The sequence below is a fragment of the Bdellovibrio sp. genome, from assembly GCF_036384735.1.
In the GTDB taxonomy this organism is placed as follows: Bacteria; Bdellovibrionota; Bdellovibrionia; order Bdellovibrionales; family Bdellovibrionaceae; genus Bdellovibrio.
In genome coordinates this window covers 57,672-113,870 of record NZ_DASVLT010000047.1, presented here as the reverse complement: position 1 = coordinate 113,870, position 56,199 = coordinate 57,672, and the positions used below count along the sequence as shown (strand labels likewise).

General features: G+C 44.3%; 57 protein-coding genes and 1 tRNA gene (2 of these 58 running past the window's edge). 26 read left to right on the top strand and 32 right to left on the bottom strand.

The window, feature by feature from the left end:
* Positions 1-44, top strand: partial view of a DUF2892 domain-containing protein gene (locus tag VF412_RS13755; protein WP_331339820.1) — the 3' portion only. 166 nt of this gene lie to the left of the window's left edge; the window shows 44 of its 210 coding nt (coding positions 167-210); its start codon lies off the left edge, out of view; it ends in the stop codon at positions 42-44.
* Positions 45-108: 64 nt separating this feature from the next.
* Positions 109-1,488 (top strand): FAD-binding oxidoreductase, encoded by a 1,380-nt coding sequence (locus VF412_RS13750; RefSeq protein ID WP_331339819.1) that lies wholly within the window; start codon positions 109-111, stop codon positions 1,486-1,488.
* Positions 1,489-1,588: 100 nt separating this feature from the next.
* On the opposite strand, the gene VF412_RS13745 is transcribed toward VF412_RS13750, so the two are convergent.
* Together VF412_RS13745 and serA are read right to left on the bottom strand one after the other, a co-directional pair.
* Entirely contained in the window at positions 1,589-1,837 is a 249-nt protein-coding gene (locus VF412_RS13745; RefSeq protein ID WP_331339818.1) for a hypothetical protein, read from the bottom strand.
* 114 nt (positions 1,838-1,951) lie between these two features.
* On the bottom strand, positions 1,952-3,157 hold the full coding sequence (serA, locus tag VF412_RS13740) for a phosphoglycerate dehydrogenase (protein WP_331339817.1): 1,206 nt from the start codon (positions 3,155-3,157) through the stop codon (positions 1,952-1,954).
* Between the two features lie 209 nt (positions 3,158-3,366).
* Between serA and VF412_RS13735 the strand changes: the two genes are divergently transcribed.
* The 7 genes from VF412_RS13735 to VF412_RS13705 all read left to right on the top strand — a co-directional run bounded on the left by VF412_RS13735 (position 3,367) and on the right by VF412_RS13705 (position 9,400).
* Positions 3,367-4,725: a sigma-54 dependent transcriptional regulator gene (locus VF412_RS13735; RefSeq protein ID WP_331339816.1), complete on the top strand. Its 1,359-nt coding sequence runs from the start codon at positions 3,367-3,369 to the stop codon at positions 4,723-4,725.
* Positions 4,722-5,657: a phosphatidate cytidylyltransferase gene (locus VF412_RS13730; RefSeq protein ID WP_331339815.1), complete on the top strand. Its 936-nt coding sequence runs from the start codon at positions 4,722-4,724 to the stop codon at positions 5,655-5,657. Before VF412_RS13735 ends, VF412_RS13730 begins: the two co-directional genes overlap by 4 nt.
* A complete protein-coding gene (locus tag VF412_RS13725) occupies positions 5,654-6,451 on the top strand; it encodes a lysophospholipid acyltransferase family protein (protein WP_331339814.1) in 798 nt (265 codons plus the stop codon). Before VF412_RS13730 ends, VF412_RS13725 begins: the two co-directional genes overlap by 4 nt.
* Entirely contained in the window at positions 6,438-7,349 is a 912-nt protein-coding gene (locus VF412_RS13720; RefSeq protein WP_331339845.1) for an MBL fold metallo-hydrolase, read from the top strand. Before VF412_RS13725 ends, VF412_RS13720 begins: the two co-directional genes overlap by 14 nt.
* A 77-nt stretch (positions 7,350-7,426) precedes the next feature.
* Entirely contained in the window at positions 7,427-8,083 is a 657-nt protein-coding gene (locus VF412_RS13715) for a YkgJ family cysteine cluster protein (protein WP_331339813.1), read from the top strand.
* Between the two features lie 44 nt (positions 8,084-8,127).
* A complete protein-coding gene (locus VF412_RS13710; protein ID WP_331339812.1) occupies positions 8,128-8,958 on the top strand; it encodes a YihY/virulence factor BrkB family protein in 831 nt (276 codons plus the stop codon).
* 133 nt (positions 8,959-9,091) lie between these two features.
* On the top strand, positions 9,092-9,400 hold the full coding sequence (locus VF412_RS13705) for a putative quinol monooxygenase (RefSeq protein WP_331339811.1): 309 nt from the start codon (positions 9,092-9,094) through the stop codon (positions 9,398-9,400).
* Positions 9,401-9,405: 5 nt separating this feature from the next.
* Here the strand turns inward: VF412_RS13705 and VF412_RS20070 are convergent, their stop codons facing one another.
* The 5 genes from VF412_RS20070 to VF412_RS13685 are packed head-to-tail and all read right to left on the bottom strand — an operon-like array spanning position 9,406 to position 14,836.
* Positions 9,406-9,591 carry a DUF2892 domain-containing protein gene (locus tag VF412_RS20070; RefSeq protein ID WP_349259011.1) on the bottom strand — a complete coding sequence of 62 codons (186 nt, stop codon included), beginning with the start codon at positions 9,589-9,591 and terminating at the stop codon, positions 9,406-9,408.
* 9 nt (positions 9,592-9,600) lie between these two features.
* Positions 9,601-12,780, bottom strand: a complete 3,180-nt coding sequence (locus VF412_RS13700; RefSeq protein ID WP_331339810.1) for an efflux RND transporter permease subunit — start codon at positions 12,778-12,780, stop codon at positions 9,601-9,603.
* Positions 12,777-14,114 (bottom strand): TolC family protein, encoded by a 1,338-nt coding sequence (locus tag VF412_RS13695; RefSeq protein WP_331339809.1) that lies wholly within the window; start codon positions 14,112-14,114, stop codon positions 12,777-12,779. The genes VF412_RS13700 and VF412_RS13695 overlap by 4 nt, the downstream gene beginning before the upstream one ends.
* A 23-nt stretch (positions 14,115-14,137) precedes the next feature.
* Positions 14,138-14,500: a rhodanese-like domain-containing protein gene (locus VF412_RS13690; protein ID WP_331339808.1), complete on the bottom strand. Its 363-nt coding sequence runs from the start codon at positions 14,498-14,500 to the stop codon at positions 14,138-14,140.
* 33 nt (positions 14,501-14,533) lie between these two features.
* Positions 14,534-14,836 (bottom strand): metalloregulator ArsR/SmtB family transcription factor, encoded by a 303-nt coding sequence (locus tag VF412_RS13685; RefSeq protein WP_331339807.1) that lies wholly within the window; start codon positions 14,834-14,836, stop codon positions 14,534-14,536.
* A 264-nt stretch (positions 14,837-15,100) separates the two neighbouring features.
* On the opposite strand from VF412_RS13685, the gene VF412_RS13680 reads away from it, so the two are divergent.
* The gene (locus VF412_RS13680) at positions 15,101-15,496 is read left to right on the top strand and encodes a DUF302 domain-containing protein (RefSeq protein ID WP_331339806.1); all 396 of its coding nucleotides are present in this window, start codon (positions 15,101-15,103) and stop codon (positions 15,494-15,496) included.
* A gap of 150 nt (positions 15,497-15,646) precedes the next feature.
* On the opposite strand, the gene VF412_RS13675 is transcribed toward VF412_RS13680, so the two are convergent.
* From VF412_RS13675 to VF412_RS13665, 3 genes are all read right to left on the bottom strand, one after another.
* A tRNA-Arg gene (locus VF412_RS13675) sits at positions 15,647-15,723 on the bottom strand.
* A gap of 113 nt (positions 15,724-15,836) precedes the next feature.
* A complete protein-coding gene (locus VF412_RS13670) occupies positions 15,837-17,255 on the bottom strand; it encodes a hypothetical protein (RefSeq protein ID WP_331339805.1) in 1,419 nt (472 codons plus the stop codon).
* Positions 17,252-18,565: a TAXI family TRAP transporter solute-binding subunit gene (locus VF412_RS13665; RefSeq protein WP_331339804.1), complete on the bottom strand. Its 1,314-nt coding sequence runs from the start codon at positions 18,563-18,565 to the stop codon at positions 17,252-17,254. Before VF412_RS13665 ends, VF412_RS13670 begins: the two co-directional genes overlap by 4 nt.
* A 133-nt stretch (positions 18,566-18,698) precedes the next feature.
* Here VF412_RS13665 and VF412_RS13660 point away from each other — a divergent pair, with 133 nt between their 5' ends.
* Positions 18,699-19,832 carry a hypothetical protein gene (locus VF412_RS13660; protein ID WP_331339803.1) on the top strand — a complete coding sequence of 378 codons (1,134 nt, stop codon included), beginning with the start codon at positions 18,699-18,701 and terminating at the stop codon, positions 19,830-19,832.
* Here VF412_RS13660 and VF412_RS13655 read toward each other — a convergent pair.
* Positions 19,829-20,788, bottom strand: a complete 960-nt coding sequence (locus tag VF412_RS13655) for a hydrogen peroxide-inducible genes activator (protein WP_331339802.1) — start codon at positions 20,786-20,788, stop codon at positions 19,829-19,831. The genes VF412_RS13660 and VF412_RS13655 overlap by 4 nt on opposite strands.
* 177 nt (positions 20,789-20,965) lie before the next feature.
* On the opposite strand from VF412_RS13655, the gene ahpC reads away from it, so the two are divergent.
* From ahpC to VF412_RS13640, 3 genes are all read left to right on the top strand, one after another.
* Positions 20,966-21,532, top strand: coding sequence for an alkyl hydroperoxide reductase subunit C (gene ahpC, locus VF412_RS13650; protein ID WP_331339801.1), 567 nt, complete (start codon positions 20,966-20,968; stop codon positions 21,530-21,532).
* Between the two features lie 102 nt (positions 21,533-21,634).
* Complete coding sequence (gene ahpF / locus VF412_RS13645; protein WP_331339800.1) at positions 21,635-23,209, top strand: alkyl hydroperoxide reductase subunit F; 1,575 nt, start codon at positions 21,635-21,637, stop codon at positions 23,207-23,209.
* Positions 23,209-23,796, top strand: coding sequence for an AAA family ATPase (locus tag VF412_RS13640; protein WP_331339799.1), 588 nt, complete (start codon positions 23,209-23,211; stop codon positions 23,794-23,796). Before ahpF ends, VF412_RS13640 begins: the two co-directional genes overlap by 1 nt.
* Here the strand turns inward: VF412_RS13640 and VF412_RS13635 are convergent.
* Complete coding sequence (locus VF412_RS13635; RefSeq protein ID WP_331339798.1) at positions 23,780-24,604, bottom strand: hypothetical protein; 825 nt, start codon at positions 24,602-24,604, stop codon at positions 23,780-23,782. The genes VF412_RS13640 and VF412_RS13635 overlap by 17 nt on opposite strands.
* Positions 24,605-24,675: 71 nt before the next feature.
* Entirely contained in the window at positions 24,676-25,236 is a 561-nt protein-coding gene (locus tag VF412_RS13630; RefSeq protein ID WP_331339797.1) for a TetR/AcrR family transcriptional regulator, read from the bottom strand.
* A 121-nt stretch (positions 25,237-25,357) separates the two neighbouring features.
* Here VF412_RS13630 and VF412_RS13625 point away from each other — a divergent pair, with 121 nt between their 5' ends.
* Positions 25,358-26,161 (top strand): SDR family oxidoreductase, encoded by an 804-nt coding sequence (locus VF412_RS13625; protein WP_331339796.1) that lies wholly within the window; start codon positions 25,358-25,360, stop codon positions 26,159-26,161.
* 1 nt (position 26,162) lies between these two features.
* Here VF412_RS13625 and VF412_RS13620 read toward each other — a convergent pair whose 3' ends face one another.
* Positions 26,163-26,351: a hypothetical protein gene (locus tag VF412_RS13620; RefSeq protein ID WP_331339795.1), complete on the bottom strand. Its 189-nt coding sequence runs from the start codon at positions 26,349-26,351 to the stop codon at positions 26,163-26,165.
* Positions 26,352-26,418: 67 nt separating this feature from the next.
* Here VF412_RS13620 and VF412_RS13615 point away from each other — a divergent pair, with 67 nt between their 5' ends.
* Both VF412_RS13615 and VF412_RS13610 read left to right on the top strand, forming a co-directional pair.
* On the top strand, positions 26,419-26,982 hold the full coding sequence (locus VF412_RS13615) for a DNA starvation/stationary phase protection protein (protein WP_331339794.1): 564 nt from the start codon (positions 26,419-26,421) through the stop codon (positions 26,980-26,982).
* A 58-nt stretch (positions 26,983-27,040) separates the two neighbouring features.
* Complete coding sequence (locus VF412_RS13610; protein ID WP_331339793.1) at positions 27,041-27,517, top strand: peroxiredoxin; 477 nt, start codon at positions 27,041-27,043, stop codon at positions 27,515-27,517.
* Between the two features lie 63 nt (positions 27,518-27,580).
* Here the strand turns inward: VF412_RS13610 and VF412_RS13605 are convergent, their stop codons facing one another.
* The 4 genes from VF412_RS13605 to VF412_RS13590 form a co-directional block, all read right to left on the bottom strand.
* Complete coding sequence (locus VF412_RS13605) at positions 27,581-28,216, bottom strand: hypothetical protein (protein ID WP_331339792.1); 636 nt, start codon at positions 28,214-28,216, stop codon at positions 27,581-27,583.
* Between the two features lie 108 nt (positions 28,217-28,324).
* Entirely contained in the window at positions 28,325-28,903 is a 579-nt protein-coding gene (locus VF412_RS13600; protein WP_331339791.1) for a hypothetical protein, read from the bottom strand.
* 124 nt (positions 28,904-29,027) lie between these two features.
* Positions 29,028-29,441: a CBS domain-containing protein gene (locus tag VF412_RS13595; RefSeq protein ID WP_331339790.1), complete on the bottom strand. Its 414-nt coding sequence runs from the start codon at positions 29,439-29,441 to the stop codon at positions 29,028-29,030.
* A 250-nt stretch (positions 29,442-29,691) separates the two neighbouring features.
* Positions 29,692-29,904, bottom strand: coding sequence for a hypothetical protein (locus VF412_RS13590; protein WP_331339789.1), 213 nt, complete (start codon positions 29,902-29,904; stop codon positions 29,692-29,694).
* Positions 29,905-30,287: 383 nt separating this feature from the next.
* Between VF412_RS13590 and VF412_RS13585 the strand changes: the two genes are divergently transcribed.
* From VF412_RS13585 to VF412_RS13575, 3 genes are read left to right on the top strand one after another with little or no spacing between them, the layout of a single operon-like run.
* Positions 30,288-31,223, top strand: a complete 936-nt coding sequence (locus VF412_RS13585; protein WP_331339788.1) for a hypothetical protein — start codon at positions 30,288-30,290, stop codon at positions 31,221-31,223.
* Between the two features lie 14 nt (positions 31,224-31,237).
* Positions 31,238-31,855 (top strand): membrane lipoprotein lipid attachment site-containing protein, encoded by a 618-nt coding sequence (locus tag VF412_RS13580; RefSeq protein WP_331339787.1) that lies wholly within the window; start codon positions 31,238-31,240, stop codon positions 31,853-31,855.
* A gap of 29 nt (positions 31,856-31,884) precedes the next feature.
* Positions 31,885-33,177 (top strand): Nramp family divalent metal transporter, encoded by a 1,293-nt coding sequence (locus VF412_RS13575; RefSeq protein ID WP_331339786.1) that lies wholly within the window; start codon positions 31,885-31,887, stop codon positions 33,175-33,177.
* On the opposite strand, the gene VF412_RS13570 is transcribed toward VF412_RS13575, so the two are convergent.
* Positions 33,178-34,143, bottom strand: coding sequence for a YeiH family protein (locus tag VF412_RS13570; RefSeq protein WP_331339785.1), 966 nt, complete (start codon positions 34,141-34,143; stop codon positions 33,178-33,180).
* A gap of 97 nt (positions 34,144-34,240) precedes the next feature.
* On the opposite strand from VF412_RS13570, the gene VF412_RS13565 reads away from it, so the two are divergent.
* Positions 34,241-35,143 (top strand): LysR family transcriptional regulator, encoded by a 903-nt coding sequence (locus tag VF412_RS13565; RefSeq protein WP_331339784.1) that lies wholly within the window; start codon positions 34,241-34,243, stop codon positions 35,141-35,143.
* Positions 35,144-35,158: 15 nt separating this feature from the next.
* Here the strand turns inward: VF412_RS13565 and VF412_RS13560 are convergent, their stop codons facing one another.
* The 3 genes from VF412_RS13560 to VF412_RS13550 all read right to left on the bottom strand — a co-directional run bounded on the left by VF412_RS13560 (position 35,159) and on the right by VF412_RS13550 (position 37,785).
* On the bottom strand, positions 35,159-36,136 hold the full coding sequence (locus VF412_RS13560) for a hypothetical protein (RefSeq protein WP_331339783.1): 978 nt from the start codon (positions 36,134-36,136) through the stop codon (positions 35,159-35,161).
* An 8-nt stretch (positions 36,137-36,144) separates the two neighbouring features.
* Positions 36,145-36,801, bottom strand: a complete 657-nt coding sequence (locus VF412_RS13555) for a hypothetical protein (protein WP_331339782.1) — start codon at positions 36,799-36,801, stop codon at positions 36,145-36,147.
* A 96-nt stretch (positions 36,802-36,897) separates the two neighbouring features.
* Entirely contained in the window at positions 36,898-37,785 is an 888-nt protein-coding gene (locus tag VF412_RS13550) for a S1 family peptidase (protein WP_331339781.1), read from the bottom strand.
* Between the two features lie 126 nt (positions 37,786-37,911).
* On the opposite strand from VF412_RS13550, the gene VF412_RS13545 reads away from it, so the two are divergent.
* A complete protein-coding gene (locus VF412_RS13545; protein WP_331339780.1) occupies positions 37,912-39,462 on the top strand; it encodes an acyl-CoA dehydrogenase family protein in 1,551 nt (516 codons plus the stop codon).
* A gap of 98 nt (positions 39,463-39,560) precedes the next feature.
* Here the strand turns inward: VF412_RS13545 and VF412_RS13540 are convergent, their stop codons facing one another.
* The 5 genes from VF412_RS13540 to VF412_RS13520 all read right to left on the bottom strand — a co-directional run bounded on the left by VF412_RS13540 (position 39,561) and on the right by VF412_RS13520 (position 47,008).
* Positions 39,561-43,301: a hypothetical protein gene (locus VF412_RS13540; RefSeq protein WP_331339779.1), complete on the bottom strand. Its 3,741-nt coding sequence runs from the start codon at positions 43,299-43,301 to the stop codon at positions 39,561-39,563.
* Between the two features lie 244 nt (positions 43,302-43,545).
* Complete coding sequence (locus VF412_RS13535; protein WP_331339778.1) at positions 43,546-44,502, bottom strand: HTTM domain-containing protein; 957 nt, start codon at positions 44,500-44,502, stop codon at positions 43,546-43,548.
* Positions 44,480-45,076, bottom strand: a complete 597-nt coding sequence (locus VF412_RS13530; RefSeq protein ID WP_331339777.1) for a hypothetical protein — start codon at positions 45,074-45,076, stop codon at positions 44,480-44,482. Before VF412_RS13530 ends, VF412_RS13535 begins: the two co-directional genes overlap by 23 nt.
* A gap of 193 nt (positions 45,077-45,269) precedes the next feature.
* Positions 45,270-45,533, bottom strand: coding sequence for a hypothetical protein (locus VF412_RS13525; RefSeq protein ID WP_331339776.1), 264 nt, complete (start codon positions 45,531-45,533; stop codon positions 45,270-45,272).
* Between the two features lie 98 nt (positions 45,534-45,631).
* Positions 45,632-47,008, bottom strand: coding sequence for a mannose-1-phosphate guanylyltransferase/mannose-6-phosphate isomerase (locus tag VF412_RS13520; protein ID WP_331339775.1), 1,377 nt, complete (start codon positions 47,006-47,008; stop codon positions 45,632-45,634).
* 153 nt (positions 47,009-47,161) lie between these two features.
* On the opposite strand from VF412_RS13520, the gene VF412_RS13515 reads away from it, so the two are divergent.
* Complete coding sequence (locus VF412_RS13515) at positions 47,162-48,160, top strand: lysylphosphatidylglycerol synthase transmembrane domain-containing protein (RefSeq protein ID WP_331339774.1); 999 nt, start codon at positions 47,162-47,164, stop codon at positions 48,158-48,160.
* Positions 48,161-48,177: 17 nt separating this feature from the next.
* Here VF412_RS13515 and VF412_RS13510 read toward each other — a convergent pair whose 3' ends face one another.
* The gene (locus tag VF412_RS13510) at positions 48,178-49,143 is read right to left on the bottom strand and encodes an HAD-IIIA family hydrolase (protein ID WP_331339773.1); all 966 of its coding nucleotides are present in this window, start codon (positions 49,141-49,143) and stop codon (positions 48,178-48,180) included.
* Positions 49,144-49,371: 228 nt separating this feature from the next.
* On the opposite strand from VF412_RS13510, the gene VF412_RS13505 reads away from it, so the two are divergent.
* The 3 genes from VF412_RS13505 (at position 49,372) to VF412_RS13495 (ending at position 53,266) form a co-directional block, all read left to right on the top strand.
* Positions 49,372-49,896 carry a TIGR03546 family protein gene (locus tag VF412_RS13505; RefSeq protein ID WP_331339772.1) on the top strand — a complete coding sequence of 175 codons (525 nt, stop codon included), beginning with the start codon at positions 49,372-49,374 and terminating at the stop codon, positions 49,894-49,896.
* Between the two features lie 12 nt (positions 49,897-49,908).
* On the top strand, positions 49,909-51,873 hold the full coding sequence (locus tag VF412_RS13500) for a TIGR03545 family protein (protein WP_331339771.1): 1,965 nt from the start codon (positions 49,909-49,911) through the stop codon (positions 51,871-51,873).
* 301 nt (positions 51,874-52,174) lie between these two features.
* Positions 52,175-53,266, top strand: coding sequence for a hypothetical protein (locus tag VF412_RS13495; protein WP_331339770.1), 1,092 nt, complete (start codon positions 52,175-52,177; stop codon positions 53,264-53,266).
* A gap of 192 nt (positions 53,267-53,458) precedes the next feature.
* Here VF412_RS13495 and VF412_RS13490 read toward each other — a convergent pair whose 3' ends face one another.
* From VF412_RS13490 to rpsD, 4 genes are all read right to left on the bottom strand, one after another.
* Complete coding sequence (locus tag VF412_RS13490; RefSeq protein ID WP_331339769.1) at positions 53,459-54,019, bottom strand: TlpA disulfide reductase family protein; 561 nt, start codon at positions 54,017-54,019, stop codon at positions 53,459-53,461.
* 204 nt (positions 54,020-54,223) lie between these two features.
* The gene (rplQ, locus tag VF412_RS13485) at positions 54,224-54,751 is read right to left on the bottom strand and encodes a 50S ribosomal protein L17 (RefSeq protein ID WP_331339768.1); all 528 of its coding nucleotides are present in this window, start codon (positions 54,749-54,751) and stop codon (positions 54,224-54,226) included.
* A 173-nt stretch (positions 54,752-54,924) separates the two neighbouring features.
* A complete protein-coding gene (locus VF412_RS13480) occupies positions 54,925-55,956 on the bottom strand; it encodes a DNA-directed RNA polymerase subunit alpha (protein WP_331339767.1) in 1,032 nt (343 codons plus the stop codon).
* Positions 55,957-55,976: 20 nt separating this feature from the next.
* Positions 55,977-56,199: the end of a 30S ribosomal protein S4 gene (rpsD, locus tag VF412_RS13475; RefSeq protein ID WP_331339766.1), read on the bottom strand. Its footprint extends 404 nt past the window's final position; only the last 223 of its 627 coding nucleotides appear in the window; the start codon falls outside the window, past its right edge — the gene reads right to left on this strand; the stop codon is at positions 55,977-55,979.

Here is a 56,199-nt window from a genome sequence, read left to right as displayed (position 1 = left end):
GAACTCTGAGAGACTACCAAAGACCGCTGACCGAAGAAGATTAATTCCTTTCCACGAATCAGCCGTCATGATCTCATGAACTGATTAACGTTGCAGATAGGAAGTTATATGTCAGCCCTTCTCGAACTTGAAAGTTTCCTTAAAAAAGAACAGATCAAAACTGACGAAGAAAGTTTGAAGTACTGGGGTAAAGACTGGACAACATACTTCGACGTTAAAGCTTCTGCCATCGTGTTCCCGCAATCCACTGAAGATGTTGTTGCTCTTGTTAAGTGGGCACGCAAAAACAAAATTTCTTTGATTCCTTCTGGCGGCCGTACAGGTTTATCAGGTGCTGCGGTGGCAACTCAAGGTGAAATCGTTGTTTCCTTCGATCAAATGAATAAGATCAAAGATTTTAGTCCCGTCGATCAGACTGTTGTGATCGAGCCTGGCGTGGTCACTGAAGCTTTGCAAGAGTTCGCTCATTCAAAACATCTTTTCTATCCTGTTGATTTCGCAGCTGTGGGTTCTTCGCAAATGGGTGGAAATATTTCTACGAACGCCGGTGGCATCAAAGTCGTTCGTTACGGATTGACTCGTGACTGGGTTGTTGGCTTGAAGGTAGTTACTGGCACAGGCGATGTTTTAGAATTGAATAACGGCCTTGTGAAGAACGCAACAGGCTATGATCTTCGCCACTTGTTCATTGGTGCAGAGGGAACACTGGGCTTCATCACAGAAGCGACCATTCGCCTCGCTCCAGCTCCCCCTCCAATGAAAGTTCTTGTGATGGCGGTCAGCGGCCTTGATGCCGTTATGAAAATCTTTGCCGAGTTCAAAACGAAAACATCTTTGGTCGCGTTCGAAATGTTCTCTGATAAAGCCTTGGCAAAAGTTTTAGAAAATACAGGATTGCCAGCGCCCCTTGAAACTCAAGCTCCGTTCTATGTTTTGTCCGAAGTAGAAACTCGCAACGAGCAAGATGAGGAACATGCTTTGGGCGTTTTCGAAAAATGCCTTGAAGAAGGTTGGGTTCTTGACGGAGTTATCAGTCAGTCCGATGTTCAAGCCACAACATTCTGGAGATACCGCGAAGATATCTCTGAATCCTTGGTGAAGTATTCTCCTTACAAAAACGATATTGCCGTGACGATCTCAAAAGTTCCGCCATTTATGGCTGACCTAGATAAAGTATTGTCCCAAGCTTATCCGACATGGGAAGTTGTATGGTTCGGCCATATCGGTGATGGCAACCTGCACATCAACATCCTTCGTCCTCCAGGTATGACGAAGGAAGAATTTGTCAAAGAATGCCGCAAGGTCGATGTGATGGTTTTCGATACTGTGAAGAAATATAAAGGCTCGATATCTGCCGAACACGGTGTTGGACTTACAAAGAAATCCTTCCTAAACTACACTCGTTCAGAAGGTGAAATCGCACTTATGAGAGGCATCAAGAAAGTCTTCGACCCGGATAATATTATGAACCCAGGCAAAGTCCTCTAAACCAAAAAAAGCCAGCTTAAGCTGGCTTTTTCGTTTTTAACATCCCACGAAACGTTCCGTGGGTCTTTCTTTTTGAAACTAACAAAAATAATCTGCAAATTTATTTTCTATCGATGCAAGAGCCGATTACGATGGCGCGATCAATTTGGTAGCGTGTAAAAGTTTGGCATGTTTGCCGTTCAGTGCAAGCGGCGCGAACAATAAGTTGACCTTGAGAATTTTCAGCAACCACGTTATTGCCATCACACCAAGAAAGATAGTGAATATCTGGTTCGCTTGTAGAACCCTCTTGGAAGTATGCGAATGCTGGGCTTGCTAAAAGAACAAAGGCCGCGATCAAAGTTTTCATTTTAAATTCCTCCAAAAGTTATAAAAGTTCGGAGGGTCTAACACGAAAAAAACAGGGCCTCAATCGGCCCTGAAAATAATCTAGAAAAGTTGACGATTGTTAATATTCCACGAGCTAGTAAACGACTCGTGTGCGAATGGAACGATTGAGTTTCCCAATCTCTTCCGCCAAGCCTTGGGCTTTTGAAGAATGAAGATCCATCACCAGATAACCGATGCGTTCATCTGTAGAAAGATACTGTCCTTCGATATTCGCACCCGCGCGGGAAATAAGACCATTGATCTCTCCCAAGACACCCGGTTCGTTTCTGTGCACATTCAACAAGCGAGAAGTTCCCTGCTTCACAGGCAAATCAACATTTGGGAAGTTCACAGCGCCCGAAGTCGAGCCAATCTTCAAATAACGGCGGAAACTTTCCGCGACCTCGATACCGATGGCGAATTGAGCCTCTTCCGTACTGCCCCCGATATGCGGAGTCAGAATCACGTTCGACAACCCTTGAAGTGGTGATTGGAACTTGTCTTTGTTCGAAGCTGGCTCTTCCGGGAAGACATCGATGGCACAACCGGCAACATGCTTCGATTTTAAAGCAGCGACCAGTTCGTCAATAACAACCACCGTTCCACGGCTGGCATTGATCAAGTGGCTGCCCGGCTTCATGGCGGCGAACTGCTCTTTACCCATCAAATCTTTGGTCTCTGGAGTTTCAGGGACATGCAAGGTCACAAAGTCAGATATTTTCAAAAGCTCTGAAAGACTTGGCATTGAAACTGCGTTTCCTAGAGGAAGTTTTTTGACCACATCGTAGAAAACAACTTTCAAACCCATGGATTCAGCAAGGATGCTCACTTGGCTGCCGATGTGACCGTAACCCACGATGCCCAGTGTCTTCCCGCGCACTTCATGGGCCCCCACTGCGGATTTCACCCACTCCCCGACGTGAGCTTTTGTATTGCGATCTCCAAGCTGACGAGATAGCGAAATCATTTCTGCAATCACAAGTTCTGCAACAGAGCGTGTGTTCGAGTGAGGAGCATTGAAAACAGGCACTCCCTCTTCACGAGCACTGACAAGATCAACTTGATTTGTACCAATACAAAAGCAGCCGATCGCGATAAGATGTTTATTGTTTTGCAAAACCTTTTTTGTGATTTCAGTTTTCGAGCGAATACCCAAAACATCATAGTTCGGAAGCAGCTTGAGAAGCTCCTCTTCAGACGGCGCGTGAGAGATTAAGTCAACTTTAAAACCTTCACTAACGAGCCTTTCTTTTGCTACTTCGTGGATGTTTTCTACAAGAAGAATTCTAAGCGCGCTCATGGAGCCTCCAATTCAACAATTTTACTCTCAAAAATACATCCGCGTCACGCGAACTCATTTTAAAGGGCCAGACGCAAGGCGCGAGGAGGACGCTGTACGTCTCGTACTGCGACGACGAGCAACGCAGTCGGATGGTCCTTTAAAATGAGTTCGAATATGCTGTGCGCAAAAGGTACACAAAGGTCTCTAGTCGAGCCATCCTGAAGTCTATGAGCAACACTCGAGTTTTCTCTCTACTTGTCGTCGATGACGACCCGCTTATTCATCAATCACTGAAGATGATTTTGCCATCTCAATGGAAGATGTTTTCGGCTCACAGATTGGAAGCCGTTCAGTACGAACGTTTCTATCATGCGGCTTTCGTGGATATGCATCTTGAACCTGGAACAACCAAGGCCGCAGGTCCAGACGTCATCGCAAAGTTATTGAAGCACAATCCACAATTAGACGTTGTTGCGATGTCTGGAGATTTGAATCGCCAGTTGATGGAGACTTGTCTCAAGGCCGGTGCGCAAAAGTTTTTAGCAAAACCGCTGATGAGCGAAGAAGTTCAATTGATCTTAGAAAAAATGGAAGCCTTGTGGGATTTGCGCAATGTCGATCCACACGCGGACCGCGACACGATCCGCTGGGTCGGAAGCTCCGAGGCCTCGCAAAGAATTAAAAAACGTATCGCCGAACTTCGCGGCGAGAGTAATTCAGTTTTGATCGAAGGTGAAACAGGTTGCGGTAAAGAAGTCGTTGCTCGTCTTCTGAACGAACAAGAAGGTGAACGCCCTTTCATTGCCGTGAACATTGCAAGTATCCCTGACAATCTTTTTGAATCGGAAATGTTTGGTCACGTGAAAGGTGCCTTTACCGGTGCTGATCAAAACAAAGTGGGTTTGACAGAGGCTGCCAACGGTGGCGACTTGTTTCTTGATGAAATCGAAGCTTTACCTTTAGTTCAACAAGCGAAACTTTTGCGTTTTCTTGAAACAGGCGAAGTTCGCCGAGTCGGCGCAAAAGAAAGCACTTTCGTTAAAACTCGAGTGATCGTCGCTAGTAATAAGCCTTTGGATAAAATGGTCGCCGCTGGGGAATTTCGCGAAGACCTTTTGTATCGCCTGGCTTCGCAACGTGTTCAACTGCCTCCATTGCGTGAACGTCTGGATGATATCGATGCTTTGGGAAAACATTTTCTTGAGGCAGAACGTCCGCGTAGAAACAAAAGTTTCACGGATGACGGATTAGAGGCCTTGAAGAAATACAACTGGCCAGGTAATGTGCGCGAACTAAAGCGCGTGTGTGAACAGTTGAGCCTGACCTCTCCCCTGCCGTTCATTCGTGAAGAAGATGTGACAGCATGGCTGAAACCTGCGGCTTCAGCGACAGGCGCACCGTCTTATACTGTGATCGATTTTGCAAAAGGCCTTTCCACTTTGGTGGATGAATTTGAGGCGCATGTGATTCGCACAGCTTACAAGCAAACAAAGGACGTTGAAAAGACTGCGGCCTTGCTGCAAGTGTCTCGTTCGAATCTTTATAAGAAACTTAGTGAATATAAGATCCAAGAGGATACTCCATGAATTTTAATTTCCCAATTCAACTTGATTTGCCTTCGGCTTGGGAAAGCCATATTTATCGCCAGACGGTGTTCATCGTTCTTTCGATTATTTTCGTTTCCGGCGCGATTATCTTTTTCTTCAGAAACAAGAACTATTACTTCGTTCAATCATGGGCGAGCATTAAGAGCTGGCTGATTGCCGCTCCGTTGATGTTCATTATGATGGGTTTGCCAGAGCCTTGGCCTTTGGTGATGTTGGTATGTATTGCAATCTTTGGTGCGAAGGTCTTTTTCCAAATTATGGGGATGTTCCATCGCAGCTTCTTTGTGATCATCTGTTATCTGGGAATTATTGGTCTGGCTTTCGCCTGCTACTTCAACCGTTTGGATATATACAACGTCACACCGATGATGGTGTTAGGCGCAAGTTGCTTGGTGCCATTGGTCCGCAATTCATACAAACGCATGATTCAGTATATTTCTCTGACGTTGCTGGCGTTTATCTTCCTAGGATGGTCATTCATGCACTTGGGTTTGATCATGCGCTTCCCAAATGGTGTTTTCCAAGTGATGTATCTGATTATCCTGACAGAGTTCTGTGACAACACGAACTTGGCCGTGGGTCGCTATATCGGCGGATGGAAGCTGTTCCCTGGCATCAATCCTCGTCGCTCCATTGGCAGTACGGCGGTTTCTATTGCTCTGACCTTGTTCCTTGCAGGATGTATGCGTTTTCTTTTGCCTGACGGTTCTGAAAAGTATTGGCTAGCATCAGGGCTTGTTGCAGGTCTTGGTGGCTTCGTCGGTGACCTTGTGATGACAGTGGTTCGTCGCGATGCGGGCATGAAAACAGTGGGTCCTTTCATCATTGGTCGCGGTGATTTCTTACACCGCGTGGATCGTTTGATCTTTGTGGCTCCGATTTATTATTACGTAATGACGGTTATTCTATGAAGGATTGGGATTACGAAAACGAGCAGTGGACCAAACTGCCGACTTATCTAAAACACTTGCCGCTGTTCACTCGTCATATCGACTTGTTCAGCGTGTGCATGCGTTTTTTGTGGTCGATCTTTCTTAAAAATATCGCATTTAAGTTTTACATTCGCCTGAAGGTTAAGGGCACGCCATTTAAAGAACTTTATAAGACTCAGCCAAAGCTCATCATCATCAGCAATCACGCTAGCCACTTAGATGCGACGTCGATTGCAGCAGCGATTCCTCGCCGTTATTGGATGAGCACTTACATCGCAGCAGCAAAAGATTATTTCTTTTCAAATCCCCTATTCACATTCTTTTCGCAACACTGCCTCGGCGCCATCCCCATTGATCGCAAAGATCGCAAGGGCGAAGCCGTGAACTTGATCTTGAAACTTTTGAATGAGCTTCCCCGCATGTGGTTGATCATTTTCCCAGAAGGTACACGTTCGCAAACTGGCAAAGTGCAAGAGTTCAAACGCGGTGTTTCGATCTTCGCTGAGAAAACACATACGCCGATTTTGTTCACCTACCTTGAGGGCAACTTGGATTTATGGCCGAAGGGTCAGTTCTTTGCAAAACCAGGGAAGCTTGTTTTGCACGTAGGTCCGGTCCATCCTCCCGCACCGATCCAACAGGTTTATACTGCTTATAAGTCATGGGTTCTAACGATCAACCCAGACGCATTCGTCGTGAAAGACGAAGCCGCGCCAGAGACTGCGAAATCCGCTTCCGTATCCGAGGAGGTATCAAGTGATGACATCGAATAATTCACAAACTCAAAATGAAAAAGCTCATTTGAAGATTGGCGACTACGAAGTCTGCCCGATTCCAACAGGGATCTTCGGTCTTGATGGCGGCGCCATGTTCGGAACGGTTCCAAAAATCCTGTGGGAGAAAACAAATCCCACAGACGATAAGAACCGCATCGAAATGGAAGCTCGTGCGTTGTTATTAAAATCTCCGAAAATGAATATCTTAATCGACACTGGCAACGGTGGAGACTTCATCGCAAAGTATGGCGAAAAATTAGGATCAAAATTTAAAGAGATGTACAATATTGATGAAAACGGTCCTTCACTTATTAACTCTTTGAAAGCTCATGGGTTAAAGCCTGAAGATATTCATCATGTAGTACTCACTCACTTCCACTTCGACCACGCAGGTGGCGGAACGACTGAAAAAGACGGCAAGCTTGTTCCAACCTTCCCGAATGCAAAATATTGGGCACAAAAAGGAAATTTGGAAACCGCAAGCCACCCTAATTTGCGCGAGCGTGCTAGTTACTATCCCGCGAACTATCAACCGCTGATCGATGCCGGTGTTTTGAATTTGATCGATGGAAATATCGAGAATTTCCTTCCAGGTTTGTCGGCCTTTGTCTCTGATGGCCACACTCAACATCAACAGATGGTGAAGGTCACGGATGGAAAGACAACATTGCTTTATTGCGGTGATGTTGTGCCGACTTCGACTCACGTAAAAATTCCGTGGTTGATGGGTTATGATTTGCAACCTCTGGTATTAATGGAAGAGAAACAAAAATACCTAGGCCAAGCCGCAGATCAATCTTGGTATTTGTTCTTCGAGCACGATCCTTATTGCGATGCTGCTTTGATCGCACGTAATGGCCAAGACTTCGCCGTTCAAAAAAGATTCTGGCTCTAGGTCCTGGAGAGGTCTGGAGTTCACTTCTGTTAAAAATAAGACAATTTTTCCTAAGGCCGCCATGATAGCCTTAGGAGATGAAGAAAACAGCGCAGCTCAGAGCTTTGCTTGAGCAATATAAGACCGTTTTAGCCGAAGAAGAATTTTTGAGTTTCGACCGCGAAGTGACTCGCCTACTGAATCACTACTTTGAAGTTCTATCTCAACTCCCTGCGGGTGCAGAGCGTGGTCGCAAGGTTCAAGCCTTAATCGACGAACAAGTGGACGCCAGCTCACACATCAAAACAACTTGTCAAAAAGGCTGTGGGGCTTGCTGCCACCTTGAAGTTGAAATCATGAAAGATGATGCTGTCATCTTGGCTGACTCTTTGGCGAATGGGACAACCTTGAACCACGAAGACCTTCTTCGTTTGTCAAAGCGCGAGCGTTTGGATAACGAGTGGAAAAAAGGGGCTGTGTCTTCAAATCGTTGCGTTTTCCTTGGGGCTGACAATGCCTGCCGCAACTATTACAACCGTCCGACTGTGTGTCGTAAACACTCGGTAGTGTCTCCGGTTGAAGAATGCGAAAAAATCGGCGGCAATCCCGTTCCAAAGCTTATGCCGATGGCCGAGATCATCATGAGTGCTGCGATCAATCAGCCTGATAATGAATTTGGATCTTTAGCGAAGATGTTGCAGAAAGTGTTGGATGAAAGAGCCAGCGCCTTTGCAATGCCCGAAGCCGAACTCTAGTCATCGAACTTGCCCCTGCCAGCAAATTACTATAAAAACAAGCTATGGCGGAATTGTTTAAAAACGACATGTTCACAAGACTCTGGCAAGTGCTGAAAAACACCAGCCGACAGATGCGCGATGGGGAATTACAACTTGTCGCTGCCAGCTTGTCGTTTTCAACTATTTTAGGAATGGTTCCCTTTTTGGCGGTGGTACTTGCGACCTTTCAATCCATTGGTGGGTTGGATGCCCTTTATCCAAAGGTTGAAAGCTTTCTGCTCGTCTATTTGCGTGAAGCTGCAGGTGGCGATGTCACCAAGCTCATTCGTATTTTTATCAAGAATATCAATGCCGGAAAATTAGGAACAACAGGTGCGATCTTTCTCTTCATCACGTCTATGAAGCTTCTGCACGACATGGAGGTGGGTATCAATCGTATCTGGGCTCATCCCCGCACTCGTCCATTTTATCGTCGCTTGATTTTTCAGTGGGTTTTGATCCTTTTAATTCCGGTAGCTTTAGCGATTTATGTGGGCTTCATTTCCTTGGAGCAATTCCAATTCGCTCGACGAATTATTCCTGTGGCGGTGACAAATGGTTTGGTTTTGGTCGCCAGCGTTTTCTTAATCTACAAATTAGTACCTGATCTAAAGGTTCGCACGAAAGCAGCCTTCATCAGTTCATTGATTGCAAGCGTTGGGCTTCTTGCCGTTCATAAGGGCTTCGCATATCTGACAGTGGAAGTTTTCAATTACAATAAAATTTATGGTTCGTTTGCAGCGTTACCGATTTTGCTCTTGTGGCTCTTGATTCTTTGGTACGTCCTTCTTGCGGGCATGGCACTGTGTGCTGGCATTCAAAAACGCAGCACCACCCACAGCGATATCCTATAGAGCTATTTTCCAACTTTAAACCAATCGATATTCAAACAGTGCAACTCTTCCGAGGGCGAAGGTTTGCCAATCGCTTGCAAGTTGGTAGCGAAATAGAAATGAAGAGTGTAGCATGGTGTGTACCGAGGTTTATATGATGATCATCGTGGCACGCTGGACCGTTAAGATTGAATCTGTTGCACGTGTATTAGATCTTATGGAAGAAATGATTGCGGCGACTCGAAAAGAGTCTGGCAATCTTCGCTATGATCTTTTCCAAAACCCCTCTTCGCCGCAAATGATTTTAATTTATGAAGAATACAAAGATGCGGAGGCCATCGAAGCCCACCGCATGTCTGAACATTTTCAGAATATAGTTGTGAAGCAGATCCTTCCCCACTTAGAAGAAAGATCTGTCCAAGTTTTTACCGCAGCTGCCTCGTCTTCACCATTAAGTTCTTGAGTCACTCATTGTTTTTTAATTTTCCTCAAGATTATTTCTAGAGGGCAAAACTTGGTGAAACTAGATTGAAGTAGGTTCGCGCCGACAAAGGCCGTAAACCAAAGCCAATTGGGCGAGTGATAGTGCGCCAACAACAAACTCGCTAAAATAAAAGTTCCTGCAAATGCTCGGATCTGATTTTCTATTGTCATAGTAACTCCTTATTCCTGCAATTCAGCTTTGATAGCGTTTACACGGCTCTTTCCAACGATCCAATAATAGAGTACGGGAACTGCAAATCGACTCAATATGGTCGCCGCGACTTCACCGAAAATTAAACTGACAGCCAGGCCTTGAAAAATAGGGTCCGCCAACATCACAGAGCTGCCAACCACAACTGCCGCGGCCGTTAGGAGCATCGGACGAAATCGCAGAACACCGGCGCTGACGACAGCCTCTTTTAAATTCATTCCCTGACCAATTTGGTGCTCAATAAAATCAACTAAGATAATAGAATTTCGAACGATAATTCCCGCGCCAGCAATAAAGCCGATCATCGACGTGGCCGTAAAATATGATCCCATGATTGCATGCCCCGGCAAAATTCCGATCAAACTGATCGGAATAGGAGCCATGATGATTAAAGGCACCGTAAAGCTTTTAAACCAACCTAGAACCAAAATGTAAATCAAGATCATCACGACGCCAAAGGCTCCGCCAAGATCACGAAAAACTTCGTAAGTGATAAACCATTCGCCATCCCATTTCACTATCGGGTTATTGGTGTTCCACGGAACATCGGCGGTTTGCACTGGATAGTGGATCTGTGGTTGGAGTTTTAGAATTCCATAGACCGGCGCTTCCTCAGAACCCGAAAGTTCACTCATCACATAAGAAACCGGCTTTAAGTTCTTACGATATAGCGTTTCACTTTCTGCCATAAAAGGCTTTTTAAGTGTTTGGTCGGCTTCAACCGAACCTGTCTCAAAAGATGGAACCCGAAGATTTGCAAATGGAGTTTGAGATGATCGACTACTTTGAGAAACTGACAAATCAACATTCACATCCTCTGGAGATTGCATGTTTGACAAGGTCGTTACCGCTGTCTCTGAGAAAACAAGACGTCCCAATGTCATTAACTCATTGGCATTGGTTCCAAGAAGTCCGCCTTTGGCCTGGTCATATTCGTAAACTCGACGATTTCGACCGAGGCGCATGGTTGTGTCCAGATCAACGACACTCGGCTCACTTTTAAATACAGTCTCTATTTCACGTGCGACCTTGTTGCGTATCTCTTTCGTTGGACCATAAACCTCAGCCATGATTGTTGCTAAAACTGGAGGCCCCGGCGGAATCTCGAGCACTTTTGTCACGGCTTTCTTTTCTTCTGCGAATTTTTTTATCAACGGTCGTAAACTTTCAATAATTTCATGGCTTGAAACTTTACGGCTTCCTTTTTCAGTCAGAACAATTTGAAGATCATTTTGAAAATCCTGATTTCGCAAGAACGTATGTTTGACCATTCCCGAGAAAGAAAATGGCGCTGCTTCCCCGGCAAAAATCTGAACAGCTTCAACTTCTTTATTTTTTAAAACTTCAGAGGCTAACTCTTCAGACCACTTCTGGCTTGTTGCTAAAGACGTCGAGGTGGGATAATCGATCAACACTTGAAACTCTTGCTTGTTATCAAATGGAAGCATTTTGACTTTAACTGATTTGAAGTAAACCAAACTGCTGGCCAACAAGAGCAACACGACAGTCAATCCGCCAAATAAAAGTGCCGATCTTTTTTTACCTAAGAGCGTTTCCATAACTTTTTGATAGAGTCGATCCAGAAGTCCCATCTTGTGACCTTCAGAATCGCCCCCCTGATGAGCATGTTCTTTTAAAAGTTTGACCGCAGCCCAAGGCGTTACGATAAATGCGACAAAAAGTGACAAGATCATCGCAAAGCTCGCGCCGACAGGAATAGGCTTCATGTAAGGACCCATCAGGCCTCGTACAAAAGCCATAGGCAAAATCGCCGCGATCACAGTAAATGTCGCAAGGATTGTTGGATTTCCAACTTCATTAACGGCCTTAATAGTGGCTTTGATTAAACCCTCTTTCGCATTTTCCTTCAGGTGACGCTCTATATTTTCAACCACGACGATGGCATCGTCGACCAAAATTCCGATTGAAAAAATCAGTGCAAATAACGTGACCCGATTGAGCGTGTAGCCCATGAAATAATAGATCGCCAAAGTCAGAGCTAATGTGACAGGAATCGCCGTGGCTACAACAAGCGAAGCGCGAATTCCCATGACTATGGCAATCAAAACAGAAACAGATAAAGTTGCCAGCAATAAATGTTCGATCAACTCGTTTGATTTGTCTTCAGCGGTAGACCCATAGTCACGAACAATGGACATTTTAAGCTCAGTTGAGGATTGCTTTTGCTCTTTTAAAAAAGTGTTGGCTCTTTCAAGAAGTTCTTTTGAAAGAGTCACGACATTTGTCCCTTTGCGTTTAGCGAAAACGATTGATACAGCTCGCTCAGGATTTTTCCCTTTCTCAAGAAGAACTGAGCCACGTGTAACTTCCTCGGGACCATCGATGACGTTTGCTACATCTTGAACAAGAACAACCCTTCCTGCTCTTTGACCAATTGATAATCGAGCAACATCTTCGCGAGTATGAAGTCGTCCTCCAACTTCGACATCAACAACTTCAGATTCGCTCCAATTTTTTCCGGACGGAGCTAAAGCATCGTTTGATTTAATGGCTTGATAAAGATTGAGTAACGAAACACCACTCGACTGCATTTTGCGAGGATCCGCAATCACGCGGATAGATCTTTTTTGCCCACCTAAAAGCTCGACTCTTGCCAAATCTGGAGTGCTTGAAAGCTCTCGAGCCAACGGAGCGACTTTGCTACGCAACTCAAAATCATTCAACTTGTCTGAAGTAAAGGTCAAAACTAAGAACGGAACATCGTCAATCGAAAATGATCTGACCTGAGATGGTAGAACGCTATCAGGAAGTTCATTTTTGATAGTCATGAGTTTGTGATGAATTTTAACAAGGCTTGGCTCCATAGGTTCGCCCACCTTAAAACGAACGGTCACCAAACTTCCGTGCGCTTGGCTGCTGGAGTAAACGTACTCGACTCCATCTAACCCCCAGACGGCACGCTCGATAGGTTCAGTTACTTTTCTTTCAACCTCAGCTGCGGTGAAACCAGGCGCAGGCGTTCTAATATCAATCATAGGAACCGAAATTTGAGGTTCTTCTTCTTTCGGAGTCAAATAGACCGCCATGAGCCCCAAAAGTATGCTTGCGACGGCAATAACTGGCGTCAGCTTTGAGTGAACGAAGGTTTGTCCAAGTCGTCCGGCAAATCCGAGTTTTTGTGATTTCATTTTTGACCTCCACCGATCGCAACACTTGGTATCTCAAATTTTGCTTTCTGAATTCTTTCACTAGCTACTTTTAGAAGACCTATCTCTGCTTCAGACTGCTGCATGATCAGGTCGGTTCTACGATTTAGAATTTCAACGAACTGAAGTGCGTTAATAGAGCCATTTTTAAAAAGCTGAGACGACACCTTTGTTTGCTCGGAAAGAAGCTTGTCACTTTCCTCAAGTCGAGTCAGGTTGGAACGAAGTGCTTTATCATTTTCAGACAGCCCTTCTCGGACTGCGTTCTCCTGTTGCACACTGGCCTCAGTAAATTTGCGAGCCGCTTGTGCGCCGAGGGTGGCCTCTTTATATTTTCCAAAGTCTGAAGGGTCGAGCAAGCTCCATTGCAAATAAAGGCCCGCGGTATAGGCGTTTGAGGTGTCACGACTTCCATTAAAAATAGATGACTCAGCAAATGCACCGACCCGCGGTAGATATCTTGCCTTCTCCATTTTAGATGCTTCGAGGTTTGCAAGAGCTTGTTGCAGCTGAGCCTGAGATTTATAGGATTGAATAGCTACATTTTCTGATTTTTCCGCAAAGTATTGATCGACAAAATTTTTAACCTCGATAGCTGTCGGAGACCAATTTAAATCTTGAACTCCCATTTCTTTCAAAGCGGCGTAATATGACTTTTCTTGCGCCTCAAGTTGTTCGATTAGTCCTGAGATTCGATTCGCTAAAGACTTCATTCCAAGCAGTCCCGAATATCCAACGGGATTTGACTTTTGACCCAGCTGATAACCCTTCATGAGTTTTGTCATCTCGTTGTTAAGTTCACTCAGCTTTTGTTTTTGCTTTTGAATTGATACAATTGAGCCATAAGCAAGACCTGAGCCCGCGTACTGATCAATTTCGATTTGTGTCGCGGCCAGTTTTTCAGAAGTCGAAAGTCGCTTGTACATTTCAACTTGCGCGTCTTTCATGCCTCCTTCGTAAAGTGCAAGATCAAGGCCTATGGCTCCTCGAGTAAACAGCTGGTCATCAGGGTGATTTAAGGAATCCGGCGAAAAATCAGCGTTCTCGACCTTTCTTTGTTCAAGCAGCCCCAAAAATGCGTTTCCGGGATCGTTCGTGCGGTAGGTTCGCGCATCAAGATAGATTCTTGGCAACCAATGAAGTTGAGCTCTTGAAAGTCCAGCATCCACAGACTCAGTCTTAAGTTTGGCGCCTTGTTGTGCCGGAGAAGATGCACTTATTTTTTGCCATACCTCCGAGAAAGAGAGTGTTTCAGCTTTCAGATCGAACCCTGCAAGAAATAATATTCCAATTATCAATGACTGTTTCGCTTTCATATCATTTTCCTATTTCTGCTTTATTATCTATCGCCTGATAATGTATTGGTCCACGGACCGGCATTAGTGACGTTTTCAAATCCTTTTTGTTTAAGTACTCCAGCTGCGATTCCACTTCGCGCCCCTGAGGCACAGCAAACCACTATGGGTCGTTTTTTATCCAACTTACTTGCCTGTGCGGCGATGCTTGAAACCGGGATGTTAATACTTTTGGGATTGCAAGCCGCCCGAAACTCTTCAGGCGATCTCACATCCACAATGATCGCGCCGTTCTCGAGAAGACCAGGAATTTTTTTTCGAGCAGAACTATATTTTGAATATCTCCAAACGAAGAATCCGATGATCAAAAGAAACGGAAGGTAGTTGATAATTTTGTCTAGGCTCATATTTTAAGGTCTCCATATTTCGATTCTTACTTCTTATTCACAGTACTGCGTCTGAATTACTTGCATGAGTTTAACAAGGCGGTTGTCCGCGACTGAATAAAGGACGAATCGTCCATCGCGTTCTGCTTTGACCAAGCCTTCCAACTTCATCCGCATTAAAAAATGAGAAATCTGCGATTGTGAAGCCTCGCAAGACTCAACCAAATCACTGACTGATTTGGGCCCTTGAAGCAAATTCCCCATAATAAGTAACCGTTGAGGATGAGCCAGCGCTTTCAACATCTGACTGACTTCAACACATGATTTTTTTAATTTAAGAGCTGACACTGCCGACATTGTGCTTCCTTTGCTTTTTTGAGACATTTCAATATATTACTTTTTCCACATATTGACATATAACGAATATATCATATATTCTTAAGAAGTTGCAAATGGAAATTTTAAACAAAGCAGGGCCCAAAGATAAGGTGTTTGACTTTGATCTAAATCAAATTTGCGCCTTTACAGGCAATAGACCGGTACGGTTGTTTATCCCCAAAAGGGACACTCGACTATGGCCTCTGGATTTGAAAAATGCTTTGCTTAATTTTGGAGGAGAACATGAGTAATCTTGCCCTTACTAAAGAAGTCAGTGGAAAAATTGAAGACGTTGTTGCAATTGTCACAGATGCAATTAAGCCCGCAGGCTTTGGTGTGCTGACGCGAATTGACTTCGACAAAAAACTTAAAGAAAAAATTGGAGAAACTATTAAACCTTGCGTGATCTTGGGCGCTTGCAATCCAAGTTTAGCATTTAAAGCTTATCAGCAGTCCTCCGACGCCGCCCTTTTGATTCCTTGTAACATTGTCCTAACGGAAATTTCTCCGGGCAAAGTCAGAATTGAAGCAATCAAACCTACCAAGATGCTCGGTATTCTTCCGGCTATTAAATTATCTGATGAAGTTCAATCTGTAGAGCTTGCACTGGAGCGTTGCTTCGAGAGCTTGAACGCCTAAAAGCCCGCGGGAGGTTGAAAAGTGAAGGGCGAGTCTGAGTTCAGACAAAACACCTTGTTGTGGGTGCTTGAAAGGCCCAACCATAAGTCAATTTTAGACCACTGTGATAATAGCAACTTGAATATAAATTTTCTGGATTTCAAAAGAAGATGGTGATCGCGGCACGACTCGAACGTGCGACCTACTGCTTAGAAGGCAGTTGCTCTATCCAGCTGAGCTACGCGACCACTGTGGCTTAATATCGCCGAAGGGGCACAAACTAGCAAATTGATTTCGAAAATCCAAGTCTCTGTCCCCGTTTTTCATCTATTTATGCGATGCGCAATCGATGAGGGGCCTCTTAAAGTTTTCCTACCTTGAGTAAGAACTCGCGATCGCGAACTTCGACGTCTACCAAATGAAGCCCCGGCAAAGCTGGAATCAGCTTTTCAGGCACGACGTGCACACGTAAAGCGCGAGAATCATCTTTTTGTTCACCGATATATTCAAACGTACAAATACCGTGAAGAGATCTATCCAAACGGTACTTCAAAGCCTCAAGAATAAATCCCGTCATAAACTCAAGATCAATTCCCGCAACATCAATATCACGAACACTGATATCGAAGGCGTCGTTTTCATCTTCCGCCGTATCGAAGTCCACGATGGTATCAAACGGAATGGACAGGAAATATTTCTTATACTTACCCGACACATGCAGACCATCTTGCTTCATCTCGATCTTCAAATCCTGAAGGTTTGATCCCATGGCTTTCTTTTCTGCATTCAAAACAACATCGCTCTCAAAAAGAGCCTCGTTAATACGAATCATCGCAGCTGGCGGAGTCTTCAACCCTTCACCACGATGATGAGCCATCTGCAAATCAGCGGGTGTCACTTGCAAGTTCGCATTAATATCGATAGAGAAATAGTTCTCTCCCTGAGGGCCGTCTTTCTTGTCATGCACAATGCGAATTCCCCCCAACATCACGCCCTCTAAATACGGAACGAACTTTCCAATATTGAGTTTCAAAATCAAAGCATTTTTTCGAGCCGCGAATTCATCATTTAAGTTCAATTCTTTTTCACCCGTAAACGCCATCATAGTTGCGACTTCTTTAGAAAGACCGGCCATCTGTTTTCGCTCAAGAGGAATGGCCGCAAGCTTCAACTTCAAAGAGTCACGTTCCGTCTTCATCTCGTCCAAAGCATCGGGATTCTTCTCTACGGCTATCGAATGATCCAAGGCTTTGATCAAAGAAGTCAGCTTTGCTGTTCTTCGATCAAATTCAGAAAAGTCACCTGACAAAGCTGCAAAATAGCCACGGGCTGAAGCCAACGCTAAGGACAACATTTGCGTTGGTACAATCACACGATCACGCTTTGGGTGCTTCGAATAGGCCGGATAAAAGAACGTTTCGTTTAAAGGAAACTCAAGAATTAAATGACCTTCCTTGGTGGCTTCAGGCCTGATGGTCAATTGAAATTTATAGGCGCTTAGTTTTGGATCAAGGTTCAATGCACGCATGTCATCCAAAGGAATCTGCAAAGTTCCACGTAAAAACATCTGCGTGTTCTGTGGATCCAATTCGATTTTTAGATCTTTCAACAAACTTGAAGCCTTCGAGTGGGCCTGGATTTGCTCGTTAATAAAATGCTCAGATAAATAAATGCTGGTCACGCGCTTCTTAGGATCGCCTTGAACCACAGTCACTTTCGGAGCTGCCGAGGCCCATAGACAACCACTCGCAATAACGATTAAAAAAATATGGCGGATCAAGACTCTACCCTCGTCATCTTTTCCAAGCGATCACGAACAAACTGAATGTGACCGCGCAATGAGTAAATATATTCCGAAAAATTTCGAGGCATGCGCATTTTATTCACACGTTCCTCAATAGAATCGAGTTGCGTCAATAGCTTCCGTCGATCTTCAAGGGTCATTTGAGAATCCAATTGAGTTTCGAGGAATTTTAACTCTCCGTAGCGCTGATAAATGCGTGTGCGCAATCGCCAGTTGTAAAGACGTGGAATCAAGCGCAACAACGGCAGAACAAAGGCGACAAATGGAATCACGAATAATAAAAATCTATCCACCCAAGCGGCCAACCAATACGGCAAATAACGCTGCCAGAAAGGACCACCAGATTTATAAAACTGTAAAGCATCGTCGCTTAGCGGAAATGCATCATCTTTGTTCATTGGAAATTCGTCGCGCTTTTCCAAAATACCCGGACTGCTGTGAATTTCTCGAGCCGCACGTAAGAGCAAAAATGCCAACGCCGGATGCAAGTCATCCCGAACAAGCAAAGTTGCGGTCGACGCCACAATATTAATATCACGATCTGGCGCATCCCCATCGAGATCAATCGCTCCGCGAGGTAAAACCAAATGATGGAAGGACGCATTTTTTCTAGAAATAGCCTCAGCCTGAGCCAGATCCATAAGACGCAGGTTCTCATTCAGCGCCATTTGTTTCACTAAGGGATCGTCGGGCAGCATGATAAAAAAAGCCGCATCGATCTTGCCATTTTTCAAATCCTCTGCGGAGGCCATCGCGTCTTCATTCACAAACTTCGTAACTTGCAAATCCACACCGCTCATTTTCAGCAAGCGTTTGGCCAAGACTTCTATACTATGCCCTGCACGACCTATAGCAATTTTTTTTCCTTCTAACTGTGACAGATGTGTGAACTCTTTTTTAGAGCGATAGAAAATCCAAATGGGCTCATAGTATAAACTTCCCAAAGACACCACATCGGGTTGTTTCTCCGGCGAGCCCAATCCATCCTGAACAAATGCAGCATCGACTTTCGCGCTGTCGTTTTCCAGCAAATGCAAATTGTCGAACGGCCCATTAGAAGGACGAATCTCTAAATTCACACCATCGTCTTTTAAAATCTCTTGATAATCTTTTGCGAGCTCTTGAAATTCGACTTGATCGCCCGTAGCGATGGTCAAATGATTGGGTGGAGCAGGTTCAAAATGTTGAATCAACAAGACCAGAATGACAATCACTACGATAGCAACTGGAACGACGATAAAGGCAAAGCCTTTGCCTGATTTTTTAAACCACTTTTGATTATCCATTTGTTAAAAGACTATCATCAGAAGTTAAAATATGACCAGTCTCGAATGCATCAGGCCTTTGGGCGAGTTGGCGCAGCGTTTGTCGACACCGGCGAACTTCTTTGTGATAGTTGGCTGGTGAAAGGCCCCACCCATGGAAGCTCTAAGACAAAAGGCTTTAGCAAGTCTCCAAAAAAATCTACTACTCACTCAACAAGGTCGTTTCTTTGCTGCCGGCGGACACCAATTCCGCACACTTTGGGTGCGTGATTTTTGCTATTCGGTGCCGGGACTTATACACGGTGGATATGCTGATGTGGTTGCAAATCAACTTCATTTGATCAAAAGTCATGTTGATTCAAATGGATTTCTTCCTCGCGGTCTTGATGTTACCAATCCCAAAACACGCGTTGTTTGGAATTCATTTCTGCCTACCTTTGCCTTTCCGAAAAGTTATACAAAAAATAAGTTAAAACCCGAATTCTTAGGCGAACATCAAACGTCAGCCTTCGATTCAAACCTGCTTTTTATCAAGGCCTGCTGCCAACTTGCTGCATTGACTCAGCAGCCCCTTCCGATCACTCCGAAAGTGGCGGCCGAACTGCTTAAAGTGTATCACTTTAATTCTGAGGGTCTGATCGAACAACCGGCTTACTCAGACTGGCAGGATTCTGTTCGCAGAGAAGGAGTTCTTCTTTTAACTCAACTTCTTTATTTGGAAGTCTGCGCTTTGTTACGCCCTTTTGGAATTTCACCGATTCCCGCAACAACTTTGGAAAAGCTTGAAACACAGATCACTGCGAAATTTTACTCAAATGATCTATTCCGCGAACAAGTTGATAGCGAACGCTTGTCTTTAGATAGTCATTTGCTTTTCTTATCCTCTGAAAATATTCTGCCGCATATCTCCAAGAAGAATGTCTTTGCTGCTTTGAAAAAAGCAAAACTTTGGCAAATGGATCTTTGCCCTGGAGTTCCGGTTCATCCTTTTTATAATCCTAAAAATATAAGCTGGACGACAAAAATGGTGGGTCTTCGCCATTATCACGACGGTTTTTACTGGGGTTGGCTCATTGCCGACTGCCACCGCATTGCCAAACTTATGGGTGATACAGAGGAAGCCGAACGCATTGCTAATAAATTTGCTGAATCAATTTACAGCGATGCTTTCATGGCGGAAATTTACGAAGTAAATCGCGGGCTTCTTCGCCCTGTAAGTCGAAGATTCTATCAGTCAGAATCTCCGTTCACATGGACTTCTGCTAAATGGCTTGAAGCTTTAGCCTAGGCTATTGGTAAGACATCTAAATCTTTTTGACGAATTTTGCGAATTTCATCAGGGATACTTTTCAAAACAGCTTCGCCCAATGCTTCAATCAATTCACTTTTATAGTGTTCACGACGATACACCAAGCCGATTTCTCGGGCTGGAATCGGACGATCGAATTGCACAAGCTGACTGCGATTGCCGATATGCTCTGTCGCAAGATGCGGCAGCAACGTGTAACCACCATAAAGATCCACAAGGTTTTTTAAAGTCTCTAAACTTCCACTTTCAAATTTATATCGCCGCCCCTGGCCCTTGCCCTTTTTAATCGAGCAAAGATCAAGAACCTGATTACGCAGACAGTGCCCTTCCTCTAATAACCATACATCATCCATTCCCAATGTTTGATACTTGATCTTTTTCATCTGAGCATAGTCATGGCCTTTTTCGCAAAGCACATAGAAAGGCTCATAATATAACGGAAACTCGAACATCTTCGGCGACTGTGACGGAGTCGCTAATATTCCGACATCAATTTCATCATTATCAAGGGCTGTCAGAATCTGCTCTGTTTGCAGCTCCTTGATATTAAGCTCCATCTCAGGATAGAGTTCTTCACAAACCGGTAAAAGGCGCGGCAATAAATACGGCGCTACAGTTGGAATGACGCCCACTTTCAAGCTGCCCTGCTTCGTGCCTTTTTTTTCCTGTTGAATAATCGCTTCAATTTTCTTTGCTTCAAAAAGAACCGTCTGCATCTGAGAAATCAATTTCTTTCCCATGGAGGTCAATAGAATCGGCTTCTTCGAGCGATCAAAAATGACAACACTCAAATCCTCCTCCAATTTTTGAATTTGCATGCTAAGCGTTGGCTGCGTCACGAAACAGGCCTCTGCGGCTTTCGCAAAATGACCATACTTATGGACAGCCATCACATATTCCAGCTGCGTCAGAGAAAAGCTCACCTTAGGAGTCATAATTAACCTCTATTGGGGTCATTTTAACGCAATAGATAATTTCTATCAATGTATATTTATAATCGATTTCCCTAAAAAGGGTTGCACCCGTATTCTTAACAGCGAAAGATATCGCTTAAACGATTAGAGCCCTCTTGGCTCACAACACAACAACACCAATTTATTCAAGGAGAATAAATGCAAACAATCATCAACACAAAAGTGCCTGATTTCAAAGTTCAAGCTTTCCACCACGGTGATTTCAAAACCGTGACTCAAAATGACCTTAAAGGCAAATGGTCCATCTTCTTCTTCTATCCAGCTGACTTTACATTTGTATGTCCAACTGAATTGGGTGACATGGCTGATAAATATGCTGATTTCCAAAAAATCGGCGTTGAAGTTTACAGCGTTTCTACTGACACTCAGTTCACTCACAAAGCATGGCATGATGCTTCTGACACAATCAAAAAAATCAAATATCCAATGTTGGCAGACCCTACATTCCAATTGACTCGCGCATTCGGCGTTCACATTGAAGAAGAAGGCCTTGCTTACCGCGGTACTTTCTTGGTGAACCCAGAAGGCAAAATCGTATTGGCTGAAGTTCAAGACAACGGCATCGGCCGCAATGCTGATGAATTGTATCGCAAAACTCAAGCTGCTCAATACATCGCTGCGAACCCAGGCGAAGTATGCCCAGCGAAATGGACTCCAGGTAAAGCTACTTTGAAACCTGGTTTGGATCTTGTTGGTAAAATCTAGTCCATTTTCGGTTCCCGCTGTTTTGGAATTTATTTGGTTCAGCGGGAACCATCTCTTGTCCCCTCTGATGCTCTTAGCATCGTTTTCAATGGAGGCTGTTTTATGTCATTAGATTCCTCTCTTAAAGAACAACTCTCTTCTGTATTCGCAGTACTCGATAAAAATGTTGAGCTTGTCTACGAAAACAGCTCTCACGAAGATCAAAATGATCTGATTGAAATGCTTCGAGATGTTGCAAGCACATCTTCGCACATCGTTTTGCGTAAAAACGAAAACGGCACAAGCCCGATGCCGCAATTCCATTTGGAATACGAAGGAAAACACACAGGCATCACTTTCAAAGGGATTCCTGGAGGTCACGAATTCACGTCTCTTATCCTCGCTATTTTAAATACGAACCGTAAAGGTAAACTTATCGATAGCGTCATCGTTGACCGCGTGAAGCGTCTTAATAAAAATATAAAAATTCAAACTTACATCTCTTTGACATGTGAAAACTGCCCTGAAGTTGTTCAGGCTTTGAATCAAATGGCTTTGGTCCATGGAAGCATGAGCCATGAAATCATCGATGGTGGGTATGTACAAGACGACATTCAAAAGCTTGGCATTCAAGGTGTTCCAAGCCTTGTGACAAACTCTAAAATGTTTCACTCAGGCCGTATCTCTGTCTTGGATTTATTGACAAAGCTCGAGGCCACTTTTGGTGTTGATGAAAACACGACTCCGTCAGAGCCAGTGAATAAAAATCTTGGACACTTCGACGTTCTAGTCATTGGTGGCGGTCCTGCTGGGGCCTCTGCTGCCATCTATAGCGTGCGCAAAGGATTGAGTGTCGCTATGATCACAGAAAAAATCGGCGGCCAGGTACAAGAAACCAAAGGAATCGAAAACTTGATCTCTGTGACTTACACTGAGGGCCCTCAATTGGCAGCGCAGTTGAATCAACACGTTGCAAGTTATCCTATTCGTGTTTTTGAAAACCGCAGAGTTAAAAAAGTTCATACTGAGAAAGTAAAAGCCATCGAACTTGAAAGTGGTGAACATCTGACAGCAGATTCCATCATCGTTACAACTGGCGCCAAATGGCGCGAATTGGGTGTTGAAGGCGAAAAAGAATACCTGGGCCGTGGCGTCGCTTATTGTCCTCACTGCGATGGTCCTTTCTATAAGGGCAAAAAAGTAGCAGTGATTGGCGGCGGTAACTCTGGTGTCGAGGCAGCGATTGATTTGGCTGGTATTGTTCGCGAGGTTGTGTTGGTTGAATACAACGACTCGTTGAAAGCAGATCAGATTCTTGTAGATAAATTGAAATCGATGCCGAACACTTCAATCATCACGAATGCTCGCACTGAAAAACTGATCGGTGACGGTCAAAAAGTTAATCAGATCGAGTACACGGATCGCAGTCTTAATAAGCTTGAAAAACTTGATGTCGATGGCGTCTTTGTACAAATCGGCCTGGTTCCAAACAGCCAGTTCTTAAAAGACACCGTGAACATGAGCAAATTTGGAGAAATCATCGTTGATGAAAAATGCCGTACTTCTATTCCAGGTATTTATGCAGCAGGTGACGTCACGACAACTCCCTACAAGCAAATCGTGATTGCAATGGGTGAAGGTGCGAAAGCCGCTCTGGCAGCTTTCGAAGATAGAATCTATCAAAATGCGGCGCACTAATGCCGGCACTTCGACGCAAAATAAAGATTGTTTTGACGGGTGCTCCTTCTTCGGGAAAGAGCACCACTTTATTAGAACTTCAAAAGCATTTTGGAGAGCAGGTTGTTGTTGTCCCCGAAAGTGCTGTAGTTCTTCTTAGCGGAGGCTTTCCCGCCCCTGCGCACGAGGACCTAGAGCAGATTCGCGCTTTTCAAAATGCGATCCTTTCCGTTCAAGAAAACCTGGAATCTATTTTCTCTCAAAAAAGTGACGCATCCGTTATGATCATGGATCGCGCTAAATTGGACGGCGCTGCTTTCTGGCCACCGGGGCCTGATGATTATATCAAAAATTTTGATATTGATCTTCAAGGCGAGCTTTCAGCTTATGACCATGTCTTGTTCTTAGAAATTCCTAAGAAAGAGTATTTCGGCGGACTTCAAAAGACACGCTTTCATAACTATGATCAAAGTGTGGCTAGCGGAAAAGTATTAGAACAGGTGTGGTCTCAACATCCGCACTTCGTGAAGATCCCGGCCCATCCAGATTTTAATGTAAAGCTTCAAAATGTGATTCAAGTGATTACGAGCATCATTTCACACAGTTAACTTTATCGCACATCTCTTTGGGACTTGAAGCCACTTTCAATAAACTGCTCAGATACGGATCTGTATATTTTTTCGAAACACTTGAAATCGAAGCCAGGGATTTCTCTAAGGCCCGCGGATTTTCTAAGCGAGAAAATAGAGTGCGATGAATTTTCTTTTCATCAGAGCACTTCACACCCATGCCGCCTGCTGGCTCTCCTTCATAAGCCTGATTGCTGGACCAGTAGCAAATCTTGCGACCTGACGGTTCGACTCTAACACCCATGAATATGACCGAATGTCCCTTTTCTTTAGCGCCGATTTCATCATTCCAAAAGATCTTCATGAAGTCCCCGGGCAGGGCCTCGTCTATTTTGGTAAAGTTGCGACCTAATTGAAGCTCCTCAAAAAGCCGTGCTGTTCCCGGACCGTTCGAGTTCCAGCGTCCCCAGACACCGCTACCATCAGGTTGTTCGGAGGGATTCCCCACAGTAAAGTTCTGCCAATCAGCTTCAGTGAGATGAAGCTTGCCCTGCTTTTGCAGCTGAGCCAAAACCTGTGTAAAGACCAAGTATGTCGATTCGCTGCAAAAACTTGGATGAGCGCCTGAGGCCATCACCTCAAGATTGTTGTTTTTAACTGTGATGGATTTTTTCAAGTTGGCAAAAGCCTCGGGGCTGACATCATAACCACCACGTGACGGCATGTTCTGCACGACCTCAAGGACAAGGTCATTTATAGCGGGTTTCGATTCTGCGACAGCGTGATTCGAAAGTGTTTTTGCAACAGTGAAAAATCCAAGGGCACAAATCAGTGTGAATTTGATCATGAATACTCCAGAACATATGGAAGCATATCTCATACTTTTTCCACAAGGCTGGCTCGACCAAAGCACTTAGTTTATGTCATCGCATTTTTCAATAAAACTTTAGCTGCAGCTTTCGCGCTTAGAACAACCGCTGGATCTTTGGAGGCCTGGGCTGTTAAGATGGTTCCGCGGAAAAGAATCGCCAGTTGACGGGACAATTTCTTCGCCTCTGAACATCCAGCCTCTTTTAAGAAGGGATAAAGCAACTCTTCCGTGAGTGCAAAATAATCATCACACTTTTTTTCGATGGCAGAATTTCTATCATTGTATTCCAGACGGGCCTTCATAGCATAACACCCCATCGTATGACCAGACTGCAGGACTTGATGAAGCCAATCAAAAATCGCCAAAGCCTTATCCTCTGGAGACGTTTTCTTCTCGATGACCTGATAAATCGAATCACTAGAAACATGTCGATAATGATCGAGAGTCGCCTCGATCAATTCTTCTTTCGAGCCAAAATACTTATAAAGAGTTCGCTTTGAAATTCCTGTGCCTTCCAACACTCGATCGACCCCGGCTGCATGAAAGCCTTCTTTATAGAAATGGGCATAGGCTGTTTGGATGATTTCATCGCGCTTACTTGTCTTCATATGCAACATTATAAAATAATCCATTGAAAATGTAAACAGGTTAGTTTACATTTGGCTCAAGATGTAAACAGATCTGTTTACACTGGTTTTAAATAAACCTCATGACTTAAGGAAGTTCATTATGAAACACACTCAGAACAAAGGAACAGCTCTTATCACAGGCGCCTCTTCGGGAATCGGTGCTGTCTATGCGGATCGTTTGGCTAAAAGAGGCTATGACTTGATCCTGGTTGCTCGCGACGACAAGCGCATGCAGAAAATTGCGGATCGTTTAACTACGGAGACCGGTCGCCGAGTGGATATTGTTAAAGCAGACCTAACTGCCAAGGCTGATCTTCTTCGTGTCGAAGAGATTTTGAAGACAGACAAAGAAATCACCCTCCTTATCAATAATGCCGGTATTGCTGTGGCAGAAAAATTCTCGGAAGCGGATATGAATAAGATCGAATCTATGCTGAACTTAAATGTCACAGCATTGACTCGTTTAACTGGAGCTGCCATTCCAGGATTTATCGCACGCAATCAAGGCACCATTATTAATATCGCCTCAATTGTCGCATTGGCCCCGGAACTTGTTGGTATCGTCTATAGCGGAAGCAAAGCCTATGTTCTAGCCTTCACTCAAGGCTTACATAACGAACTGATTGGCAAAAACATTCATGTGCAAGCTGTACTACCCGGAGCAACAAGTACAGAAATCTGGGAACGTGCTGGCGTTGACCTAAGTCATTTTCCAAAAGAGATGGTCATGTCCACGGAAAAAATGGTCGATGCAGCCCTTGTAGGACTAGATAATAAAGAGTTGATTACGATTCCATCCTTACCCGACCAGAAAGATTGGGAGAAGTTCAACGCCGCTCGCTTGGCTTTGGGACCGAACTTATCGCGCTCAGAACCCGCGGCCCGCTATAAATTGCATTCTTAATCTAAAAAAAGCCCATCCACATGATGGGCTTTTTTTTCTCGTAAAGACCAAGGATCTTCTTTACATCAAAGAAATACAGATGTTCGTCAATAAATCCGCTGGAGATCAAAGTGCCATCGTATCGAGCGAGATAATTCTGCCAAGCCTCGTTGTCTCTTAGCATGACTCCGCCAATAACGGGTTTGTGCATTCACAGTTTCAATCTGTTAACAGCCCATTCTCTACTAAAAGGGGTACAATGCTTGCTGGAGGATTTCATGGAAAAACACAATCAGGAAAAACATTCCCATTCAAGTAAGCACGAAACAACGGCAGGCAAGAATGTTCGTTTAGCCCCACTTCGCACGCCGACCGATTTAAGCGAGCAGGCGACGAAGGATATCTCGGCCGCATTGAATTTAGTTCTCGCGGATGTTTATGCCCTTTATTTTAAAACCAAAAATTTCCATTGGCACATGAGTGGTCCGCACTTCCGCGATTTTCATCTATTACTCGATGAGCAAGGCGAGCAAATTTTCGCGATGACAGATCAATTGGCAGAACGTGTTCGTAAAGTGGGCGGCATGACACTAAAATCCATCGGACAGGTATCTAGAATGCAAAGGATCTCTGACAATGATGCAGAGTTTGTAACACCAGAGGATATGCTTTCTGAACTATGTCAGGACAATCGCACCTTAACGGCGTCGCTACGTGAAGCTCATGATGTCTGTGAAGAGCATCATGATATCGCAAGCACAAGCTTGATTGAAGTGTGGATCGATGAAACAGAAAAACGGTCGTGGTTCTTATATGAAGCCACTCGCCAATTTCATAGTTAGACGTTACGATTGATGAATGAAAAAACAAATACTCGGTCTTTTTACAGGAGTCGTAATTATGACGTCTATGTCTATGGCGGCGGAGCCGAAGCAATTCGATGCAGCTCCGCTTTTTAAAGCGCTAACACAAGATGGCAAGGAGTTTGACTTAGCATCACGCAAAAATAGCTGGACTGTTTTGTATTTCTACCCGAAAGCCGGGACTCCAGGATGCACAACGCAAGCTTGTGCCTTTCGTGATTCTATTGAACAAATTCGTCAGCAGGGCGCCGAAGTATATGGTGTCAGTGCTGACACAGTGGCAGAACAAGCCGCCTTCCACAAAGATCATCATTTGAATTTCACCTTGCTGGCTGATCCAGATAGCAAAGTGATTAAGATGTATGGTACGAAGATGGAAGATCGGAATCTTTCAAAACGTTGGACCTTCATTATCGATCCGCAACTTAGAATTCGTTGGGTTGAAAAAGACGTGGACCCGGCTTTAGATGCCCAACGAGTCGCTACTGAAATAAAGAAATTGAAATCACAATAATTGAAAATAAAAAAAGCGCCTGTTTCAACATGGCGCTTTTTTATTTTCTTTTTAACGTCGAAATTAGTATTTAGGTTCAGGACGCTCTGAAACATCTTTGATATCTAAAGTGTAAGTCTCTGGCTTAGAAGAAATTTGATATTCAATCTCTAGCAAATCGCTATCAGCTGTTCCACAAAGACCTACCTCATATTCATCAGCAAATTGGCAATACATTGTTTTCAAGTCAGATAGTGACGTCACAGGATCAGCACCGCCCACACTTGCCAAATCATCATTCATCTTCGCTATGCTTGCAGATGTTTGAAGTTTCAAGTTTTCGTCAGCGACACCATCGTGCATATCCGCATAAACGCTATCCAAAGAATATTTGCAAGAACCGCGGATGCCTGTCGCTGGAATATTGATGCTGTATCCGCCTTTACCATCCAAGGTTGCTTTAATCACAACAGCCTTATCAGCGTCGTTTGGACTGTAAGCATCTTCGGCGAATTTGCAGTTTTGACCGCTTTGAGATTTATCGAAATTTTTAGACGGAGTATAAAATGCCAGGATATTAAAAGTCATCGATGCACGCCCTGTCCCTTGAATGACGATATTGTCGTTATTCAATTTCAAATCCGTATTTGCATGGGCAATAGGAGCAAAGGAAAGGACAGTGAAAAAGCCGATCAAAGAACCAAGGTCTAAGAGTCTCACAAATACCTCCGTTAAAAGATGAGCCATAATAATTCATTTTGATGAAGTTCGCTGGGTGCTTTGTGAGACCGAAAATTTTTTTTCAAACCCGTCTAAACCCTAGACAGCCTACGGGGTGACATTCGTGCCAGATGCACTATTAGCGTCCTGAGCTGCTGCCTTCCCTTGGGGAGCTAAACGACATTGCACAGGAACCTTTGTATAGACCTCCCCAAAGAACGTCGTTGTGGTCTCAATGACACCGGAAAACCGCTCACCGCCAACTCCCGAGGCAAATGTAATAAGGAACTCAAACGGTGAATCTTCGGCAAGTTCTAAGGAAGTCAGTGCCGATGCCAAACTTGAGGAAGACAGAGAGGATGAAAGCGCCGTCTCTGTTGCAAGCTCTGCATGTCCCACCTGCTTGATCGGTTTTGAATCCGCATTCACTGTGTATATATCCACGGCAATTTCATTGTTATTATTCGGCTCTAGGTAAAATTTGAATCCCATTAACGAGGTCGGCAATGAGGAAGTTTGAGAACTTGAATCCGGCGTGTACACACATCTCATCAAGTCGGCAGAAGCTGGCTTTCCCTGTTGAACAGAGCTAGCTGTCGTCTTGGACAAAGTCGCCGCCCACAATGGTTGGTTGATGACTAAATAGAAAAGAACAGAAAAACCAAAAATCTCTAAGATTCTCAGCATGAGACCTCCTCTTTCACGCTTTAAGAATAGCGTTTCAAGATGGAGGCATCATGGAAATGCACCTTACAATAAGCAAGGCGCAAAGATTTCTATCGAGGGACATAAAATGTCTCTAAATAACAGCCTAATGAGAAACGTGGCTAAGGATATCATGGGAAAGATTCTTATTCTGTCCCTTATTCGCAATGTCCCCTAGACTTAACATCCCCACTAAACGCTTCTTGCGATTGATCACTGGCAAACGTCGTATTTTCCCTGTGATCATTTCTTGACCTACAACGGCCAAGTCATCGTCGTCATAACAATAGCTGATTCCCTCTGTCATGCACGTTTCCACTTTGGTTTTGGCCGGATCTAGGCCTTGAGCCACAACACGAATGACGATATCGCGATCCGTAATCATTCCCACCATTTTATCATCGCGCTCGACAGGCAAACTTCCGTAATCTCCGCGAAGCATTTTTTGCGCAGCCTCTTGCACAGTGTGCTCGCAGTTGATGACATCGGCATGAGGATTCATAGCTTCTTTTACATGCATAAAAAGCTCCTTTTTATCTTCGATTATAAATGTTCTAGAAGACGTGGGGCTCTGTATTTTGCGAGGGCACCTTAGTCCGATGCATTTTGACATCGCCTCTTACGCCAATCCTTTGCCAATTACTTTGCCAAGCGAAATCAAAAAACGTGTCAACTGCGGCGATGATTTTAAGAATTACTACACTTTTTAAAAACAAAAAAAGGGAACTGCTTCCAGTTCCCTTTTTTAATTTGTCGAATGCGGCAACTAATTACTTAGTTGCAGTGCCTTCTTCAGATTTTTCTGATTTTTCTTTTTTGCTGTGCTTTTTGTGTTTTTTCTCTTTTTTCTCTTTTTTCTCAGCTTTTGCAGGAGCTTCCATTTTTGCACCTTCAGAACCAGTTGCAGGACCAGCTTCTGGAGCTTGAGCGTGTGCGAACATACCAGCGAATACTAGAGACAAGATAACTGTAGCGATTTTCATAAAACCTCCATTTGGTTTTGTTTCGTTGTTCTACAACTGTGATCAGGCTAACAAAGACTTCTTAAGGCCCAATTAAAACGGCATTAATTAATTTTTATGTCCCTCCACGATAAGGAGAATGAACGCGAATACCGACTTATATTGAGACAGACAAAATATTAAATCCAATATTCGCGACTTAGGTCAGCACCAGCAAACATGCGTTAATAGATATCCACAGGAATTTATTTTAAGTTTCAACTACCTACAAAATGGACGCACGCATTAGTTACAGTGCACGAAACGAAATTCAAGCAAATATCTACCCTCTCTGATTTTAGCGGAGTAAATTTTTAGATGTGTAACAAGTTTCTGGCAACAGAACGCAACAGAGGTGATTGTACATGAAGAAAGTAAGCTATCTGATTCTGCCCCTATTCCTTGCGGCCTGCGCATCGAATCCCAACAAAGCAGAGAAATTAGACACAGAAATTAAGAAGCAAGAGGACATGGGCGGCGGCACAGTCATTGGTCTTAATGAAAAAGACGAGATGATCATGCAAAAGAAAGTTCGCTTGGCAGATTATATTCGTCAACTTCAATACGATGTTTACGGACTTGAAGATACAATCTATGGCAGTGATGAGACTGGGAAAGGTCTTTGGGGCGTTCTTGAGGAATGCCAGCTGAAGGAAAACTCTTCCGAAATCGGCGGCGAAGGCACTTACGTAAAAATGCCCGACAAAGCCCGTTTGACAGACCGTGAAGATCAATTCCAAAAAATTGGTCTGGATGAAAAGAAAAATCTCGTGGCAGTTTCAACTGATTACTTGAAGGATCGCATTCGTCGTTTCGAAAACTACAAAGCCACTTACAAACAACGTAAGGACTGGTACGAAACACAAATTAAAATCTGCAATGCCAACGTGGATCGCAAAACTTATAAAACAAAGCAAGCAGCTTTGGATCTCTCCAAATATCCGCAAATGGTCAACACGACCTCGGAAATGGATCAATACATCTGCCGCTACGTGAAACAAGGGGCCTCCATGAATGCCCTTATTAAGAAAGCATTGGATCGCCAGTGGATCATGAAAGAAGACTATGACCAAGATCAACCTTTGAACTCTGCCACGGTGACAGACTCGACCTCAGCGGAACGTCATAATGTCTTGCGCATCGGCGGTTGGGCTCTGGCTTACGATACAGGGGCAAAATTGAGTGAGATCCAATCTGATAGCATTAAACCTGTATTGAAATCTTGGATGAATGATTCTGCGGATATCGTTCCAAACTCGAAAAACTGCCTTCGCAAAGGCAGCAACGTTTGGAATAACTAATCGGAGTAATGGCGATGAAAAAGTTAATTTTATTTTCGGTGGCGTTGTTAGTAGTAGCGGGTTGCTCAAGTAAAAAGAAACGTGAAGAACAAGTTTTGAAAGACCAAAACATCAACACGACTCTCTCTAAAGAGGAAACTTTGGGTGATAACACTTCAATCGGTGTGGATGAAAAAGGCAACGTCATGCACATGGATAAAACTCAACTGGCTGAATATCTTCAGAACCTAAAGTACGATACTTTTAAAGAGTACGAAGCTCTTTACGGCATTCGCGAATATTCCAGTAAAGGTTTGGCTGGTAAAGTCGACGCTTGCAACGCAAAGGCGAATCAAAAGAAATACGGAGGCGACGGTACCGCCGTTAAAGCAGTTGATCGCTCCGATGTGTTGAATACAGAACTTTTGGCCGAGTGGAAGAACTTCAATAAAAATAAAACTAGTAGCGATACCAACGCCACTGTTGACGTCGGCTACAATGAAAAAGGTCAAGTGACAGCCGTGACGAAAGAAAATCTACTTGAAACCGTAGATCGCTTCCAGGATTACAGAAAAACTTTGGCGCAAAAACGAGCAGAGCTTGAACAAATGCTCGCAACTTGCGAAGCTAAAATTGAGGCTTCACAAGATTAGTTTGGCAAATTGCAGAGGGGATGGGGCTGATGAATTCTTCCGATTTCAAAGGCAGCATCAAAGTTCCTAGGGACGCATCCCCTCTTGCAAAGTTTTTCAAGTTTCTTGGACCGGGTCTTTTAGTTTCCGTCGGTTATATGGACCCGGGCAACTGGGCCACCGACATCGAGGCAGGCTCTAGATTCGGGTATCTACTTCTTTGCATCGTTCTTGTTTCAAGCCTTGGTGCTATCGTTCTTCAATATCTCAGTCTAAAATTAGGAATTGCTTCAGGGCTCGATCTTGCAGCAGCTTCACGCGAATACTATGATCCCAAGACAAATTTATTTCAGTGGCTCTTAGCCGAAATCGCTATCATCGCTACTGACATCGCAGAGGTTTTAGGAAGTGCTCTGGCATTTAAGCTTTTATTCGGCTGTTCGTTATTAGTAGGCGTCGGTATCACTTGCCTGGATACTTTCTTAGTTTTAGCTTTTGCTGGGAAAGGTTTTAGAAAAATCGAAGCGTTGATCTTGGGTTTGGTTGCAACCATCGGCATTTGTTTCTTAGTTGAGTTGCTTATCGCTCAGCCTCATTTGTCTTCTGTTTTAAAAGGCTATATTCCTTCGTTGCAACTGACGCAAGATACGCACAGCTGGTATTTGGCCATTGGAATTATTGGCGCGACGATCATGCCTCATAATCTTTATTTACACTCTGCGATCGTGCAAACTCGAAATTTTGGTGTGACCGATTCAGAGAAGCAACAAGCCATCCGCTTCTCTACGATTGATACTTTGATTTCCCTAGCACTTGCCTTTTTGGTGAATTCCGCCATTTTAATTCTTGCCGGTTCGACATTTTACAAAACTGGCTATCAAGGTGTCGCTGACATTCAAGATGCTCACCGTTTGCTAGAGCCTATTCTTGGAACAACTCTAGCTCCATTCCTTTTTGCGATTGCTTTATTGGCGTCAGGGCAAAGTTCGACATTCACGGGAACTATTGCAGGTCAGGTGATTCTAGAAGGATTTCTAAAAATTCAAATGCCAAGCTGGAAAATTCGCTTGCTCACTCGAGGTTTGGCTTTACTTCCCGCATTCATTGGAGTGCTTCTGCTTGGCGACAATTCGACTGGAAAGCTTTTGGTGATCACGCAAGTGATTCTGGGCTTACAACTACCATTTGCAATATATCCATTAGTTCGCTTTACCAGCGATAAAAAAATAATGGGAGTCTTCGCAAATCAGACTCCCATTAAATGGATTGCATGGCTCTTATTTTCAGGAATCAGTCTGGCAAATCTTTGGCTGATTTGGCAGATCTATGAAAGTTGGTCTTAACTAGTGGATCCATCCGATAACAATGGCTGCAAGGGTACAGCTCGCGACAGTCGCCCATAATGAAATACCTTGAATCAATGGTTTCACACCCACTGTGCGCAAAGTTTCTTTGGTTAAATTCGCACCAATCAAGAACAATGTCACAACCAAGGCTCGTTTTGCGATCTCATTCACAACATGACCAGCAGGGCGTAAATCTGGAATCCAAGTTACCAGGGCCGCCGCAATCAAGAAACCCAGAATGAACCAAGGACGTTTAGCCTTTTCACCTGTTTGATTTTTCTGTCCGCGAGCAAACAGGTAACCGAAAAGGAACGTCACCGGCACAATCCACAGAGCACGAGCCAATTTCACCGTTGTGCCAATTTCCAAAGACTCAGGACCATATTGCAATGTGGAACCAACAACAGAGCTTGTATCGTGAATCGCTAAGGCGCTCCACAAACCGAACTGATGTTGAGTCAAATCCAGGAAATGTCCAATGGGTGGGAAAATCACCAAGGCCAAGGCATTTAGAAGGAATACTACGCCCAAGGCTACCGAAATCTCATGATGTTTTGCACGAATCGTTGGGGCAACCGCTGCAATCGCACTGCCACCACAGATGGCCGTCCCAACAGAGATCAGCACCGATGTATCACGCTCTGTTTTCAAAAATTTTCCAATAAGAAAGCCCAACACCAAAGTGCAGGAGATTCCCACTACTGTATAACCGATGCCGGCAAGGCCGACGCGGCCAACCACCCCAAGATCCATCCCTGCCCCTAGCCCCATAACGGAAAGGCTTAAAAGAGATGAAGTCAGCTTACGAGTTTTAGCGATATAAGGATTTCCTATAACCACTGCGATCACAATTCCCAAAACCAACGCCGTTGCTGACGAAATAAAAGGGGCCAAGCAAAGTAAGCCTGCCGCCGGAATCAGATAATGTCCTAATGTTTTAGATCCCCGAGCTGCGTTTTCCATAAAATTCCTTTCAATTGAACCTAGTATCGTTCATGAATATCAGAAAAAATAATATTATTTTCATATATACCATCAGAAAATATGATAACTTAAATATATGAACAGCTTCCGATTCCCCTTTGATCCCGAGCTTTTAACAACCTTTATGGCCATCGCCCAGGCCGGTCGTATTTCTGCAGCGGCAAAAAATCTGAATATTTCACAGCCATCAGCAACAGCCCATTTGCAGAAATTGGAAGAGGAACTTCGCGCGCAGCTTTTTGAAAGGTCTGTTAATGGAGTGACACTGACATCTGCCGGCGAAAAGCTTTTAGATCATGCAAGAAAAATCCATGGCCTGTTGGAAGAGGCGGCCTCTCAAGTGAGTGAATCCAAGGTGATTCGAGGTCATCTGACTGTAGCTGCCAGCACAACGATTGCCACTCATATCTTACCTGCTTACCTTGTGGAATTTAGAAAGCGGTATCCGCATATTCAGTTCAGCCTAGAAATTGCGAATACCGAAGAAGTTCTTAAAAAAATTCGCACAAGACAAACTCCACTGGGACTTGTGGAAGGACATGCACGCTCTTCTGCGGCACGCTTAGAACCTTTTATTGATGATGAAATTGTTTTAGTCACTTCGCCGCAATCTTCAATCACTGCCAGAAAAGCATCTGACCTTAAAGGACAAGTTCTTTTAATGCGAGAACAAGGCTCTGGAACCCGGGCCGTTATCGAGCGTGCTTTGAAAAAAGCAGATCTTCGTCAAAAAGATTTTTCAGAATGTATTGATATTGGGAGTTCTGAAGCCATTAAGTCTGCCGTCATTGCAGGGCTCGGCATCGCATTTGTATCTAGATCAAGTATTCAAAATGAGCTGGCTTTGGGAAAGCTAGTTGTTGTTCCGCTCACTGACTTAAAAATATCACGCACCTTCTATTGGGCATTGCCTTCAGGAGGACCTATCGGACCTGCAGCGGAATTTCATCGTTTCGTAAATCAAAGAAAGGGCCTTTGAAAGGCCCTTTCTTTGCTAATTTAAAACTGCGTCCCAAGATTTTACATACCCATCTAGAGCTTTAAAATCTGCGGTCGCACGTTGCTTCTCTTGTTCGAAGATTTTCTTGTCATCTTCCGTGTTGTTACCAACCTCACGTTCAACCACGCGGCAATCAGCCTGAGCTTTGTCATAGATGCTGCGCCATAATTTTGCGGCAACATCTTTGCTTAGCTGCTCTTGCGGCTGCTCATCTTCCGGCAAACCTTGGCCATTATCGGCTAACAAACCGTGAGTTTTAAAGGCGATCTTATCTGCAAAACGAAGACGTGCAATGTAATCTACCTGTTTTGCGTACTTCATCGACTCTTCCACTTTGCCGACGTTGTCTAATGGTGACGCCAGTAAACTTTCATTCAAAAGAACGTCACGGATAAACATCGTTCTTAACATTAAGAATGATAATGCCGTTTGTTCAAACCGACGATTCGCATCAGGTCCTGCCCCAACGATATTTGCTTGTACAATTTCGTCCACTGTTTCTTGAGGTGTAAAACCCGCGATAACTTGTAACGCCACGATATGGGCTATTTTTTCGTTATTGATATGGGCTATTTCTTTTTTTGTGTATGGAATTTCGTTTCCAGAATCATCAACATCTTTTGCCGGCAAAGATTCATCAACCTCTTTCAACCAAAGATACGTCAAATCCATCAAATCCGATGCCGACGCTGCTTCCGCAAACTTTTTTCCATAAGGCATCAACTTGAAAGGAACCGGCGACAAAGAGTCGTGATTTTCTTCTTTCAAAAGATTTTCCAGAGGAATCAACAATGATTGATCGTGCACTCCAGTGGTTGTTTTTTTCATCTCACCCAACATGTTGGCCATGTTTTGATTTGTTTGATCCATTTTTTCAGGGATTTCCTTTGTGCTTCGAATGGCGTCCTGTGCATCACAGGCCGCCAAAGCAAGACATAAAGAAGCCGCTGTTAAAGCTTTTAAGGCCTTCATGCGCCCTCCTATTTATTTGAGGACAACAGATCAGATTTCAATGAAGCGACTCCATCATCAGAAGGAACACCCAACCAGATCGCGAGGATTTTTTGAGTCAAACCTTTATCACCTTTGATGACGGTTTGTTTTGCAGCAGAGTCCTCGTAAACCAAAGTCTCTGAACCATCGCTGTGCTTGTGAATCAAAATAGTCAATGTGCCACCAGAAGTTGCGTCGCCGCCATTTTTAACTGCATTCAAGAATGTTTTTACGGCTCCGGAAGTCATATCAACTTTGTTCGCACTCAATGCATCACGGAATGAACTTTGAACGGTCGCTGCATCCACTGTACGAAGAAATGCCAACTGGATTGCCACAGTGTCGCTATCATCCAAGGACTTTAAAGCTTCTTTGTCTTTTTTCACGAAGCGATCAGGACTCGTCATCATCAATTGAGCTACATAGACTTTTACTTTTACTAGAAGAACTTTTTTCCAACGAAGACCACCGCCGACAGTCACCAGATCTACTTTTGTCTGATCAACTGTTGCATGCGCACCTTTAGAAATATTCACACCCTCGATGGCACGAGCGCCTTTATCAAGAGTCAGTAAAGAAGCTTGAGCGAATGCTCCGGAAAGAATGATTGAAGAAAGAGCCAAGAATTTAAAAACAGGTTTCATGAAAACGTCTCCTTTTTGCTAAGAGACGTTCGTATGATGCCCTTCTATGGGAGTCAAAAGGGCTATCTTTTTATTTGTGTAATTATACTAAACAATCTATTTCAAGATCTTAATCGTGTCGTTAATCCATTGCATGTACTCAAGTGCATTCGTATACACGCCTGTCTCGTTGCACAGAAGGCTGCCACGGCTTGTCACACCAAATAGATAGTACTGACCATTTTGCTCGATGTATGCGGGGCCACCAGAGTCACCACTACATGTCCCCGCCTTACGCTCGTCCAAACGCACTTCAGTGTCTTGCACCGAAGAGATCGGAGCTTGTGTTTGGCGCAGAAGACCATCGCCAGAGCTTTCTACTTTCATGCAATTGCGTTTGTCGTCGTCACAGAACACTTCGCCGTCTTCAATCGCTTGATCAAGATTTTTGTATTTGCGCGGATCGATCACTTCACCATCAATCACGTTCACACCGTAGCCAGCAACTGTTACCATCGTCCCTTTTTTGATAAGGTTTTGATTTGGAAGGAACGTCGCAATTTTATAGCCTTCAGGAATCGCGCCCTTGAACTTGATCAGAGCGATGTCACCTGTATCCACCTGGCGATTTTCATCGCTTGGATTCCACTTCGTGCTGACTTTGAAATCTGTCACACGAAGAACATGCTCTTGCAATACATCCACTTCGCGCGCGTTCATCATATCATCAATGTCATTGCCGAAAACCACGCGCATATCAGAAGCACGTTCTGGCATGCAGTGAGCGGCCGTCATCACTACATTTGGTGCAATCAATGAGCCTGTGCAGATATAATTGGCCTTTACATCATACAAGCCAACAATGCTTGTCGTAATTAAAGCATTCTCTTTAACTTCTTGACCGTTGATAATATGAGCTGAAGTTTTTGTATCTAGAGAGTTTGAATTTTTCGATCCACAGGATGCCAAAGCAACAAAAGTGAAGGCCAATAAAATACGATTCACACGGGTCTCCTAACGCGAGGGGCTTTTATAGGGACTCCATGACTGGACTGCAAGAATTTTTGAGAAAAAAGGCGGGGTAAATGACATATTCTTGTCCCTCTCTCTCGAGAGGCCTACACTGGGACCATGAAAAACTTTTATCAAGACGGCCCTAGCCTCAGCAATACGTTTGAGTCCGACGAAACCCTTAAGAAGTTTTTGAAGAAAGTCCTTCCGGCAGATGCCCAAAAGGAAGCTCTTCCCCACCTGGCCCACCTAGGCCAAAGAGCAGTTACTGACATGCTCGAGTGGGCTCAGGATGCAGAAACGCATCCCCCCGTACATGTTCCCTTTGATCCTTGGGGTCGTCGTATCGATGACATCAAAACTTCGAATGGTTGGAAACAACTCGAGAAGGTCGCAGCACAAGAAGCCATCGTTGCGACAGCCTACGAGCGCAAGTTCGGATCTTTCTCACGCATTTATCAAATGGCACTTTTATATTTATATTCTCCAAGCTCGGCAATTTTCTCTTGTCCGCTTGCAATGACCGATGGCGGAGCACGTGCAATCGAACTTTACGGTACACCGGACTTAAAAGCCCGCGCTCTTCCGCACTTGTTGTCGAAAGATCCAAAAACTTTCTGGACAGCGGGACAATGGATGACCGAAAGAACAGGTGGTTCTGACGTTAGCGGCACTTCAACAGATGCATTGCCTTTTAAAGGTCAAAGCCTGTTTGGCGCGACTCACGAATTGCATGGAACTAAATGGTTTACGTCGGCGACGACTTCGCAAATGGCCTTGACTCTTGCTAGACCTGAAGGGGCTCCTGCAGGTTCTCGTGGTTTAAGTCTTTTCTATCTTGAGCTTCGAGATAACGATGACAAGTTGAACAACATTCAGATTCACCGACTGAAAGATAAATTGGGAACGAAAGCGTTGCCAACAGCAGAGTTAAGTTTGCAAGGCACACCGGCGCGCATGATCGGCGATGTTGGTGAAGGCGTGAAGCGCATTGCAAGCGTTTTAAATATCACCCGCATCTATAACTCAGTCTGTGCTTTAGGGCACATGCGCCGGGCTCTGGATCTAGCTCAAGATTACTCTAGAAAACGCAAAGCCTTCGGCAAACTTTTGATTGATCATCCCCTTCACCGTCAAACGTTGATGTGGCTTGAGCATGATTTCCGTGTTTGCTTTGGCTTTAGCTTTTTTGTCGCCCACCTACTCGGCAAAGAAGAGGTTGGAGAGATCACTGCTTCCGAAAGAAACTTACTTCGCACTTTGACTCCGGTTCTGAAACTCTACACGGCAAAAAAAGCGATTCAGATTTCCAGCGAAGTGGTTGAAATGTTCGGCGGCGCCGGTTACGTTGAAGACACAGGCTTGCCAAGACTTCTGCGCGATGCTCAAGTGTTCTCGATCTGGGAAGGCACGACCAATGTTCTTTCTTTAGACATGCTTCGTGCATTTGAAAAAGAACAATCCTTACCAATCGTTATGGAGTTCATCAAAAACAGTAAAGCTGCAAAATCTAACGATCCTGCTTTCACCGAAAAATGGACAGCCTTGCAAAAACTTGTAGGCACTCTATCAAAGGGGTCGCCGGAAGAGTGGGAGGCTCATGCTCGTCAGATGTCCTTACTTTTGGGCGACGTGATGGGCGAATTGAATCGTATCGAATTCGATCTTTGAATTTAGTATTCTTCTGATTTTTGTCGTTTCAATTAAAAAAAATAAAAAAGGCGGGTTTCCCCGCCTCTTTTATTTTCTGAATGTCTTCAGAAATCCTATTACATTTCTACCGGCAAGATGAATGGATTGACCACATCACCTGGGTTGTTACCGATAACAACACCGCGTGCTTTCGAACGTTTCAATCTAGGATCGAATGGAAGACCTTTTTTGCTTGGAGCGGATACGACGACCCAACGACCAGCAGAATCAGTTTGCCATTGTCTGAAGTACATAGAAATTCTTGTACCTTCGATCGTGTAATCGATCATCACACCAGGACCCGCCATATCCATAGCAGCTTTGAATGTGAATGCATTTTCATTCATACCTTCACCGAACTCGCCGTATGCGGCAGCGAACGCTTTAGGATCTGAATTCATAGTCTTATACATGCGTCTTAGAGCATTGTACATTTTGCTCATCATACTTGATGTTCTAGACTTCACACTCCATACACAAGATGGATCTGGTTCTCCTTCGTGTTGACCACGGTTTGCAAGATTGCAATACCAGTAAGGGTCGTTACGAACAGAGAAGTAGTTGTCGATGTTGACAGCACCTCTTTGGACGAACGCATCTTCTGACATAGTCTGAGCAGCTCTCATCAGGCGTAAAGTATTATCGTCGCTGAATACAACGTTGAATTCCACACCTGTGTAACCCAAGTCACCTTGGTCAGGAACTGAAACCATCAAAGCATCAAGACCCGTGTGCTTGATAAGCTCTTTGATACCGTCGTTCAAGCGAGCCGCATTACTCTTCTCGTGGCGGAACGCGTAGCTATATGTACCGAACATACTTTCCATGTGGGCTTTTGTATCCCAGTTATCAACAGAGTATTTAGCTCCGTAGAACATGAAGTCCTTCTCTTTATGTTTGAACCAGAAGCGTGAATCTTCTGATGTCGAGAAGATACCGTAGTGAACGCGAGCTGTGTTGCGAGCAATGTGCAGATCAGACGTTGTGAACGACTGAACGCGGCCTTTGCTGTATACTTTGTCCCAGATAATAGGAATCGCGAACGCTTTGCTGACGATCTGACCGGAAGAAACAGTTCTGAATGTTTGAACTTTCTGAACTGGTGCCGCTTCCACAAGATTTCTCGGAGCTTCTTTTGCAAGCATTTCCGAAGCATAAGCATTACCGCGTATCATATCTTCATAAGCTTTGCGTCCTGTATCTGTACTTAGATCGAACAGATAAGAGAAACCATCATCAGCTTGGTTGAAGTAAGCGCTAGAGATCGTCAAGATCGAAGCACTTGCGAACACTGACAAGCTTTCAAGTTTACCACTCGTCATTTTCACATAGGCTTTATGAGCACCTACTTTTTCAACGTAAGTTTCCCAAGTACCTTTCGCCAATCTCGCAGTACCTATACCTACCGGACCGAAACCTGCGCTTGCATTGAAGATGATGCCACCGTGACCTGCGTAAGTGATGCTATCACCCGCGTCCCAGCGATCTAAATCAGATGCAGATTCAGGAATTTCGTTACGACCGCCGATGGAGTATGCTTTATCAAGCGTACTTACATAACGAGTCGATTGAGTATCTTTACCCACAACCGGAAGAACGCCTACATAACCCCAGAATGAATCCAGAATACCTGTCGCATTCTCGAACCAGAAGTGCAATTGAGCACCCAAGCCTACTTCAACTGAACCATAAACAGTTTTTTGGAAACCATCACGGTAGTCACCGTAAACAAGTGTGTCCGTTGCAGAAGATGCATCGTAAGCAGCCAAAACTGATTTCGGTTGCGGAACACTCAACTGAGGAGTCAAGTTTACGATGTAAGATCCGAAGTCAAAACTCAAGTGGAATAGAGGTTCTAATCTTACTTTGAGCTTATTGTGATCTTCATGAGAACCCGTTGAAGAGCTTGCCGCTGCTCCAGAAGTTGACGATGAAGTGGATGCCGTTGATGTCGACGTAGAAGTTGAAGTCGACGTTGCCGTAGAAACTGTGCCTGTAGTTGCGGTAGTCACAGAAGTACTTACGCTTGTTGTCGGCTCACAATCCGTTTTTCCGTTTGTGTGACCATCAGTATGACCATTCGTGTGGCCGTTTGTATGTCCGTTAGTTTCGCCATTGGTATGGCCATTTGTGTGACCATCTGTCTTACCATTAGTATAACCGTCAGACTTACCATTTGTATAACCACTAGTTCGGCCTGTTGTGTGGCCATCGGTTTTTCCGTCAGTATTATGACCGTTTGTGTAGCCGTCAGAGTGACCGTTCGTATAGCCATCCGAACGACCGTTTGTATGTCCGTTCATTCCGTCAGTTTTACCAGTCGTAAATCCTGTTGTATGTCCATCAGAATGACCGTTTGTATAACCGCTGGTCTGCCCATTAGAGTGTCCGTTCATACCATCAGAATGACCGTTCATTCCGTCAGTCTTACCAGTGGTAAATCCTGTCGTATATCCATTTGAATGACCATTCATTCCGTCAGAATGTCCGTTTGTCATTCCATTAGAGTGACCGTTGGAGCCATTAGTGAAGCCCGTCGATGCCCCGTGAGTCATACCATTTGTGTTATGCCCATTGAATCCAGTCGAATCACCATGGTCTGTTTTTCCAGTCGTGTTACCAACAACAGTTGCCGCCACCGAGTTGTTGCCGTTATGGCCCGTTGTATTTCCCATAACCGTCGCTGCGACAGAAGAAGAGTTATGACCATTTGATCCTCCATTAGAGAATCCAGTCGAACCTCCATTCGAACGACCTGTCGAACCGCCCACGACTGTCGCTGCAACAGACGAAGAAGAGTTATGACCCGTCGTATTGCCTGCAACTGTCGCCGCTACAGAAGAACTATTATGTCCTGTAGAGAATCCAGTGCTATTGCCTGAACTATTTCTTCCAGTAGAACCACCAACCACAGTAGCCGCCACTGATGAAGAAGAGTTATGACCAGTTGTATTCCCCGCAACTGTTGCCGCTACAGAAGAACTATTATGTCCCGTAGAGAATCCAGTGCTATTGCCTGAACTATTTCTTCCAGTAGAACCACCAACCACAGTAGCTGCCACTGACGAAGAAGAGTTATGACCAGTTGTATTGCCTGCAACCGTTGCCGCTACGGAACTTGAAGAACCGTTTGATCCTCCCACAGAAGAACCAGAGCTATGGCCTGTTGAAGAACTTCCACCGGCAACTGTCGCCGCAACAGATGAACTGCTGCTATGACCTGTTGAGTTTCCCGCAACCGTTGCTGCTACAGAACTTGCTGATCCGTTAGATGAACCCGTAGAGCCACCAATTACAGTCGCCGCCACCGAAGATGAATTGCGACCTGTTGACGAGCTTCCAGCTACAGTTGCCGCAACAAAGCCAGAAGAACCATTTGATGATCCTGTTGAACCACCAACCACAGTCGCAGCCACAGAAGACGAGCCGCCACCGGAGGAGAAGCCCGTGCTTCCAGTTGAAGCCCCCCCTGATGAACTAAATCCCGTCGAGCCTGATGAAGACGAGCTTCGACCTGTGGATGAACTTCCCGCCACCGTTGCCGCGACGGAACCGCTCGAAGAACCACCGATAACTGTCGCCGCTACGGAGCTAGATCCGCCAATAACAGTTGCCGCGACAGAACCCGAACTCGAGCTACGTCCCGTGGAATTGCCCCCGCCTGTAATTCCGTTGCTACCGCCACTCGTCCCATTCGCTGCCTGCGGGGTCACTTGTGAGTCATATCTTCCAGGAAGAATGCTCATTTGCGCCCATGAAGGATTCGCTATGAGAGAGATACTGGCAGCAAGGAAAGCCTTCCTATATGCTACATTCATGTATCCTCCAAAAATTTGGTTGTTGTTTTGTGCGTGGGAAAATAGTTATTCAAGCCCATGTGCTTTGGATAGCGAAAATATTCGCTTTGCACTGATTTAATTTTTTGCAAATTTGTTTGGAAAATATCTTTTTAGAAATTTTTAAATTTTTAGAAATAAAAAAACGCCAAGTGAATCACTTGGCGTCCATTATCTGAAAAATTCCTGACAATTATATTTCAATGTTCCAAAATTCTATCGAAACTTACTCCGCATTTGCCGCAGTCAAAACTGCGACTCCAGAATCGGCGCGGCGATTCTTAATTCGATTTTTCAACCACGCTTCTATTTTCACAACATCATAAGGATCAACCATCAACAACATCGCTGCGATCATCACCCACTCGAACATCGGAATATTCATCACGACTTCAATTCCCATGTGCAGACCAATACCCGCAAGAAGCACCCAGTAGCGAAGCTCTTTAATCCAAACTAGCGTGCCCAGAGCAAATTCCACAACAAGAGTTCCCCAAGTCAGCATTTTAATAATAAAGAGATTGTTCAATAGAGGAAGTGGCATGCGCACGAACTCATCCAAACGAGTAGCAATATAGATTGCTGTTCCATCGGCCCAATAACTGCCCTTCATTTTAAACATCACAGTTGCGATGTATATCATGCAGAACTGAATTTGCATCAACCGCAATCCCCACGGAGCACGTTCTAATGGTATCGCAGGGGCCACGCCTCGCATTTTTTTGATCAAGCGATCCAAAGAGTATGCTTCACCGCTAGGAGTGAATAACATGAAAAACAGCAGATTGCGCAACACAAGATCAGAACTATTTAAAATAAAGACATTTCTGTTGTGGAACGACATCACCGTTAAAAACGCAAACAGGATTGACGTGCGAGTTAACAAACCAAATGTCACACCCAACGCAGCAACCAAGTTAACAAGTGCTATTAAAACAGGAACGCGTGGATCGTTTGGCAACCAATCAAAGAAGCTAAAGCGCCAAGAAGAACCATAAGCGATAGAGGTGTTAAGTGACACCAATCCATCAACTCCCCAAAATACGTTGAGATGAGTCCACGTCATATACCAGTTGGCAAGCAACAAAAGACCGAAGATCACACGCACCACAGCGACACTCTGAACTGGTACTGGTTTAAAGAAAAAATCACGAATTGCATTAATGATTGATGTTAGCTTCATAAGTCACCTTTTCTTTATCTGAAGGTTTATAGTGGAAAACAGCTTCTGTTTCGTACTGTGTGCTCATCTGGCCATGCGGGATGAATTTCTCTTTCGGCGGAGCCACAAAGTTATAGTGACGATAGAACTGAAGATCAGCCACTTCACGATGACGTCCTGAATTTTCAATTTGCTGAATTTCATTAGCCACAAAGCGCGACATATCGAACCAAACCTCGGGCTTTTCCATCGGCACTAAATTTTCTTGAGAGTACTTGCGAAAGCGCTCGCCACCTAAAAGCTTTTCCAAACTTGGCATTTTCGAAGGACGTGGGAACGTCCAATGCTCTTTGGAACCATCTTTGAATGTCACTTCCGCATCCAAGTATGCGTTCACCGATGCTGGATTCGGAGCAAACATGCTCCACATCTGATCGAGCGCGAAAAAGGTTTGATATGGCGCGAGCACATCGAGAATATTGTCACCAACCGCACTGCGGTCTGGAAGAGACGCCGTGACGATCAGAACGATGTTCACCGCAAGAAATGAACAAATAAGCGCGTACTTAATCTTTTGAAAGATTTTGATAAGCATAAATTCCCCCTGAATGTTTCTTAGCAGGAAAGGAATCTAGTAAGAGCAGCCACGTCGGGCAACGACGTTTCATGTAAGAATAATTAAATCTAAAGGGCCAAAGTTTTCTGCGAGGCAATCTGCTATCATTTGAGAAAATAAAAAAGGCCTCATTGTTACAACGAGGCCTTCAATCATTGCGGTCGAGAAAAAACTATTTCTTTTTCTTCTCTTTAGCTTCTTTTACTTCAACTGTCTTCGCAGTCATTGTGTATTCAATAGTGACTTTAGATCCGACTTTCAAATCACCTGTCACTTTTGTGTCTGCTGTTCTGTCGATTTCCCATTTTTCCTTGCCTTTTTCTACGACGATTTTTGAATCGGAAACCTCAAGAACCGGTCCTGTTACCTGATAAGTTTTCGCAGCAAATGCAAAAGACGCAAAGAACATAGCCGACGCTAAGATAAGTGCTTTCATTTAAAACTCCTTTTTTAAAATTTTCCTTATCACATCAAAAAATAAATCAATTGTCGACGGTTTACTCCCCGCCAAATAGCGACCTTGCGGCCCACTTTCTAACTGCGTTTGTAATCATCTTGATAGCGAACGATGTCATCCTCGCCGAAGTAAGTGCCTAGTTGCACTTCGACGAATTCTAACATCTCTGACGTGTTATTGCGAATGCGATGTTTCGCCCCCAATGGAATATGAACATGACTGCCAGTCTTCACCGGAATCACTTCATCATTCAGTACAACCTCACCTGCTCCCTGCGTGATTGTCCAATGCTCTTCGCGTTTCGCATGGGATTGATAAGAAATCTGCGAGTGAGGATTGACGCGAATCACTTTTGATTTGAAATGCTCGGTATCTCGTAAAATTTCAAAGTATCCCCATGGGCGGTATTCAAAGACATGCTCTTTCACAAGCTTTGATTTTTGTTGAGTCAGCGCCTCTACAACGTGACGCACGTCTTGTGAAGAACCTTTCTTCACAAGCATCATTGCATCTTTTGTATCCACAACGATAACGTCATCCAGACCGATTGTTGAGTAGTGCTTCTTGTCATCACCAAAAACAAAATTGTTCTGACCTTTCACGCTCAAAACATCATGGCCTTTTTGCAGCGAAGCCACGGCATCCCAAGATCCCACATCACTCCACCCGAATTCCGCCGGAACACAAGCAAGCTCGTCTGAGCTCAACTTTTCCATGATGGCGTAGTCAATAGAGATGCTTTGAACTTTGCCATAGATGTCATCCAAATTTGAAGCATCTGCTTTCAATGAAGACACAAGGGCCCACATCTCGGGCTGGTGTTTCATAAACAAACTGATCATATGAGAAACTTTAAAAACAAAGATCCCCGCATTCCAGCTGAAACTACCTTGAGCCAAGAACTCTTTGGCTTTATCAAGGGATGGTTTTTCATGGAATTTCACAACTGAATAGGCTTTCAACGAACCGTTGTCCTTAAGGCTCACAGCTCGAGTTTGAATATAGCCGTAACCTGTTTCCGGGTATGAAGGTGTGATACCCAAAGTAACGACTTTATTTTCCTTCGCCACTTCAGAGGCAAATTTCACCACGCTCAAGAAAGCATCTTCTTTTGTGATTAAATGATCCGAAGGAAACACGCCCACGATTTCTTCGGCGTGACCTTGCAGCTGCAAAAGCTGGCAAAGAACTGCGATAGCCGGGGCCGTGTTTTTACCAAACGGCTCATAAACGACTTTTACCGCATCAGCTTTGTTTTGCTTCAAATTCAGCTCGGTCAAAGTTTGCAGCGCTTTTGAAGTCACAATCCATGGAGTTCCCATACGCAAGCTGCGTTCTAATGTGTAAGTTTGAAGAGGCTTACCGAATATATCACAAAATTGTTTAGGCATTTGCTGACGAGACACAGGCCACAAACGCGTTCCACTACCACCGGATAAAATTACGGGAATCACACTACCTCCGAACAAAGTCCGTAGTTTATATCACCATGCTCTTCCCCTGCGTAGTAAAAATGGCCCATTTAGTCAAAAAAACCACCCCCTAAAATGAGGGTCCTCCTCGATTTCTAGGTAGAGTTCACGGCAAATTTTCGGTATGAAGAGACCATGATAAAGCACACGAAAAAGCTTCTGACCCAGGTCCTTAAAATCGCCTTTTCCGCGGGGATCATCTATTGGCTCGTATCTTCTGGCAAATTGAATTTTGCGGCTTTGCGTGCGCTTCTTTCGCCAGGTCCGGCCGCTTTGGCTTTAAGCCTTGTTCTTTTCAATCTTTTCTTTGCCAGTGAACGTTGGCGTGTCTTAATCCGCACACAGAATTTGGATGCAGAAGCATGGCCAGTTTTTAAGTTGAGCTTGATCGGTATTTTTTTCAATTTCGCCATGCCGGGCGGAGTTGGCGGTGATGTTATCAAGGCTTACTACTTTGCTCGTCAATATCCTGGCAGCAAAGTTGTCGCGATCACCAGTGTTTTGATGGATCGAATCTTAGGTCTTTTTGCGATGGTTCTGATGGCTTTGTTTGTGATGATTTATGATATGAACCATATCACGCACATCAAAAGCTTGATGACTTTGTTCTGGTTCATCCTTGCCTTGACGATCGCTTTCGTTATTGGATTCGCCTTGGTTTTTTCTTCGCAAATTTACAAGACGCGAGTTCTGTTTAAACTTTTCAGCAAAATTCCGCTTTCTGAAAAGCTCATCAAACTTTACGAAAGCATGCATCTGTACGGCAAACAACGAAATCGCATCGCGTGGGTGATTCTTCTCAGTTTGCTCGCGCAAATCTGCGCCGTTGTGTTTTTGTATCTAGTGGGTCTCATGGCGGGCTTCTCTGATATCAGTGCAAAGACTTATTTCTTGGTGGCACCACTAGGATTTATGGCGACGGCAATTCCGATCTCTCCTGCGGGGGTGGGCGTCGGCCAAGCGGCTTTCTATTTTTTGTTTAACATCTACACTGGAAAAACATCTGAAGTCGGACCAACGACAATCACGGCATTCCAGGTAGGAACATTTATCGTGAGTCTTCTGGGCGCTTTCTTCTATCTACGCTTTAAAGAAACAGGCACCAAAGGTGTTGAGCAGTTCACAAAGGCCTAGAGCCAGCAATCGCCGCTTTAGAAATTCATGTCATTTAAAGATTTCAACACTTGATAATGCAACTGAGGATGAGACTTTTGATACTCACGCAAAGCCTCTTCTTCTTTTGCAAACTTATCTGAATGAAAAAGATAAAGATTCGCCACTTGGGCAGAGTGCGCTGCAATTAAATCCGTCGCACTATCACCCACCATGTAAGACGATTCCATACGAGTGCGCAGTTTATCATGAACCAGCTGAAACATCCCCGCGCGTGGTTTGCGCAAACTTGCCAGCAATCGTCCCTCAACAACCGCTTCATTCTCGATGAAAGACGCCCAAACACACTCATCAATCCAGCAGCCCTGTTCCGCTAAAAGCTGCAACATGCGCTGATGAACAGATTTATATTCAAGCCAAGAAATTCGACCACGACCGATTCCTGATTGATTTGTAACTAGCGCCACCCACAAACCTTTTCGATGGGCCTTCTTAATCACTTCTACAGCACCTGGCATGAGGACAACCTGATCGGGATCCCGATTGTAGGGCACGTTCTTCACAACCACATCGTCACGATCCAAGAACAGACAAGCCGTCTCTTGCGTACTCACCTGTTCATGTAACGCACGTCTTGTAGCAAAGTGTGCATCCAAACCTCGAATGGTCTGTAGCCAACATGCCAGCGTCACATCGCTCCATGTGAAATCGACAAAATGCGTATGGTCTTCCTTGCCAAGCAGAAGACGTTGCCCCTGTACAACGGCATTCAATTTCAGAACAAAATCTTTCTGCGATTCAAAAAACACAACAAGATCCTGTGATTTCGTCAAAAACTTTCGCGACAACAAATCTTGTACAGAACGAACTGTCACAGGCACAGAGTATTGCCCTTGCAGAGGCCTCAACCATTCACGAAAATCCGCCGGAGCTTGATCCTCGATAAAAATCAAGGTTCCACCAAGCTGAGTCGTATCCGCGATAAGCTGTTCCCAAATTTTCAAAGCATCTCTCCGTCGTCTGTTTGAATGCGATTCATTTACTTTAGTTAATTTTTCTTCTGATGCGAGGAAAAAATGCGGACTCTTGGTGTCAATAGTCAGACCAATTTCTACTCGATTGAAACTTCAAAAATGTTACGACAAGTCATGTGCTGTGTCCTCCGCTTTTCGCTTGCCGCCTCGCATTTTTATCCTAAAAATGAAGAGGCTTTAGAGTCACTCGGAGGATTCATGTCACTCATTTTAAAACAGATTTTCAACTTTCTGAAATTGCTGAATTCAGATACAGAGACAAGCCCGCTAGCCTACGGACTTTCCCTGGGAATCATTCTTGGATTTGCGCCTTTCCTATCGATTCAAACATTCTTGGTTCTCTTGATCATTTTCATCTTCAGAGTCCAAATTGGTGCAGCCTTCCTGTCGGCCTTCTTCTTTAAATTCGTAGCTTTTCTTTTCGACTATCCATCACACCTGCTGGGTAAATCCGTTCTTGAAGCAGAGTCACTTCGTCCATTATTTGTGAGTCTTTACAATATGCCCTTCGTTCCAATGACTCGCTTTAATAACAGCATCGTCATGGGATCGATGATTGTCTCCATCATACTCTTCCCATTTGCATTCTTCGGCTTCAAGGCCATGATCCTTGCGTACCGCGCGACAGTGGTTGCACGCTTTAAAGGAACAAAAGGATGGAAGGCATTCACAGCGACACGTTTCTACAACTGGTACTGCAAGTACGACGAACTTTACGGCTAGGACAACGGCACTATGGCAACTGAAACAACACCTCAGAAAAAAGCGAAAAAAGGCATCTTCCGTTGGGGAGCCATCATTCCATTTGCAATCATCTGTTTGCTGAGCGGAATTTACTTTCACTTCTTCTTTGACGGCCAGCTCCGCAGAGCCATCGAGTGGGCTGGTTACAAAGCATTAGGCGCAGAAGTAAATATCGCAGACCTTCACACAAGCTTCTTTGATGCCAGTATTAACATCAGAAGCATTGAGCTGACTGACTCTGAAAAGCCGACCCAAGATTCTGTTAAAATCGGAGACATTCGCTTTGGAATGTTGTGGGATGCGCTTCTTCGCATGAAGTTCGTCATCAATGAAGCAGCCATCGAGCAAATTGAATTCGGAGTGAAAAGAAAAACTCCAGGCAAAGTGGCCCCTCCCCCGCCGGTTTCGAACGAGCCAGGGGTTCTTTCCACTGAAGGCAGCAAACTTAAATCAGATGCACAAAAAGAACTCGAAGCACGTTACGGAGATAATGTCTTCGGTGATTTAATTGCGATGTTGAGTGGAACAGATCCAAACGCTCAGCTGCAAAAACTGCAAGAGTCTTTGCCGTCAAAGGCAATGATCGAAAAATTCCAGAAGGATCTGCAGGAAAAACAAAAGACATGGGATGCAAGAATTAAAACTCTTCCGCAAGGAAAAGAGATTCAAGCTCTTGGTGATCGTCTGAACAAGATTCAATACAAAGATTTCAAATCGCCTCAAGATCTGACGAACTCTCTGCAACAGCTTCAGTCCGTTTACAAGGATGCTGATGCAAAATACAAACAGATCCAATCTGTCAGCGATGATTTGAATAAAGATTTGAAGTCTTTGCAGACACAATACAACGCGATTGAAAAGCAAGTACAAGTGGACGTGAAGTCCATCGAGCAGCATTTCCGTATTCCGCAATTAGATGCGAAAGCATTGACGATGGCAGTCTTCAGTCGCTACTTGGCTCCTTACAAAGCCAAGTTCATTCGCTATAAAGCTCTGGCTGAAAAATACCTCCCGCCCAAATACCTGAAAAAAGATGGGGAGAAAAAGGAGGATTCCGTTGCGATTCAACCTCATCCTCGTGAAAAAGGTATTACCTATGAGTTTGGTCGCCCTAATTCTTACCCGATGTTCTGGGTGAAACATGCGGCAATCAGTTCGCAAGCAGGTCTCACACCAAACTCTGGCAATGTGAAAGGTGAAATCCTTGACATTACTTCCAACCAAGTTTTAGTGGGCCGCCCTACTGTCGCTACTATGGCCGGTGATTTCCCCGCTATGGAAATCTTTGGCTTCCTACTGAAGCTTTCTTTGGACAATCGCCCCGAAGAACCAGTGATTCAATATCAGTTCAAGGTTGATTCCTATGTCATTGAAGGAAAGGATTTGGTGAATACTCCTGACGTGCACATTGCGTTCAACAAAGCAACTGGAGCCATGAACCTTCAGGGAGGCCTTGTCGGATTCAAAAATTTGAATGTGAGCCTCGATAACAAGTTCTCAAAGATCGACTACAATGTTTCGTCTAAGAACGAAATTGCAGATCAAATCTTGAAGTCTGTTTTTGCTGGAATCCCAGTAGTGACATTGACAGCAGATGGTCAGGGTTCTTTGCCAAACGTTCCATTAAACATCAACTCAAACTTGGGACCTGAACTTCAAAAAGGTTTCCAAAAGCAAATTCAAACGAAGGTCGACGAAGCTCACAAAAAAATTCAAGCTTATGTCGATCAAGAGATTGGCAAACAAAAAGCACAAGTCGAAGCGCAAATGAATCAGTTGAAATCACAATTTGATAAAGAGGTTCAGAAATCCCAAGGCCAGCTTGATAATCAAAAGAAACAAATTGAAAGCAAGGCGGACACAGCAAAAAAAGATGTTGAAAACCAAGGTCGCAAAAAACTTGAAACTGAAGGCAAAAAAGCGATCGATGATCTGAAGAAACAATTTGGTTTCTAAGAAAGACTTACTGCCTAGGGGCATCGTCTTTCACAATTTTTTTTTACGTAGCCATATTTTCCAAAAATAAAATGCCTGCATCGAAAGATCGCAGGCTTTTTTTATTTTCAAATTTTCTCTAGTTCACATTTCCAAAAAATCAAATGTCGAAAACTTCTGTCGATCTGCTTTACAGGACGTGTACAGATATTCGCCGATATTCCGTAAATTATTGTTATCATTAAATATTTTCACTCGCATTAGAGCTCGACCTCTTTTTTTCTTATGGTCACGCGTGTTAGCCTGATGACGAGGTAGAGATATGGGAAATAGAGCCGTTAAAAATATAGTATCGTTATGTGCGATCACTTCTTTCTGCGCAGCTTGTGCAAAAATGAATTTCACACCGGTGGATGTTTCCAGTGCAGCTTCCGTAATTCCAAATAAAACTGTGACGGTGTCACAGACAGTGGCTTATGGAAATAAACAAGTCGATTTCCTAGTTGTATTCGATGACTCAAACTCGATGCTTCCTGACTTGCAAAAACTTGCCGCCGGCCTAGCCTCTTTCGTTTCCTCTCTCGAGTCGAGTGATATTGACTGGCAGATGTGTATGACGACAACAAGCTCTGTCTCTGTCAATGGAGTTGCGACATGGGGTACTCCACGCAATTGGGTTGGCTACACGCCAGCTTCAAACGTGGGCCAATATCTTTTAAAACGTGGAACCACAAATCTCGACAATATCTTCGTTAACACGGTAAATGCACTAACTATCGGAGCCCCTGGCTCGGGAGACGAACGCGCCATCAAAGCTACTTACGATAGTTTCGCGGCGGGCTCGCCTTCTAGCTCTTCAAGCAATGGATGTTACCGTCCGGGTGCCGCTGTATCTGTCATTATCGTGTCAAACGAAGACGAAAGATCTGTGGGTGGAGATGCCTCAAAAGTAAAACCGACGGATGCCACAGGCTCTTATCAGCCTCTTGAAGCGGAAGATATGCCAGCTAATCTTATGACAGTGGCACAATCGACATTTGGTTCTGATGTACGCTTTACATTTAACTCGATCATCGTGAAGCCCAACGACAGCACCTGTGAATCAGCCCAAGATGCAGCCAGCACATCACCAAGTCACCAAGGCATTGTCTACTCGCAGATGTCAGCTCTTACAGACGGAGGCATCGGCAGCATCTGCGACGCCGATTTCACGAACAACTTAAATACATTCAAAGATAAAATCGTGAACTCGATGACTCACTTAACCTTACAGTGCGCCCCAGATCCCAGTACAATGAAAGTTTCCATCAACGGAGTCACCTCAACAGCCTTCACTGTCAGTGACAACATTTTGAAATTCAGTTCACCGTTGATCGAAGGAACAAAACTCGATTTATCTTTTGATTGCGAATAGCGACTTAAGATCAAAGACTGAGTTAAAAAAATAATTTAGGAATTATGAGGTATCAAAAACGTGACCTCACAAGGCTCAGGCCATGGATGGCTTGATCCAGACAAAGTTTTCGGCAATAAAGCAATTCACTCAAACAGTCGCCGTCAACCAGTCAGACAGACAATCAATCACAAAGAACCAAGCGGCGTTTTTTTATTTACTGATAAGACCGCGCATATACTCCAAAGAGTCTTTCGTGAACCAGTCGATACCGCCAACCAATTTCTTAGCAAGCTTCTGATCCTTCGACAGCACCAAAGATTCCGGCAACCGAGAGATATCGAACATTTTCATCTTCGAGCGATCTTGATCATAAACAATTTTGATATTCTCGGCCTTCAAGCCAGGAAAAGACTTTAGGAAAATGTTGATATCATCAAGGTTGCTATCGCCAGAGATCGCGATCAGCTGAACGTCACCTTTAAATTCATTCACAAGTTTGATCAAAGACGGCACTTCTTCAACACAAGGCCCACACCACGAAGCCCAGAAGTTGACGATAACAACTTTGCCTTTGAATTGACTAAGTTCAATTTTCTCGCCCGTCAAAGTCTCGGCTTGAAAATTAGGAACACCGTTCTTTTCCATGTCTTCAAGGTTCACCATTGTCGTCGGAGCTTGCTGCACTCTGGGCATGAAGAAGTGATTAAACCCCCACACCGCCAACGTACCTAGAATCACGACAACAACTAAAGCCTTCAAATGCTGTTTCATCACAGCCCCCATTATCGCGCACATTACGCGCATATCTTCATATGGTGATCACCATAGTCCTAGATCATTTCTCAAGCAAGCAGCGCTCTCACGAAAGCAATTACTGCTTCTTTCTCCAAAAGAAAAAAGCCCGGGATAACCCAGGCTTTTTTTGAAATTTCATTTTGAATTTCAGATTGTCTAGTCTGACAAGTCAGATTAGAACTATGCGCGAGCTGCTGCTCTTGCTTTCTTCTGAGTTTTCTTAACTGATTTCTTTTTAGCAGCTACCAATTTAGTAGAAGCTTTTTTTGCTTTAGTTGCTGTTTTAGCAGCAGCTTTTGGTTCAGCTTTAGCAGCTTTCGCTTCAGTAGCTTGACCTTTAGCTTCGAAATCGTAGTCAACGAATTCAAGGAACGCCATCTCAGCAGTGTCACCTGGGCGACGACCGATTTTGATGATGCGAGTGTATCCACCCGGGCGTGTTTTGAAACGAGGAGCTAGATCTTTTACGATCGTGCTAACAACTTCTTGATTTGGGTAGCGAGACAACAACAAGCGAGTTGTAGCCAAGTCACCTTTTTTACCAAGAGTGATCGCTTTTTCAACGTGACGACGGATTTCTTTCGCGCGGTCAACAGTTGTAGTGATACGGCCGTGCTCAACTAGAGAATTAACCAATCCTCTGATCAAAGCTTTACGAGGGCCAGATTTACGATCGAAATGTTTTACTCTTCTTCTGTGTGAACTCATTTTACTCTCCGATTAGAACGTGATGACCGGATTAGGTATCACCACGATAGAACACTCTAGCTTAATTGCTAAGTGTCACTTTTTTGAAACCCAAAGGGGTTTCAGGCATTCAGGCTTCCCGCCTTAATGGCTCCCCGTGAAGGGAACCATCACCTCAATCACCAGCTTGGTGATTACTGTTGGCTGTCTCTCTTCTGAGGAGGTTGGCTTGGATCCCAGCCAGCCGGAGGCCAGCCTTCGATCTTCATGCCAAGACCAAGTCCCATCTCACCAAGGATTTCCTTGATTTCATTAAGAGACTTACGACCAAAGTTTTTAGTTTTAAGCATTTCTGCTTCAGAACGAACAACCAACTCACCAATGTAGCGGATGTTAGCGTTTTTCAAGCAGTTCGCAGAACGAACAGAAAGCTCAAGATCGTCTACAGAACGGAACAAGTTCTCGTTCAATGAAGGAGATCCCAACTCACGTGCTTCTTCAGCTGGTTCCATCATTTCATCGAATGTTAGGAAGATCTGAAGTTGTTCTTTCATGATTTTAGATGAAAGAGCTACAGATTCTTCTGGCTTCAATGAACCGTCAGTCCAAACTTCCAAAGTCAATGCATCGTAGTCAGTACGTTGACCAACACGGGCATTTGATACGTTGTAGTTAACCTTTCTGATAGGGCTGTAAAGAGCGTCAACGCCGATAAAGCCAACTGGAAGGTCAGTTTCTCTGTTTTCTGTCGGTACATAACCACGACCGAAACTTACGATGATTTCAGCCGCAAAAGTCGCATTCGCACCCAAAGTCGCGATATGGTGATCAGGGTTTAGAACCTCAATCTTATCTGACGTTTGGATATCAGCTGCAGTTACTTTGCCTGGACCTTTTTTATTGATCTTCAAAGTCAAAGAATCAGCAGTGTATTGTTTGAAGCGAACTTCTTTAAGGTTCAAGATGATGTCTGTTACATCTTCAAGAACGTCTGGGATCGTAGTAAATTCGTGCAAAACGCCTTCGAATTTAACCGCAGTAATTGCAGAACCCATCATAGAACTAAGAAGAATTCTTCTTAGGGAGTTACCAAGAGTAACACCGAAGCCTCTTTCGAGGGGACGGATGATGAATTTTGCGTAGTCATCACGAAGAGTATCACGATCAATCTCGAATCCCTTCGGCTTGATCATCTCTCTCCAAAATTTATAATAATGCTCTTGCATGGATCCCCCGAGAGGTTAAATTATCTTGAGTAGTATTCAACGATCATGTTTTCTTCAACTGCAACTGTTACGTCTTCACGGTTAGGAAGATCTTTAACAGTACCTTTGAATGCGCCATGATCAGCTTCAAGCCATGCTGGTACAGAACGTCTAGCTACAGATTGAATTGCAGCTTGAACCTTCGCTACTTCGCGGCTCTTTTCAGAAACCTGAATAACATCACCCTTAGCAACCAAAATGCTT

Excerpts from the sequence above, each read along its gene's own strand:
- VF412_RS13680 (WP_331339806.1), top strand. The coding sequence starts at position 15,101 with ATGAGTAATCTTGCCCTTACTAAAGAAGTCAGTGGAAAAATTGAAGAC.
- VF412_RS20070 (WP_349259011.1), bottom strand. The coding sequence starts at position 9,591 with ATGACAATAGAAAATCAGATCCGAGCATTTGCAGGAACTTTTATTTTA.
- VF412_RS13715 (WP_331339813.1), top strand. The coding sequence starts at position 7,427 with ATGAAGAAAACAGCGCAGCTCAGAGCTTTGCTTGAGCAATATAAGACC.
- VF412_RS13555 (WP_331339782.1), bottom strand. The coding sequence starts at position 36,801 with ATGAAACCTGTTTTTAAATTCTTGGCTCTTTCTTCAATCATTCTTTCC.
- VF412_RS13685 (WP_331339807.1), bottom strand. The coding sequence starts at position 14,836 with ATGTCGGCAGTGTCAGCTCTTAAATTAAAAAAATCATGTGTTGAAGTC.
- VF412_RS13570 (WP_331339785.1), bottom strand. The coding sequence starts at position 34,143 with ATGGAAAACGCAGCTCGGGGATCTAAAACATTAGGACATTATCTGATT.
- VF412_RS13505 (WP_331339772.1), top strand. The coding sequence starts at position 49,372 with ATGTCACTCATTTTAAAACAGATTTTCAACTTTCTGAAATTGCTGAAT.
- ahpF (WP_331339800.1), top strand. The coding sequence starts at position 21,635 with ATGTCATTAGATTCCTCTCTTAAAGAACAACTCTCTTCTGTATTCGCA.
- VF412_RS13495 (WP_331339770.1), top strand. The coding sequence starts at position 52,175 with ATGGGAAATAGAGCCGTTAAAAATATAGTATCGTTATGTGCGATCACT.
- VF412_RS13490 (WP_331339769.1), bottom strand. The coding sequence starts at position 54,019 with ATGAAACAGCATTTGAAGGCTTTAGTTGTTGTCGTGATTCTAGGTACG.
- VF412_RS13635 (WP_331339798.1), bottom strand. The coding sequence starts at position 24,604 with ATGATCAAATTCACACTGATTTGTGCCCTTGGATTTTTCACTGTTGCA.
- VF412_RS13665 (WP_331339804.1), bottom strand. The coding sequence starts at position 18,565 with ATGGATAATCAAAAGTGGTTTAAAAAATCAGGCAAAGGCTTTGCCTTT.
- VF412_RS13730 (WP_331339815.1), top strand. The coding sequence starts at position 4,722 with ATGAATTTTAATTTCCCAATTCAACTTGATTTGCCTTCGGCTTGGGAA.
- VF412_RS13500 (WP_331339771.1), top strand. The coding sequence starts at position 49,909 with ATGGCAACTGAAACAACACCTCAGAAAAAAGCGAAAAAAGGCATCTTC.
- VF412_RS13530 (WP_331339777.1), bottom strand. The coding sequence starts at position 45,076 with ATGCTTATCAAAATCTTTCAAAAGATTAAGTACGCGCTTATTTGTTCA.
- VF412_RS13525 (WP_331339776.1), bottom strand. The coding sequence starts at position 45,533 with ATGAAAGCACTTATCTTAGCGTCGGCTATGTTCTTTGCGTCTTTTGCA.
- VF412_RS13735 (WP_331339816.1), top strand. The coding sequence starts at position 3,367 with ATGAGCAACACTCGAGTTTTCTCTCTACTTGTCGTCGATGACGACCCG.
- VF412_RS13480 (WP_331339767.1), bottom strand. The coding sequence starts at position 55,956 with ATGCAAGAGCATTATTATAAATTTTGGAGAGAGATGATCAAGCCGAAG.
- VF412_RS13585 (WP_331339788.1), top strand. The coding sequence starts at position 30,288 with ATGAAGAAAGTAAGCTATCTGATTCTGCCCCTATTCCTTGCGGCCTGC.
- VF412_RS13600 (WP_331339791.1), bottom strand. The coding sequence starts at position 28,903 with ATGCTGAGAATCTTAGAGATTTTTGGTTTTTCTGTTCTTTTCTATTTA.
- VF412_RS13590 (WP_331339789.1), bottom strand. The coding sequence starts at position 29,904 with ATGAAAATCGCTACAGTTATCTTGTCTCTAGTATTCGCTGGTATGTTC.
- VF412_RS13610 (WP_331339793.1), top strand. The coding sequence starts at position 27,041 with ATGACGTCTATGTCTATGGCGGCGGAGCCGAAGCAATTCGATGCAGCT.
- VF412_RS13535 (WP_331339778.1), bottom strand. The coding sequence starts at position 44,502 with ATGAAGCTAACATCAATCATTAATGCAATTCGTGATTTTTTCTTTAAA.
- VF412_RS13625 (WP_331339796.1), top strand. The coding sequence starts at position 25,358 with ATGAAACACACTCAGAACAAAGGAACAGCTCTTATCACAGGCGCCTCT.
- VF412_RS13620 (WP_331339795.1), bottom strand. The coding sequence starts at position 26,351 with ATGCACAAACCCGTTATTGGCGGAGTCATGCTAAGAGACAACGAGGCT.
- VF412_RS13540 (WP_331339779.1), bottom strand. The coding sequence starts at position 43,301 with ATGAATGTAGCATATAGGAAGGCTTTCCTTGCTGCCAGTATCTCTCTC.
- VF412_RS13725 (WP_331339814.1), top strand. The coding sequence starts at position 5,654 with ATGAAGGATTGGGATTACGAAAACGAGCAGTGGACCAAACTGCCGACT.
- serA (WP_331339817.1), bottom strand. The coding sequence starts at position 3,157 with ATGAGCGCGCTTAGAATTCTTCTTGTAGAAAACATCCACGAAGTAGCA.
- VF412_RS13720 (WP_331339845.1), top strand. The coding sequence starts at position 6,438 with ATGACATCGAATAATTCACAAACTCAAAATGAAAAAGCTCATTTGAAG.
- VF412_RS13710 (WP_331339812.1), top strand. The coding sequence starts at position 8,128 with ATGGCGGAATTGTTTAAAAACGACATGTTCACAAGACTCTGGCAAGTG.
- VF412_RS13515 (WP_331339774.1), top strand. The coding sequence starts at position 47,162 with ATGATAAAGCACACGAAAAAGCTTCTGACCCAGGTCCTTAAAATCGCC.
- VF412_RS13745 (WP_331339818.1), bottom strand. The coding sequence starts at position 1,837 with ATGAAAACTTTGATCGCGGCCTTTGTTCTTTTAGCAAGCCCAGCATTC.
- VF412_RS13630 (WP_331339797.1), bottom strand. The coding sequence starts at position 25,236 with ATGAAGACAAGTAAGCGCGATGAAATCATCCAAACAGCCTATGCCCAT.
- VF412_RS13640 (WP_331339799.1), top strand. The coding sequence starts at position 23,209 with ATGCCGGCACTTCGACGCAAAATAAAGATTGTTTTGACGGGTGCTCCT.
- rplQ (WP_331339768.1), bottom strand. The coding sequence starts at position 54,751 with ATGAGTTCACACAGAAGAAGAGTAAAACATTTCGATCGTAAATCTGGC.
- VF412_RS13615 (WP_331339794.1), top strand. The coding sequence starts at position 26,419 with ATGGAAAAACACAATCAGGAAAAACATTCCCATTCAAGTAAGCACGAA.
- VF412_RS13750 (WP_331339819.1), top strand. The coding sequence starts at position 109 with ATGTCAGCCCTTCTCGAACTTGAAAGTTTCCTTAAAAAAGAACAGATC.
- VF412_RS13700 (WP_331339810.1), bottom strand. The coding sequence starts at position 12,780 with ATGAAATCACAAAAACTCGGATTTGCCGGACGACTTGGACAAACCTTC.
- VF412_RS13580 (WP_331339787.1), top strand. The coding sequence starts at position 31,238 with ATGAAAAAGTTAATTTTATTTTCGGTGGCGTTGTTAGTAGTAGCGGGT.
- VF412_RS13655 (WP_331339802.1), bottom strand. The coding sequence starts at position 20,788 with ATGACTCCTAAGGTGAGCTTTTCTCTGACGCAGCTGGAATATGTGATG.
- VF412_RS13695 (WP_331339809.1), bottom strand. The coding sequence starts at position 14,114 with ATGAAAGCGAAACAGTCATTGATAATTGGAATATTATTTCTTGCAGGG.
- VF412_RS13595 (WP_331339790.1), bottom strand. The coding sequence starts at position 29,441 with ATGCATGTAAAAGAAGCTATGAATCCTCATGCCGATGTCATCAACTGC.
- VF412_RS13560 (WP_331339783.1), bottom strand. The coding sequence starts at position 36,136 with ATGAAGGCCTTAAAAGCTTTAACAGCGGCTTCTTTATGTCTTGCTTTG.
- VF412_RS13705 (WP_331339811.1), top strand. The coding sequence starts at position 9,092 with ATGATGATCATCGTGGCACGCTGGACCGTTAAGATTGAATCTGTTGCA.
- ahpC (WP_331339801.1), top strand. The coding sequence starts at position 20,966 with ATGCAAACAATCATCAACACAAAAGTGCCTGATTTCAAAGTTCAAGCT.
- VF412_RS13660 (WP_331339803.1), top strand. The coding sequence starts at position 18,699 with ATGGAAGCTCTAAGACAAAAGGCTTTAGCAAGTCTCCAAAAAAATCTA.
- VF412_RS13565 (WP_331339784.1), top strand. The coding sequence starts at position 34,241 with ATGAACAGCTTCCGATTCCCCTTTGATCCCGAGCTTTTAACAACCTTT.
- VF412_RS13545 (WP_331339780.1), top strand. The coding sequence starts at position 37,912 with ATGAAAAACTTTTATCAAGACGGCCCTAGCCTCAGCAATACGTTTGAG.
- VF412_RS13575 (WP_331339786.1), top strand. The coding sequence starts at position 31,885 with ATGAATTCTTCCGATTTCAAAGGCAGCATCAAAGTTCCTAGGGACGCA.
- VF412_RS13690 (WP_331339808.1), bottom strand. The coding sequence starts at position 14,500 with ATGAGCCTAGACAAAATTATCAACTACCTTCCGTTTCTTTTGATCATC.